50 protein-coding genes and 1 pseudogene (1 of these 51 running past the window's edge) are annotated in these 57470 nt (G+C 63.3%); 31 read left to right on the top strand and 20 right to left on the bottom strand.

Features of this window, described 5'->3' with window-relative positions:
* Together ARC78_RS02425 and ARC78_RS02420 are read left to right on the top strand one after the other, a co-directional pair.
* Window positions 1-1378, top strand: the 3' end of a protein-coding gene (locus ARC78_RS02425) for an efflux RND transporter permease subunit (protein ID WP_054656836.1). It extends 2096 nt beyond the left edge of the window; only the last 1378 of its 3474 coding nucleotides appear in the window; its start codon lies off the left edge, out of view; its stop codon occupies window positions 1376-1378.
* A 5-nt stretch (window positions 1379-1383) separates the two neighbouring features.
* Window positions 1384-4449, top strand: a complete 3066-nt coding sequence (locus ARC78_RS02420) for an efflux RND transporter permease subunit (protein ID WP_057505652.1) — start codon at window positions 1384-1386, stop codon at window positions 4447-4449.
* A gap of 71 nt (window positions 4450-4520) precedes the next feature.
* Here the strand turns inward: ARC78_RS02420 and ARC78_RS02415 are convergent, their stop codons facing one another.
* From ARC78_RS02415 to ykgO, 6 genes are all read right to left on the bottom strand, one after another.
* A complete protein-coding gene (locus ARC78_RS02415; protein ID WP_054656837.1) occupies window positions 4521-5753 on the bottom strand; it encodes a TraB/GumN family protein in 1233 nt (410 codons plus the stop codon).
* Complete coding sequence (locus tag ARC78_RS02410; RefSeq protein WP_054656838.1) at window positions 5746-6276, bottom strand: GNAT family N-acetyltransferase; 531 nt, start codon at window positions 6274-6276, stop codon at window positions 5746-5748. The genes ARC78_RS02415 and ARC78_RS02410 overlap by 8 nt, the downstream gene beginning before the upstream one ends.
* A gap of 16 nt (window positions 6277-6292) precedes the next feature.
* Window positions 6293-7180, bottom strand: coding sequence for a carbon-nitrogen hydrolase (locus ARC78_RS02405; protein ID WP_054656839.1), 888 nt, complete (start codon window positions 7178-7180; stop codon window positions 6293-6295).
* 122 nt (window positions 7181-7302) lie between these two features.
* A complete protein-coding gene (locus ARC78_RS02400; RefSeq protein WP_054656870.1) occupies window positions 7303-8340 on the bottom strand; it encodes an agmatine deiminase family protein in 1038 nt (345 codons plus the stop codon).
* Window positions 8341-8428: 88 nt separating this feature from the next.
* A complete protein-coding gene (locus tag ARC78_RS02395) occupies window positions 8429-8758 on the bottom strand; it encodes a hypothetical protein (protein ID WP_054656841.1) in 330 nt (109 codons plus the stop codon).
* Window positions 8759-8955: 197 nt separating this feature from the next.
* Window positions 8956-9081, bottom strand: a complete 126-nt coding sequence (ykgO, locus tag ARC78_RS02390; RefSeq protein ID WP_054656844.1) for a type B 50S ribosomal protein L36 — start codon at window positions 9079-9081, stop codon at window positions 8956-8958.
* A 190-nt stretch (window positions 9082-9271) separates the two neighbouring features.
* Here ykgO and cmk point away from each other — a divergent pair, with 190 nt between their 5' ends.
* The 8 genes from cmk to galU all read left to right on the top strand — a co-directional run bounded on the left by cmk (window position 9272) and on the right by galU (window position 17573).
* On the top strand, window positions 9272-9949 hold the full coding sequence (cmk, locus tag ARC78_RS02385; RefSeq protein ID WP_057505651.1) for a (d)CMP kinase: 678 nt from the start codon (window positions 9272-9274) through the stop codon (window positions 9947-9949).
* Between the two features lie 195 nt (window positions 9950-10144).
* The gene (rpsA, locus tag ARC78_RS02380; RefSeq protein WP_054656846.1) at window positions 10145-11836 is read left to right on the top strand and encodes a 30S ribosomal protein S1; all 1692 of its coding nucleotides are present in this window, start codon (window positions 10145-10147) and stop codon (window positions 11834-11836) included.
* A 90-nt stretch (window positions 11837-11926) separates the two neighbouring features.
* Window positions 11927-12232, top strand: coding sequence for an integration host factor subunit beta (locus ARC78_RS02375; protein WP_054656848.1), 306 nt, complete (start codon window positions 11927-11929; stop codon window positions 12230-12232).
* 75 nt (window positions 12233-12307) lie between these two features.
* Window positions 12308-12604, top strand: a complete 297-nt coding sequence (locus ARC78_RS02370) for a lipopolysaccharide assembly protein LapA domain-containing protein (protein ID WP_054656850.1) — start codon at window positions 12308-12310, stop codon at window positions 12602-12604.
* A 6-nt stretch (window positions 12605-12610) separates the two neighbouring features.
* The gene (lapB, locus tag ARC78_RS02365; RefSeq protein WP_057505650.1) at window positions 12611-13789 is read left to right on the top strand and encodes a lipopolysaccharide assembly protein LapB; all 1179 of its coding nucleotides are present in this window, start codon (window positions 12611-12613) and stop codon (window positions 13787-13789) included.
* Between the two features lie 30 nt (window positions 13790-13819).
* Window positions 13820-14767 (top strand): MraY family glycosyltransferase, encoded by a 948-nt coding sequence (locus tag ARC78_RS02360; RefSeq protein ID WP_054656872.1) that lies wholly within the window; start codon window positions 13820-13822, stop codon window positions 14765-14767.
* 14 nt (window positions 14768-14781) lie between these two features.
* Entirely contained in the window at window positions 14782-16695 is a 1914-nt protein-coding gene (locus tag ARC78_RS02355; protein WP_057505663.1) for a polysaccharide biosynthesis protein, read from the top strand.
* A complete protein-coding gene (gene galU / locus ARC78_RS02350) occupies window positions 16695-17573 on the top strand; it encodes a UTP--glucose-1-phosphate uridylyltransferase GalU (RefSeq protein WP_054656853.1) in 879 nt (292 codons plus the stop codon). Before ARC78_RS02355 ends, galU begins: the two co-directional genes overlap by 1 nt.
* A 274-nt stretch (window positions 17574-17847) precedes the next feature.
* Here galU and ARC78_RS02345 read toward each other — a convergent pair whose 3' ends face one another.
* From ARC78_RS02345 to ARC78_RS02335, 3 genes are all read right to left on the bottom strand, one after another.
* Complete coding sequence (locus tag ARC78_RS02345) at window positions 17848-19056, bottom strand: acetyl-CoA C-acyltransferase (protein WP_054656855.1); 1209 nt, start codon at window positions 19054-19056, stop codon at window positions 17848-17850.
* A gap of 79 nt (window positions 19057-19135) precedes the next feature.
* Window positions 19136-21508, bottom strand: a complete 2373-nt coding sequence (locus tag ARC78_RS02340; RefSeq protein WP_054656857.1) for a 3-hydroxyacyl-CoA dehydrogenase/enoyl-CoA hydratase family protein — start codon at window positions 21506-21508, stop codon at window positions 19136-19138.
* A gap of 34 nt (window positions 21509-21542) precedes the next feature.
* Entirely contained in the window at window positions 21543-22196 is a 654-nt protein-coding gene (locus ARC78_RS02335) for a TetR/AcrR family transcriptional regulator (protein ID WP_054656859.1), read from the bottom strand.
* Between the two features lie 210 nt (window positions 22197-22406).
* Between ARC78_RS02335 and ndk the strand changes: the two genes are divergently transcribed.
* The 14 genes from ndk (at window position 22407) to ARC78_RS02265 (ending at window position 36905) form a co-directional block, all read left to right on the top strand.
* On the top strand, window positions 22407-22832 hold the full coding sequence (gene ndk / locus ARC78_RS02330) for a nucleoside-diphosphate kinase (RefSeq protein WP_054656861.1): 426 nt from the start codon (window positions 22407-22409) through the stop codon (window positions 22830-22832).
* 15 nt (window positions 22833-22847) lie between these two features.
* The gene (gene rlmN / locus ARC78_RS02325; RefSeq protein ID WP_054656862.1) at window positions 22848-24053 is read left to right on the top strand and encodes a dual-specificity RNA methyltransferase RlmN; all 1206 of its coding nucleotides are present in this window, start codon (window positions 22848-22850) and stop codon (window positions 24051-24053) included.
* 10 nt (window positions 24054-24063) lie between these two features.
* Window positions 24064-24843, top strand: coding sequence for a type IV pilus biogenesis/stability protein PilW (gene pilW / locus ARC78_RS02320; RefSeq protein WP_054656874.1), 780 nt, complete (start codon window positions 24064-24066; stop codon window positions 24841-24843).
* A gap of 6 nt (window positions 24844-24849) precedes the next feature.
* On the top strand, window positions 24850-25701 hold the full coding sequence (locus tag ARC78_RS02315; RefSeq protein WP_054656864.1) for a helix-turn-helix domain-containing protein: 852 nt from the start codon (window positions 24850-24852) through the stop codon (window positions 25699-25701).
* 57 nt (window positions 25702-25758) lie between these two features.
* On the top strand, window positions 25759-26400 hold the full coding sequence (locus ARC78_RS02310; protein ID WP_054656866.1) for a YfgM family protein: 642 nt from the start codon (window positions 25759-25761) through the stop codon (window positions 26398-26400).
* Window positions 26400-27596: an outer membrane protein assembly factor BamB gene (gene bamB, locus ARC78_RS02305; RefSeq protein ID WP_057505649.1), complete on the top strand. Its 1197-nt coding sequence runs from the start codon at window positions 26400-26402 to the stop codon at window positions 27594-27596. Before ARC78_RS02310 ends, bamB begins: the two co-directional genes overlap by 1 nt.
* A 12-nt stretch (window positions 27597-27608) precedes the next feature.
* Window positions 27609-29006, top strand: coding sequence for a ribosome biogenesis GTPase Der (gene der / locus ARC78_RS02300; RefSeq protein ID WP_057505648.1), 1398 nt, complete (start codon window positions 27609-27611; stop codon window positions 29004-29006).
* A gap of 129 nt (window positions 29007-29135) precedes the next feature.
* A complete protein-coding gene (moeB, locus tag ARC78_RS02295) occupies window positions 29136-30275 on the top strand; it encodes a molybdopterin-synthase adenylyltransferase MoeB (protein ID WP_057505647.1) in 1140 nt (379 codons plus the stop codon).
* Between the two features lie 82 nt (window positions 30276-30357).
* Window positions 30358-31242 carry a bifunctional methylenetetrahydrofolate dehydrogenase/methenyltetrahydrofolate cyclohydrolase FolD gene (gene folD / locus ARC78_RS02290; protein ID WP_054659057.1) on the top strand — a complete coding sequence of 295 codons (885 nt, stop codon included), beginning with the start codon at window positions 30358-30360 and terminating at the stop codon, window positions 31240-31242.
* 121 nt (window positions 31243-31363) lie between these two features.
* Window positions 31364-32824 (top strand): IMP dehydrogenase, encoded by a 1461-nt coding sequence (gene guaB / locus ARC78_RS02285; RefSeq protein ID WP_057505646.1) that lies wholly within the window; start codon window positions 31364-31366, stop codon window positions 32822-32824.
* Between the two features lie 87 nt (window positions 32825-32911).
* Window positions 32912-34477, top strand: coding sequence for a glutamine-hydrolyzing GMP synthase (gene guaA / locus ARC78_RS02280; protein WP_054659059.1), 1566 nt, complete (start codon window positions 32912-32914; stop codon window positions 34475-34477).
* A 301-nt stretch (window positions 34478-34778) separates the two neighbouring features.
* A complete protein-coding gene (locus ARC78_RS02275; protein ID WP_016448863.1) occupies window positions 34779-36038 on the top strand; it encodes a tyrosine-type recombinase/integrase in 1260 nt (419 codons plus the stop codon).
* A 62-nt stretch (window positions 36039-36100) separates the two neighbouring features.
* Window positions 36101-36376 (top strand): hypothetical protein, encoded by a 276-nt coding sequence (locus ARC78_RS02270; protein WP_016448862.1) that lies wholly within the window; start codon window positions 36101-36103, stop codon window positions 36374-36376.
* 4 nt (window positions 36377-36380) lie between these two features.
* Window positions 36381-36905, top strand: coding sequence for a helix-turn-helix transcriptional regulator (locus ARC78_RS02265; RefSeq protein WP_016448861.1), 525 nt, complete (start codon window positions 36381-36383; stop codon window positions 36903-36905).
* 16 nt (window positions 36906-36921) lie between these two features.
* On the opposite strand, the gene ARC78_RS02260 is transcribed toward ARC78_RS02265, so the two are convergent.
* The 9 genes from ARC78_RS02260 to ARC78_RS16905 form a co-directional block, all read right to left on the bottom strand.
* Window positions 36922-37269, bottom strand: coding sequence for a helix-turn-helix transcriptional regulator (locus ARC78_RS02260; RefSeq protein ID WP_241772631.1), 348 nt, complete (start codon window positions 37267-37269; stop codon window positions 36922-36924).
* A 113-nt stretch (window positions 37270-37382) separates the two neighbouring features.
* Window positions 37383-38651 (bottom strand): hypothetical protein, encoded by a 1269-nt coding sequence (locus ARC78_RS02255; protein WP_016448859.1) that lies wholly within the window; start codon window positions 38649-38651, stop codon window positions 37383-37385.
* 71 nt (window positions 38652-38722) lie between these two features.
* Window positions 38723-39472: a Qat anti-phage system TatD family nuclease QatD gene (qatD, locus tag ARC78_RS02250; protein WP_016448858.1), complete on the bottom strand. Its 750-nt coding sequence runs from the start codon at window positions 39470-39472 to the stop codon at window positions 38723-38725.
* A 13-nt stretch (window positions 39473-39485) separates the two neighbouring features.
* Complete coding sequence (gene qatC / locus ARC78_RS02245) at window positions 39486-40853, bottom strand: Qat anti-phage system QueC-like protein QatC (RefSeq protein WP_016448857.1); 1368 nt, start codon at window positions 40851-40853, stop codon at window positions 39486-39488.
* On the bottom strand, window positions 40850-41734 hold the full coding sequence (qatB, locus tag ARC78_RS17095; protein ID WP_034399569.1) for a Qat anti-phage system associated protein QatB: 885 nt from the start codon (window positions 41732-41734) through the stop codon (window positions 40850-40852). Before qatB ends, qatC begins: the two co-directional genes overlap by 4 nt.
* On the bottom strand, window positions 41734-43668 hold the full coding sequence (qatA, locus tag ARC78_RS02235; RefSeq protein WP_057505645.1) for a Qat anti-phage system ATPase QatA: 1935 nt from the start codon (window positions 43666-43668) through the stop codon (window positions 41734-41736). Before qatA ends, qatB begins: the two co-directional genes overlap by 1 nt.
* The gene (locus ARC78_RS02230) at window positions 43665-46703 is read right to left on the bottom strand and encodes a DEAD/DEAH box helicase (RefSeq protein ID WP_054657731.1); all 3039 of its coding nucleotides are present in this window, start codon (window positions 46701-46703) and stop codon (window positions 43665-43667) included. The genes qatA and ARC78_RS02230 overlap by 4 nt, the downstream gene beginning before the upstream one ends.
* Window positions 46704-46712: 9 nt before the next feature.
* Entirely contained in the window at window positions 46713-47609 is an 897-nt protein-coding gene (locus ARC78_RS02225) for a hypothetical protein (RefSeq protein ID WP_016448853.1), read from the bottom strand.
* On the bottom strand, window positions 47609-48703 hold the full coding sequence (locus ARC78_RS16905) for a hypothetical protein (protein WP_016448852.1): 1095 nt from the start codon (window positions 48701-48703) through the stop codon (window positions 47609-47611). Before ARC78_RS16905 ends, ARC78_RS02225 begins: the two co-directional genes overlap by 1 nt.
* Before the next feature lie 438 nt (window positions 48704-49141).
* On the opposite strand from ARC78_RS16905, the gene radC reads away from it, so the two are divergent.
* Together radC and ARC78_RS02210 are read left to right on the top strand one after the other, a co-directional pair.
* Entirely contained in the window at window positions 49142-49651 is a 510-nt protein-coding gene (radC, locus tag ARC78_RS02215; RefSeq protein ID WP_016448851.1) for a RadC family protein, read from the top strand.
* 280 nt (window positions 49652-49931) lie between these two features.
* Window positions 49932-50281 (top strand): annotated as a pseudogene (locus tag ARC78_RS02210) (DUF2958 domain-containing protein).
* Between the two features lie 46 nt (window positions 50282-50327).
* On the opposite strand, the gene map reads toward ARC78_RS02210, so the two are convergent.
* Both map and ARC78_RS02200 read right to left on the bottom strand, forming a co-directional pair.
* Complete coding sequence (gene map, locus ARC78_RS02205) at window positions 50328-51095, bottom strand: type I methionyl aminopeptidase (RefSeq protein WP_054657729.1); 768 nt, start codon at window positions 51093-51095, stop codon at window positions 50328-50330.
* Window positions 51092-51304, bottom strand: coding sequence for a ParD-like family protein (locus tag ARC78_RS02200; protein ID WP_016448848.1), 213 nt, complete (start codon window positions 51302-51304; stop codon window positions 51092-51094). Before ARC78_RS02200 ends, map begins: the two co-directional genes overlap by 4 nt.
* A 606-nt stretch (window positions 51305-51910) precedes the next feature.
* On the opposite strand from ARC78_RS02200, the gene ARC78_RS02195 reads away from it, so the two are divergent.
* The 5 genes from ARC78_RS02195 to ARC78_RS02175 all read left to right on the top strand — a co-directional run bounded on the left by ARC78_RS02195 (window position 51911) and on the right by ARC78_RS02175 (window position 57318).
* The gene (locus ARC78_RS02195; protein ID WP_016448847.1) at window positions 51911-52735 is read left to right on the top strand and encodes a DUF932 domain-containing protein; all 825 of its coding nucleotides are present in this window, start codon (window positions 51911-51913) and stop codon (window positions 52733-52735) included.
* A gap of 78 nt (window positions 52736-52813) precedes the next feature.
* A complete protein-coding gene (locus tag ARC78_RS02190) occupies window positions 52814-54862 on the top strand; it encodes a ParB/RepB/Spo0J family partition protein (protein WP_057505644.1) in 2049 nt (682 codons plus the stop codon).
* Between the two features lie 61 nt (window positions 54863-54923).
* Window positions 54924-55133, top strand: a complete 210-nt coding sequence (locus tag ARC78_RS02185) for a hypothetical protein (protein ID WP_016448845.1) — start codon at window positions 54924-54926, stop codon at window positions 55131-55133.
* A 318-nt stretch (window positions 55134-55451) separates the two neighbouring features.
* Window positions 55452-56201: a hypothetical protein gene (locus ARC78_RS02180; RefSeq protein ID WP_054660124.1), complete on the top strand. Its 750-nt coding sequence runs from the start codon at window positions 55452-55454 to the stop codon at window positions 56199-56201.
* Window positions 56202-57003: 802 nt separating this feature from the next.
* Window positions 57004-57318, top strand: coding sequence for a DUF736 domain-containing protein (locus ARC78_RS02175; protein ID WP_003107092.1), 315 nt, complete (start codon window positions 57004-57006; stop codon window positions 57316-57318).
* Window positions 57319-57470: the final 152 nt, after the last annotated feature.

The following is a 57470-nucleotide window of genomic DNA, read 5'->3' as shown; positions in this document are numbered from 1 at the left end:
CGAAGAAGGCGTGCGCCTGCTGTATGGCGTTTCCGGCACCGGCACCCGGCTGGATGCCAGCCCGACCGAAAGCGGCGAGAACATCGGCAAGCTGTCGGTGGTGATGAGCGACACCTCGCGCGAGCCGGAGCTGACTGAAAAGCTGCGGCAGACGATGAAGGCCTGGCCGGCCGCGCAGGTCGACTTCGCCCGTCCGGAGCTGTTCGCGTTGTCGCCGCCGCTGGAGATCGAGATCGAAGGCAACAACCTCGAGGACATCCGTGTGGCGGGCAACCGCCTGGCCGACCTGCTGCGCGGCAATGCGCACTATGCCGACGTCAAATCGACGGTGGAGCAGGGCTTTCCGGAAATCCAGATCGTGTTCGACCAGGAGCGCGCCGCGGCGCTGGGCCTGACCACACGGCAGATCGCCGATGCGGTGGTGAACAAGGTGCGCGGCAATGTGGCCACCCGCTACAGCTTCCGCGACCGCAAGATCGACGTGCTGGTGCGCGTGCAGGAATCGGAGCGTTCCTCGGTGGAGGATATCCGCCGGCTGATCGTGCATCCCAGCGGTTCCAAGCCGGTCGAGCTGGGTTCGGTGGCCGAAGTGGTTTCCACCACTGGCCCCAGCGAAATCCATCGCGCCGATCAGCGCCGCGTGGCCATTGTCTCGGCCAACCTGCGTGATATCGATCTGGGCAAGGCGATCACCGAGGTGCAGAGCCTGGTGGCGCAGAATCCGCTCGGTACCGATGTGGGCATGCATATCGGTGGCCAGGGCCAGGAGCTGGGCGAGTCGATCCGTTCGCTGCTGTTCGCCTTCGGTCTGGCGGTGTTCCTGGTGTATCTGGTGATGGCCTCGCAGTTCGAATCACTGCTGCATCCGTTCGTCATCCTGTTCACCATTCCGCTGGCGCTGGTCGGTGCGGTGGGCGCGCTGCTGCTGTCGCGCTCGCCCGTTTCGGTGGTGGTGTTCATCGGTCTGATCCTGCTGGTCGGGCTGGTGGTGAAGAACGCGATCATCCTGATCGACAAGGTCAACCAGCTGCGCGAGGAAGGCGTGGCCAAACGACAGGCGCTGGTGGAAGGCGCACGCTCGCGTCTGCGTCCGATCATGATGACCACCTTGTGTGCGGTGTTCGGCTTCCTGCCGCTGGCCCTGGCTGTCGGTGAAGGTGCCGAGGTGCGTTCGCCGATGGCGATCACCGTCATCGGCGGCCTGCTGGTCTCCACACTGCTGACCTTGCTGGTGATCCCGGTGGTCTATGACCTGCTGGACCGCAAGCCGGACGAGTACTACGCCGAGCGCGGCCTGCGTGCCCGGCAGGTGGCCGCACAGGCGGTGCAGGTGCTGGCACGCGAGCAGGACGCCCTCGACGGCGCGGCGAAGGACTGACCCGGATGAACATCACCGAGCTGTCCATCCGCCGCCCCGTCACCACCATCATGCTGTTTGTCTCGATGGTGGCGATCGGCCTGATCGCCGCATTCAAACTGCCGCTGGAGGCCGAACCGGAAGCGACGATTCCCTTCTTCTTCGTGTCATTGCCGTACCCCGGATCCACGCCGGAAGAAGTGGAGCGCAACGTGCTGCGGCCGGTGGAAGAGGCCATTGCCACGATGCCCGGTATCAAGTCGATGAACTCGCGCGCCAATGCCGAAGGCGGCACGATCCAGGTCGAGTTCAGTGACTGGGGCCGGGATATCGCCATGGCCGCTTCCGAGGCCCGCGAGCGCATCGACGCGATCCGCGACCAGCTGCCGGACGATTTCCGCCGCTATTACGTGCAGCGCTGGAGCACCAGCGACCGCGAGGCGATGAGCCTGCGTCTGAACAGCGAGGAGGATCTGACCGCGCGCGTCGATCTGATCGAACGCAGCATCAAGCAGCGGCTGGAGCGCCTGCCAGGCGTGGCCCGCATCGAGGTCGAAGGCGTCGCCAAGCAGGAAGTACTGGTCGCGCTGGACAAGGATCGCCTCAGCGCGCATGGCGTCGCCCTGAACGAGCTGGTGCAGCAGTTGCAGGCGGCCAATTTCTCGGTTTCGGCCGGCCAGATCAACGAGGCCGGCCGTCGCCTGCGCGTGCAGCCGCGCGGCGAGCTTCTGGAGTTGCAGGCCTTGCGTGACCTGCGCATCAACAATCGCGGCACCCGTCTGTCCGATATCGCCGAAGTCAGCTTCCAGCCGCAGCGCATGAACTATGTGCGGCAGATGGAAGGCCGGCCCAGTGTGGGTGTGGACATCTACAAGGAGCGTTCGGCCAATCTGGTGGATCTCTCGCGCGCTGTGCGGGCCGAGATCAAGGTGCTGGAAAACGATCCGGCGATGCGCGGGATCGATATCGAGATCGCCGACGACCAGGGCCAGGCGGTGACCACCTCGCTGCTGAAGCTGGCAGAGGCCGGTGCGATCGGTCTGCTGCTGTCGGTGATCGTGCTGTACGCGTTCCTGCGCCACTGGCCCTCGACGCTGATGGTATCGATGGCCATTCCGATCTGTTTCATCATGACGTTGGGCTTCATGTACTTCACCGGCATCACCTTGAACATCATCTCGATGATGGGCCTGCTGCTGGCGGTCGGCATGCTGGTGGACAACGCGGTGGTGGTGGTGGAAAGCATCTACCAGGAGCGGGAGAAATTTCCCGACCAGCCGGCGATGGCCTCCATTGTCGGTACCCGGCACGTGGCGATTGCCCTGTCCGCCGGCACGTTGTGCCACTGCGTGGTGTTCCTGCCGATGATGTTCGGCGAGAAGAACATCATCACCATCTACCTGTCGCAGCTGGCGGTGACCATTTCCGTGTCGCTGCTGGCCTCGTGGCTGGTGGCGGTGAGCCTGATCCCGATGCTCTCGGCACGGATGAAGACGCCGCCGGCGGTGAAATCGCCCTTCATCAGTCGTCTGCAGGACCGCTATGCGAAGGCGCTGCGTTGGACGCTGCTGCACCGTGGCTGGAGTGTGGCCGGCATCCTGTTCATCTCGCTGGTCAGCGTATGGCCGATGACCCACACCCAGGGCGGTGGCGATGAAAGCGATCCGGACGAGATCAACATCTTCTACCAGTGGAAGGGCTCCTACTCCAAGGAGGAGATGGGCAAGGAAGTGGCGCGGGTGGAGGATTTCGTCAACGCCCATCGCAAGGATTTCCATATCAAGCGCGTCTACAGCCGCTACAGCGAACAGGGCTGGGCGCAGACCCGCCTGTTCCTGGACATCGATGATGCCGAGCTGAGCAAGAAGATCGAGGAGGAGGTGCGCAAGGGGCTGCCGCAGTCGGCGCGGGCGAAGATCGGCATCGGCTGGCCGGGCGGGCAGGGCAGCGAAGGCCAGGGCATCCGCTTCAGCCTGGTCGGTGATTCGACCCAGACCCTGCGGGAGCTGGCCGACGATATCGTGCCGATGCTGGCGCGTGATCCGAAGCTGCGCGACGTACGCGTGGATACCGGCGATGCCAATGCCGAACTGGCGGTGCGCGTGGACCGGGAGCGTGCAGCCGCCTACGGCTTCAGCGCACAGCAGGTGGCGCAGTTCGTGGGTATGGCGTTGCGTGGCTCCTCGCTGCGCGACTTCCATCGCGATGATGTGGAGATTCCGGTCAACGTGCGCTTCGCCGGTTCGGAGAGCTACGGCATCGAGGATCTTTCCTCGTTCATGGTGCGCACCTCCAGCGGCGCGGAAGTGCCGCTGCTGGCGATGGTCGATGTCGACGTCAATCCGGCGGCCAATTCGATCCAGCGCCTGAACCGGCAGACCATGCTGCGGGTGGAGGCCGGGCTGGCCAAGGACGTGGCGATGGATGCGGCGCGCAAGTCGGTGGAAGCCACCCTGGACGGCGTGCAGTTCCCACCGGGCTACGGCTACACCTTCGCTGGCGGCGGCTTCAACATCAACTTCGATGGCATGCAGCAGATGGTGAACAGCATCTTCATCGCGCTGATCCTCATGCTGGTGATCATGGCCGCGGTGTTCGAGTCGCTGCTGTTTCCGGCGGCGATCATGTCCTGCGTGCTGTTCTCGATCTTCGGCGTGTACTGGCTGTTCTGGCTGACCGGTACCGAGATGAACATCATGGCGGTGATCGGCATCCTGGTGTTGATGGGCGTGGTGGTGAACAACGGCATTGTGATGATCGAGCACATCAACAATCTGCGGCGGCGTGGCATGGCCCGCACCGATGCGCTGGTGGAGGGAAGCCGCGAGCGGTTGCGGCCGATCATGATGACCATGGGCACGGCGATCCTGGCGATGATCCCGATCGCCTTGAATACCGAAACCGCCGATGGCATGCCGCCGTATCACCCGATGGCGCGCGCCATTGCCGGTGGCCTGGCTTTCTCCACGGTGGTCAGCCTGCTGTTCCTGCCCACCATCTACGCCATTCTCGATGACCTGCGTATGGGCACGGCGCGGCTGGTACGACGCGCACGCGGCTTGCCGGTGGACGGCCCGGTGCTGGAAAGCTGATCGGCGTCGCACCCGCTGAAAGAAAAAAGCCCGCAGCGATGCGGGCTTTTTTCAAGGGTGAAGCGGTCAGCTCAGCTGGCGAGCTTGCCGTAGACGGTGAAGCCGGTCAGCCACAGTCCCAGCATGCTGCCCAGATTGGTCAGCATGAAGGTCAGTACGATGCGGGTGACACGATTGCGGTACCAGCCCTTGAGAGTCTGCGCATCGTCACGCAGTTGCAGGAAATCGAGATAGGCCGGTTTGCGTAGGCGGGTTTCCACCATCGCGGCAAAGGCGCCGGTGGGAATGCTCAGCCGGAACGGCTTGAACGGCGCCACGGCGATCGCGGTGAGGATGCTCAGCGGATGGCTGCGGGCCAGCAACGCACCCAGGCCGGCCAGACCACCGGTGTACAGCGCCCAGATCGCCAGCATGTGCGCGCCCATGTCCAGGCCGCCGCGCCAGAAGCCGATGCCGATCCCGGCCAGCACCACCGCCAGGATGGTCAGGGTGATCCACGGGATATTGCGCTTCTTCGGCACGGCTTCGAGCTGCTCGCGCAGCGTCGCCGGGGCTTCGGTATCGGTCTCCAGGTAGCGGGCAAGTCCGGCCAGGTGTCCGGCGCCAACCACCGCCAGCACATTGCGCTGTTCGCTGTGATACTCCTCGCGCAGGCGCGTGGCCATGTAGCGGTCGCGCTCGCCGATGATGGCTTCATACAGCGCCGGGCTCTCGCTGGCGAACTCGCCGAAGCTCGATTCCAGCATGTCGCCCTGCTTGAGCTTCTCGATTTCCTCTTCGCCCACATCCTCCGACGAGAACAGCCCGGCGCCCAGCCCCATCACCAGCTTGATCTTGCCCAAGAAGCCCAGGCGTTGCGATGCACGACGGAAGGTCAGGCCGACATCACGGTCGATCAGGTGCACTGGCAGGTCGCGTTCCTTGGCCAGCTGTACCGCACGTTTCAGCTCGGCACCGGGCTCGATGCCCAGCTGCTCGGCCAGGCGGCGCTGGTAGGCGGCCAGGGCCAGGTTGGCGGCAAACAGCGCCACGCGGCCCTTGCGAATGACGTCGATCAGATCCAGCTGCGCGAGCGAATCGGGATTGGTCAGTGCCTGCAGGCGCTGCGGGTCCAGCTCCACGGCGACCGCATCGAACCGGCCGCTGCCGATGGCCTGTTCCACGGCCTGCACGCTGGCCAGCGACACGTGTGCGGTACCCAGCAAGGTGTAGCGCACGCCGTCGCGTTCGACGATGCGCACCGGCTGGCCGGCGAGCAGGTCGCTGTCGGCGTCAAAAAAGTTGTCGGTCATTGCTTCATTCATTGTTGGGTGGCGTGTTGGCGCCATCGCCGAGTGCACGCTGCATCTGCACGGTATCCAGCCAGCGGCCGTGCTTGCGGCCGAGCCCGCGGAACACGCCGACCAGCTCGAAGCCGAAACGCTCGTGCAGCTTGATGGAGGCGGTGTTGGTGGGCTCGCCGATCACCGCGACCATCTGCCGGAAACCGCGCGCGGTACAGTCGTCGATCAGCGCCTGCATCAACGCGCTGCCGATGCCGCGACCCTGGTAGCGGGCATCCACGTACACCGAGTTCTCCACCGTCCACTGGTAGGCGATGCGGGCGCGGTAACTGTTGGCGTAGGCATAGCCGCCCACCTCGCCGTCGATGATCGCGACGAGGTAGGGAAAGCCGCGTCCGGTGATGTCGGCCATGCGCTGCGCCATTTCCGCTTCGCTGGGCACCTCGTATTCGTAGGTGTTGACCAGTTCCCGCACCTCGACCGCATAGATGGCGGTGATGGCGGGAATGTCGGCGGGTGTGGCCGGGCGCAGCTGGAGGGTCACGGAGGGCCTGCGGGTGTCAGTCGATGTAGCGCTTGAGCAGATCACCGTAGGCATCGATACGGCGATCGCGCAGGAACGGCCAGATGCGGCGCACGTGTTCGCTGCGCTGCAGGTCGATATCGCACACCAAGATGGTCGGCTCACCACCGGCCTCGGCGAGGAATTCACCCTGCGGGCCGAGGACGTGGCTGTTGCCCCAGAAGTCGATGCCCGAGGCCCCCAGCGGCGAGGTTTCGTGACCGACGCGATTGCAGCTCAGCACCGGCACGCCATTGGCCACGGCATGGCCGCGATGGCTCAGCACCCAGGCGTCGCGCTGGCGGTTCTTCTCGTCCTGCACATCCTCCGGATCCCAGCCGATCGCGGTCGGGTAGAGCAGCAGCTCGGCGCCCGCCAGTGCCATCAGGCGCGCCGCTTCCGGATACCACTGGTCCCAGCACACCAGCACGCCGAGGCGGCCGACGGAGGTGTCGATCGGGGTGAAGCCGAGGTCGCCCGGGGTGAAGTAGAACTTCTCGTAGAAGCCCGGGTCATCGGGGATGTGCATCTTGCGGTACTTGCCCAGCAAGGTGCCGTCTTTTTCGAAGACCACCGCGGTGTTGTGGTACAGGCCGGCGGCGCGGCGTTCGAACAGCGAGCCGACGAGCACGACGCCGTACTTTTTCGCGATCGCGGCCAAACGCTCGGTGCTGGGGCCGGGAATCGGCTCGGCCAGATCGAATTCATCCACCGACTCGTGCTGGCAGAAATAGGGGCCGTTGTGCAGCTCCTGCAGCAGCACCAGCTTCGCGCCCTGCGCGGCGGCCTCGGCCACGCGGGCCTCGATCACGTCCAGATTGGCGGCGGCATCGCCGTGGTTGCGTTCCTGGATCAGGGCGACGGAAAGGGTGTGACGGGAGCTCATCCGATTACAGGTCCTGCAAGGGGAGGGCGCATGGTAGCGCGGAAGCCACGGCGGATTGTCCGCGGCGGCTGAACACGCGCCGCCTCAGGCGGTAGCGCTGTGGCGGCGCAGGAGGTGGCGGATCAGCTGGCCAGCAGGCCGGCCGGCAATTGCATGGTGATGCAGTGCAGGCTGCCGTTCTGCCAGATCAGCGAGCGGCAGGGGACCTGCACGATCTCGCGACCGGGGAAGGCCTGCGCCAATACGTCGCGTGCGGCCTGATCGGCCGCATCGCCATACGCCGGCATCAGTACCGCACCGTTGATGATCAGGAAGTTTGCGTAGGAAGCGGCCAGGCGGCGGCCCTCATCGAGCACCGGCTGCGGCCACGGCAGCGGGAACAGGCGGTACGGGTTGCCATCGGCAGTACGCAGCGCGGCCAGTTCCGCGCCCATGGCCTGCAGTTCGGCGTAGTGCGAATCCAGCGGGTCATCGCAATTCTGGTAGACGATGCTGTCGGCTGACGCAAAGCGGGCCAGCGTGTCGATGTGCGCGTCGGTATCGTCGCCTTCCAGATAGCCATGGTCCAGCCACAGCACGCGGTCCTGCTGCATCCAGGCGGCCATGTCGGCGCTGAGCGAGGCGCGGTCGCGGTCCGGGTGACGTTCGTGCAGGCACTGCCAGGTGGTCAGCAGCGTGCCTTGACCGTCGGTCTCGATACCGCCGCCCTCCAGCGCGAACGGGATGCTGCGCACGTCGGCATGGTTGAACACGCCAGCGGCATGCAGCACGCCGACCAGCTGGTCATCCAGGCTGGCTTCGAACTTGCCACCCCAGCCGGTGAAGCGGAAATCCAGCAGCTGGAAGCTGCCGTCGCCGCGCTTGAGGGTGATCGGGCCGGAATCGCGCAGCCAGGTATCGTCGTAGGCGGCGGTGACAAAGCGCACACGCTCCATGTCGATCCGGTTCGAGCGCAACCGCATTTCCGCGTAGGTCTCGATATCGTCATCGGCCACGCAGATCAGCACAGGCTGGAAACGGGTGATCGCGGCAACCAGGGCGATGTAGGTCTCTTCAACCTCGGCCAGGCGATCGGCCCAGTCGGTGTCGGCGTGAGGCCAGGCGATCAGTACGCCGGACTGGGATTCCCATTCGGCCGGAAAGCGGAGCGTATCGTTCATGTTCTCGTGCATGCAGGGCCCCGTGCCCAATGCGTGGGTGTAAGTGACGGTGGGCGTGGATGCCCGCCGTCACGCGGGGCGGAAAGGGTCAGCGGATAGGGGGCTTTGGCCCGATTTCATCAGGGCTGGCTTGGCGCGCGACAACATCGATCACGCGCTGTTTTTCGAAATACACAGTGAATGCCGGATAGACCCAGCGATGGATGGTCGGCCATTGGCGTTTCTGGCCGCCCCGCGGCTCAAGGCGCTCCTGCGGAGCACCGAAGCGCGCTTCGACCTGGCTCATGGTTTGGCCGCGGGCCGGCAAGACGCTGGCGGACTGTTCCTGGACCCGCTCGATGAGCAGGGTATCGGCCATGGCGGCTGACGTCGCACCCAACAGGGTGATCAGGGTTAGTGCGTGGATCGTGTGTTTCATAGTCGCTGCTCCCCAGAGGACAAGTGTCGATTACAGCAAAAAACGGCGACAAATAGATGGTCTTGTCGCGCGTATTGGTGTTGCCGGTCGATACGCGGCAGCCGGTAGGTGGATGCAGCAACAAAAAACCGCCCGAAGGCGGCTTTTTGTGAAGTCGGAAACCGTGCGGATCCCGTGACTGGCTCGCGCCAATCGGCTCAGCGCTGGCGAGCCTTGAAGCGCGGGTTCGACTTGCAGATCACGAAGATCTTGCCGCGACGGCGGACGACCTTGCAATCGCGATGACGGGCCTTCGCCGACTTCAGGGAGGACAGAATTTTCATGGCATACCTCGGCGGATAACTGTTGGAGTTCTCAGGAGCGCGGCCGCGGATATGCAGGTGGACGCTCGTTCAAGCCCGCCATTCTACCGGCTATTTCCATGGCGGTTCAAGTGGTTGCGCGCTGTCGCTACGTCAGGGTGGTGGTGTGGGGCGCTAGAATAGGCTGACTCCCATCAAAACAGGCCTCCCGATGAGCCAGCTTCCTCCCGTTTTGACCATTGATGGCCCCTCCGGGGCGGGCAAAGGTACCGTAAGTCGTATCGTTGCCCGTCACCTGGGGTGGCACTATCTGGACTCGGGGGCGCTGTACCGGGCGGTGGGGGTGGCGGCCAGTTGGGCGGACATCGATACCTCTGACGCCTCGGCACTGGTGCGGTGCACGTTCGATACCAAGGTCCAGTTCGTTGAGCAGGGTGAGAGTCTGCGGGTGCTGGTGAACGGTACCGACGCCACCGACGAGCTCCGGCTGGAAACCACCGGGGCGCTGGCCTCGGCGATTGCGGCGATTTCGGAGGTGCGGGCGGCGCTGAAGGAGCGGCAGCGCGCATTCAGGCTTGCGCCGGGACTGGTGGCCGATGGTCGCGACATGGGAACAGTGATCTTTCCGGATGCCCCATTCAAGGTTTTCCTGACTGCGAGCGCTGAAGAGCGTGCATTGCGCCGGCATAAGCAGTTGAAAGAAAAAGGGGTTTCGGTTAACTTTGAAGACCTCCTGCGCGAGATCATGGCCCGCGACGCCCGTGATGCACAACGCGCAGTGGCGCCCCTGAGGCCGGCAGACGATGCTGTCCTCATCGACACCAGCGGCATTGGCATCGACGACGTCGTTGCCAGGGTGCTGGGTCTGGTCCCCACGCAGGGGGCTTGATCCACGCTGCGCCGCGTGTGGCCAGTGCATCGGCCGCAGTCGCAGAAGAGAAGTTGCAACAACCCCGCTGCGCAATAGTGCGTGGTGGGTTTTTCCATTCACATGCGGCTGCTTCCACGGAGCCGACCAACAGGCTGGGCAGTACGGGTTTCCGCAACAGATCCGCTGTCCGTGTGTTCAACTGAGTAAATCTAAATGACCGAATCATTTGCAGAACTGTTTGAAGCCAGTCAGGCCAATCTGGCCAAGCTGAAGCCCGGTGCCATCGTTATCGGTACCGTCGTTGATGTCCGCGGCGACGTGGTGGTGATCAACGCCGGCCTGAAGTCCGAAGGCATCGTGCCGATCGAACAGTTCCGTAACGACGCTGGTGAGATCGACGTGGGCGTGGGTGACCAGGTGAAGGTTGCCCTCGACTCGCTCGAGAACGGCTTCGGCGAAACCGTCCTGTCGCGCGAGAAGGCCAAGCGCGCGATGGTGTGGGACGAGCTGGAAGAAGCGTTGGAAAAGAACGAAACCATCACCGGCCGCATCAGCGGCAAGGTCAAGGGTGGTTTCACCGTGGACATCAAGGATGTCCGCGCGTTCCTGCCCGGTTCGCTGGTCGATGTGCGCCCGGTGCGCGACCCGGCCTACCTGGAAGGCAAGGAGCTGGAGTTCAAGCTCATCAAGCTCGACCGCAAGCGTAACAACGTGGTCGTTTCGCGCCGTGCGGTTGTCGAAAGCGAGCACTCGGAAGAGCGCGAGCAGCTGATGGACAAGCTGCAGGAAGGCGCCATCCTGAAGGGTGTCGTCAAGAACCTGACCGACTACGGCGCGTTCGTGGACCTGGGCGGTATCGACGGCCTGCTGCACATCACCGACATGGCATGGAAGCGCGTGCGCCATCCGTCCGAAGTCGTGAACGTCGGCGACGAGCTGGACGTGCGCGTGCTGAAGTTCGACCGCGAGCGCAACCGCGTTTCGCTGGGCCTGAAGCAGCTGGGCGAAGATCCGTGGGATAACATCTCGCGTCGTTACCCGGCCAACAGCCGCGTGTTCGGCAAGGTCTCCAACGTGACCGATTACGGCGCATTCGTCGAGATCGAGCCGGGCGTCGAAGGCCTGGTGCACGTGTCCGAAATGGACTGGACCAACAAGAACGTCAACCCGTCCAAGGTTGTGCAGGTTGGTGACGAAGTCGAAGTGATGGTGCTGGACGTCGATGAAGAGCGTCGCCGCATCTCGCTGGGCATGAAGCAGGTTGCCGCCAATCCGTGGGAAACCTTCGCTGCCATCTACAAGAAGAACGACAAGGTGTCCGGTCAGATCAAGTCGATCACCGACTTCGGCATCTTCATCGGTCTGGATGGCGGTATCGACGGCCTGGTCCACCTGTCCGACATCAGCTGGGCGACCACTGGCGAAGACATCGTGCGCAACTTCAAGAAGGGCGACACGCTGGAAGCCGTTGTGCTGGCGGTCGATCCGGAGCGCGAGCGCATCTCGCTGGGCGTCAAGCAGCTGGAGCAGGATCCGTTCGGTCAGTACATGGCGACCAATCCGAAGGGCTCCAAGGTCGAAGGCGTGGTGAAGGAAGTTGACGCCAAGGGTGCCGTGATCGAACTGGCCGACGGTATCGAGGGCTATGTGATGGCGCGTGATATCGCCAACGAGCGTGTTGACGATGCAACCCAGCACCTGAAGGTCGGCGACAAGATCGAAGCCAAGTTCGTGGGCATGGACCGCAAGGGCCGCACCCTGCAGCTGTCGATCAAGGCCAAGGACGAAGCCGAGACGGCTGAAGCGCTGGCTGAGTTCAACAAGAACTCGACCGAAGCGGCGGCAGGCACCACCAGCCTGGGCGCACTGCTGCGTGCTCAGCTGAACGGGAGCAAGTCCGAGTAATTCGGGCATCCTGTTGTAGATGTGACCTGGGCGGCCCGGACATCAGTCCGGGCCGTTTCAGGGTAAGACCCTGCCATTGACGAGTACGCAATGACCAAATCCGAACTGATCGAAATCCTGGCGCGCCATCAGGCGCATCTGAAGGCAGACGATGTCGATCTGGCGGTGAAGTCGTTGCTGGAAATGATGAGCGGGGCGCTGGCCTCCGGTGAGCGGATCGAGATCCGTGGGTTTGGCAGTTTTTCCCTGCATTACCGCTCGCCCCGCCTGGGGCGCAACCCGAAGACGGGTGAGTCGGTGGCCTTGCCAGGTAAGCATGTGCCGCACTTCAAGCCAGGCAAGGAGTTGCGCGAACGCGTCAGCCCTGTCGTGCCGCTGGAAAGCGATCCGGCCTGAACGCTTTCGCCGGGTACTGCGAATTCATGCTTCGGGCGGTAAGCTACGGGCACAAATTTTAGGGGCGGTAGCCGAGTGAAAATCGTCCGTTTGTTGTTGTTGCTGGCGGTACTGGTTGGTGGGCTGGTGATCGGCTCGCTCAACTCCCAGCCAATCGACATCAGTCTTGCTTTCTGGGTATTACAGACGACCTCTGGCCTTGCGACCATCGCTTCGCTGCTGCTGGGGGCGCTGGTTGGCGGCGGCATGGTGCTGCTGGGGCTCGTTGTCCCGCTATACGCCAGATTGCGTCGCGCCAACAAGGCCCTGTCTTCTGCTGTTGTCGAGCTTTCCGGCTCGGCGCAGCCACCTTCTCCATTTGATGGACGCTGATCACCGATGGCCTTTATCAGTGAGTGGTTCTGGTTTTTCCTGTTTCTGCCGATCGCGGCGGTCAGCGGTTGGGTGATCGGTCGGCGTGGGGGGCAGCGTCATAGTGAGAGTCAGGTCAGCCGTCTTTCCAGCACCTATTTCCGTGGCTTGAACTATCTGCTCAACGAGCAGCCGGACAAGGCGATCGAGCTGTTTTTGCATATCGCCGAGCTGGACAAGGAAACATTCGAGACCCAAGTGGCGCTGGGTCACCTGTTCCGCCGGCGCGGAGAGGTGGATCGCGCGATCCGCCTGCATCAGGGGCTGGTCAATCGCAGTGATCTGACTGATGCCCAGCGCGTGCAGGCACTGCTCGCCTTGGGCGAGGACTACATGAAGTCCGGCCTGCTGGATCGCGCCGAAACCGTGTTTACCGAACTTGCGCAGCTGGATCAGCGGGCGCCACAGGCCCTGAAACATCTGATCAGCATCTATCAGGCCGAGCGCGACTGGGAGAAGGCGATCCAGAATGCCACCCGTTACGAAGAGGTCACGGACGAGCCGATGGGCAAGCTGATCGGCCAGTTCGAATGCGAGTTGGCCGAGCGGCATCGCGCGGCCGGGCGGCTGGACGAGGCTCGGGCGGCGATCAAACGGGCCAACGTGGCCGATGCGATGAGTGTCCGTGCCGGCATCATCGAAGGGCGGTTGGAGAGCGACTTCGGCAACGATGAGTTGGCAGTCCGGGCGTTCGAGCGGGCGGCGCGCAATGATCCGGATTACTTGCCCGAGATCCTTCCGCAGTTGCTGAAGAATTACCGTAATGTCGGCGATATCGCCGGTGCCCGGGCATTTCTGGCTGAAATGACCGAGCACTACCGGGGCATCGCACCCGTGCTGGCGTTGACGCACTTGATGGAAGAGCAGGAAGGGGTTGCGCCGGCGCGGGCCTATCTGGGCCGTCAGTTGAAGGATCGCCCCTCGGTGCGCGGCGAGTCGGCGCTGATCGATTTGACCCTTGCCGAAGGTGCGGACCCGATCGCGACGCTACAGGACCTCAAACACATCACCGACCAATTGCTGGTTCGTAATCCGTCCTATCGCTGTACGCGTTGTGGATTCGGCGCACGTACCCATCATTGGCAGTGCCCCAGTTGCAAAGAGTGGGGTTCGGTCAAACCGCTGCTGAATTTCGCGGTCCTCTGAGTCGTGTCGTTGCACTATGTCCTTCTGTTGATGCTGGTTTTCAGCGCTGCAACTATTGTGACTTGGGGGGCGATCCGCTACGCGCTGTGGCGTCAGTTGTTGGATCAGCCGGGCGAGCGTCGCAGCCATCAGGTGACCACGCCTCGTGGCGGCGGTATTGGTATCGTGGTGTCGCAGCTGCTGGCATGCATGCTCGCAGTTGCGCTGCTTCCTGTTTTCGCCATTCCAGTAACAGTGTTCGCTCTCGGTTTGCTGCTGGTGGCGGGTATCGGCTGGTGGGATGACCATCGCGCTTTGCCAGCGCTTCCTCGTCTGTGTGTGCACTTGGTGGCTGCCCTTTTGCTGGGCGCAATGGTGTGGGCGGAAAGCGGCAGCCTGCTCAAGGCGCTGTTTTGCGCAGGTCTGGCAGTTTCATTGATCAACATCTGGAATTTTATGGATGGCATCAATGGCCTGGCTGCAACCCAGGCGATCATCGTCGGGCTGGGCGCAGTACTGCTGTTGCCGCAACCGTATTCATTTGCGGCGTGGGCATTTGTAGTGGGCTGTGCCGGCTTTCTTCCGTTCAACTTCCCGCGGGCCCGCGTGTTCATGGGTGACGTGGGCAGTGGCGCGCTTGGGTACCTGGTTGCCGGGGTGCTGGCCTTGGGGCTCTGCGTAACGGAGGTTGCTCCAGTGCTATGGCTGCTGCTTCCAGTGGCGTTCTTCATCGATGCCGGATTCACGCTTCTGTTGCGGATCTTGAACGGAGAGCCTTGGATGGAGGCACATACGCAGCACCTCTACCAGCGATTGGTGAAGCGTGATTTTAGTCACTTTGCGGTCACGCTCGGTTACGTAGCTTTCAGTCTGATCGGGCTTACAATCGCCGTTGTATTTTCAAGGCTACCCCTAGTTTGGGGTTGGGCAGGGGGCTCAATCTGCATTGCCGCAGCGACGGTGATCTGGATTTCCTTTCGCGCAAGATCAATTTCATAAGGATGATGGCGGGTATGAGGTCTTTGCGAGAGCGCTTCGTTGGTGGTGGCTTGCGATATGCGGTGATGACGCATGACCTGGTCATGGTCTGGCTGTGTTGGCAGCTGCTGTTCCTGGGGCGCTATGCCTTGTTGAATGAAGCGCCTCCCCAGCCCTGGTTCTCGCTTGACGTATTGGTGGTCATAGCGCTGCAGGCGCTGGCTTTCTGGAAGGTTGGCCTCTATCGGGGTCTATGGCGTTTTGCCAGTGTTGCTGACCTGATCAATATCTTCAAAGCGAGTTTCATCGGATTGCTCGCCATTCTCGTGGTGTTCTCGTATCGCCGACTGGAAGGTATTCCCATCTCGGTATTGGTGGTCTATCCCTTTGCGTTGTCGGCGTTGCTAGGTACGCCACGCCTGTTGTACCGCGCTTGGAAGGACTACCAGGCAGTCAATTCGGATGCCAGGGCGCGGCGGGTTCTCGTGTTGGGTGCTGGTCATGCTGCAGAGTCCTTGATCAAGGATCTTCGCCGGTCCGGCGACTATGAACCGGTTGGGTTGTTGGATGATTCGACCCATCTGCAGGGCGCCAAGCTGCATGGCACCCCTATCCTCGGCCGGCTGGATGATGTTGCTTCGGTTGCCAGAGAGACGGACGCCAAGCTTCTTGTCATCGCGATTCCGACACTCGACGCCGCCGGCATGCAGCGGGTGGTGGGCCTCTGCGAAAGTACGGGGTTGCCGTTCCGCACTGTTCCCCGATTGGCCGATATTCTGGATGGGAACTCTTTGCCAGGGCAACTCAAGGAAGTTGCGATTGAGGACCTATTGGGCAGGAAGCCGATCCTGCCGGATTGGGAGTTGATCCGTGGCTGGCTCCGCGGCCGGACAGTTCTGGTGACGGGGGGCGGCGGATCTATCGGGTCGGAATTGTGCCGTCAATGCGCACGACATGGAGTCGCCAAGATTGTTGTTCTTGAAATCAGCGAATTGCTGATGATCAACATCCAGGCAGAACTGCGCAGGAATTTTCCCGATCTGCAGGTACTTGGCTTGTTGGGTGACTGCGGAGATCCGGCAGTGATTCGCCATGCCTTGAGCAGGTATCGCCCTGATACCGTCTTTCATGCGGCCGCTTATAAACAGGTTCCACTGCTTGAAGATCAGTTGCGTGAGGCTGTGCGCAACAACACATTGGCCACAGAGTGTGTGGCGACCGCATGTGTTGAGGCCAAGGTGGAGAATTTTGTATTCATCTCCACTGACAAGGCCGTGGATCCTGTGAATTCGCTGGGGGCGACCAAACGCTATGCGGAGATGATTTGCCAGAGTCTGGACAAACGTTCCGCTGCAACGAGGTTTCTGACGGTCCGCTTTGGCAATGTGCTCGGATCCGTGGGGAGTGTGGTACCGCTGTTCCGTGAGCAGATCAGAAAAGGCGGTCCAGTCACCGTGACCCACCCGGATGTCAGTCGCTATTTCATGACAATCCCGGAGGCCTGTCTGCTTATCCTGCAGGCGGCAGCTTCGTCATCGCGCGGTGCCATCTACATGCTGGATATGGGAGAGCCGGTGCTTATCCGGCATCTGGCGGAGCAAATGATCCGACTGGCAGGCAAACAACCGGGAGTGGATGTTCCCATTGTGTATACCGGCCTGCGTCCAGGTGAGAAGCTGCATGAAAGCCTTTTTTATGCCGATGAGAAGTGTCGCCCCACGGCGCACCCCAAGGTCATGGAAGCGGGCGTGCGTGAGTTCTGTCCAGAGTTGGTGCTTGGTAACATCGCCGGTTTGCGACGAGCAATAGCCGATTACGACATCGATGCGATGCGTGAGATTCTTCTCGCGACGATTCCCGAGTTCAGGGCGGTCGAGGAACCGTGTTCCGCCAATGCGGGTGCGAAGATCGTACCTTTCCCCTCAAAAGAAGCAGGAAGGATTCACTGATGCATGAGCGGATAAAGAAAGCGGTGTTTCCTGTGGCGGGCTTGGGTACCCGGTTTCTGCCGGCGACCAAGACGGTCCCCAAGGAAATGCTGCCGATCATTGATCGGCCGCTGATCCAGTACGCCGTCGATGAGGCTATCGAGGCCGGTTGTGACACGCTGATCTTCATCACCAACCGCTACAAACATGCGGTAGCCGACTATTTTGACAAAGCCTACGAGCTGGAACAGAAGCTTGAGCGCGCCGGTAAGCTGGAGCAGCTGGAGCAGATACGCCATGTACTGCCCAAAGGCGTGCGGGCCGTGTTCGTAACCCAGACCGAGGCGTTGGGGTTGGGGCATGCGGTTTTGTGTGCCAAGCCGATCGTCGGCAACGAGCCATTCGCGGTGCTGCTGCCCGATGACCTTATCTGGAACCGTGGTGACGGTGCCCTGAAGCAGATGGCCGACTTCAATGCCGCCAGTGGCGCCAGTGTCATCGCGGTCGAAGATGTCCCGCACGACAGGACCGGCAGTTATGGCATCGTGGCGACCGACAAGTTCGATGGTCGTCATGGCCACATCACCCAGATCGTCGAAAAGCCCAAGCCTGAAGATGCACCCAGTGATCTGGCGGTGGTGGGGCGTTATGTGCTCAGCCCGAAGATCTTTGAGTTGCTCGAAGCTACCGGCACAGGTGCTGGCGGCGAGATCCAGCTGACCGATGCGATCGCACAACTGCTCAAGACCGAGCAGGTGGATGCATATCGTTTTGAAGGCAAGCGTTTTGACTGCGGTACGCATCTCGGGCTGGTCGAGGCGACGGTTCGCTTCGCACTGGAGAACGACAAGCTGGCCGGACCGGCGCGTGCGATGATGCAGAAGATGCTGGCCGAGTAAGCGTCAGCGACAGATCTGGAAGCCAATGTTGTCTGTCAGCTGGGCAGGTTCGAAAGGCAGCCGGAAGGCTGCCTTTTTTTGATGTGATGCCGGTGTCCCGTAGGGCGTGGTCGCGCTGTGCCGGGACATTATCGGCCAGCTGTCTGCCGGGCAATGCTCGGGGCAACACATTCGGCTTGCTTGATTGCGAATGAGCTAGGCCTTTTTCCATGGTCGCTGAAAAGAGAAGGCGGCCCTGCGGCCGCCTTCGTCCATCAACAGCATGGCGAACCGCTTACAGCGATTCGAAAATGCCTGCAGCGCCCATGCCGGTACCGATGCACATGGTCACCATGCCGTACTTCTGCTGGCGACGGCGCAGGCCATGCAGCAGGGTGGCCGTACGGATCGCACCAGTGGCGCCCAGCGGGTGACCCAAGGCGATGGCGCCACCCAGTGGATTGACCTTGGACGGATCCAGGCCACAATCGCGGATCACCGCCAGCGACTGCGCGGCAAAGGCTTCGTTGAGCTCGATCCAGTCCAGCTGGTCCTGGCTCAAACCGGCCTGCTTCAATGCCTTCGGAATCGCCGCGATCGGGCCGATGCCCATCACTTCCGGGCGCACGCCGGCGACCGAGAAGCTGACGAAGCGGGCCAGCGGGGTCAGGCCGTAGTCCTTGATCGCCTGCTCCGATGCCAGCAGCACCGCACCGGCGCCATCGCTCATCTGCGATGAATTGCCCGCGGTGACCGAACCGCCGAACTGGCCATTGCGGAACACCGGGCGCAGCTTGGCCAGTCCTTCTGCGGACGAGTCCAGGCGCGGGCCTTCGTCCGTGTCGGCGATCTTGTTGCGGGTGATGATGCGCTTGCCATCTGCCAGATCCGGCAGGTGCGAGACGATGTCGTAGGGGCTGATTTCGTCCTTGAATTCGCCGTTCCGGATTGCGGCGATAGCCTTCTGGTGCGAGGCCAGGGCGAACGCGTCCTGTTCTTCGCGCGAGATCTTCCATTCCTCGGCGACTTTCTCGGCGGTGATGCCCATGCCGTAGGCGATGGCAACGTGGTCGTTGTCGAACACGCTTGGCGCCATCGCGATCTTGTTGCCCATCATCGGCACCATCGACATCGATTCGGTGCCGCCGGCCAGCATCAGGTCGCTGTTGCCCAGACGGATCTGGTCGGCAGCCATCGCCACGGCCTGCAGGCCGGAGGAGCAGAAGCGGTTCACCGTCTGCGCGGCGATGGTGTTGGGCAGGCCAGCCAAAAGCACGCCGATGCGTGCCACGTTCATGCCTTGCTCGGCTTCGGGCATGGCGCAGCCGATGATGGCGTCGTCGATGCGGTTGACGTCCACGCCCGGAGCCTGTGCGACCACGCTCTTTAGAACGTGGGCGAGCATGTCGTCCGGACGGGTGTTGCGGAACATGCCCTTGGGCGCCTTGCCAACCGGGGTGCGGGTGGCGGCGACGATGTAGGCGTCCTGGATTTGCTTGGTCATTGCAGTGATCTCTTCAATAGGTGTGAGCGTGAGGGCGGGCGAGGGCAGCGCTTGCAGCGCCGCCCCGAAGCACGCTCACTCAGTTCCGCAGCGGCTTGCCGGTGGTCAGCATGTGCGCGATACGGGCCTGGGTCTTTTCCTGCTGGGCCAGTTCGACGAAGTGCTTGCGCTCCAGGGTGAGCAGCCACTCTTCGTCGACCACGCTGTTGCGATCGACCTTGCCGCCGCACAGCACGGTGGCGATGCGCTCGGCGATCTCGTAGTCGTAGGGGCTGATGAAGCGGCCTTCGAGCATGTTGACCAGCATCATCTTGAAGGTGGCGATGCCCACGTCACCGGCCACGCGGATGCGGCGTGCCGGCAGCGGCGGTCGGTAGCCGCCTTCGGCCAGTGCGGTGACTTCAGCCTTGGCGATGTGCAGCAGCTCGAAGCTGTTGAACACCACCTTGTCGGTGCCGCGCATCAGGCCCAGTTCCTTGGCGTTGACCGCTGAATTGGAGACCTTGGCCATGGCCACGGTTTCAAAGGTCTTCTTCAGCTCGGCGAACACGTCGCCGTCCGGGCCGGCCGCCTGCGAGGCGCGCACGGCGATTTCCTTCAGGCCGCCACCGGCCGGCAGCAGGCCGACGCCGGCTTCGACCAGGCCGATATAGCTTTCCAGCGCCGCCACCGACTTGGCCGCATGCATCTGGAATTCGCAACCGCCGCCCAAGGCCAGGCCACGTACCGCGGTCACCACCGGCACGGTGGCGTACTTGATGCGCTGGCTGGTGCGCTGGAAGTTGGCCACGATCGCCTCGAATTCGGCGATCTTGCCGGCCTGCAGTGCACCCAGTGCGCCAGCCAGGTCGGCGCCCGCCGAGAAAGGCTCCTTGTTCTGCCAGATCACCACGCCCTTGAACTGCTTTTCAGCCAGACCGATTGCGTGCTGGATGCCGTCCAGCACCTGGTCGGAGACGGTGTTCATTTTGGTCTTGAAGCTGATGACGCCGATGCCGTCACCGTCGGTCCACAGGCGGATGCCGTCGTTCTCGAACACCGTTTCGCCCGGCGCGAACTTCTCGCCCAGCAGTGCGTCCGGGAAGCGTTGGCGCTGGTAGACCGGCAGCGAGGAGCGCGGCACCAGGGCATTCTGCGACGGGCTGTAGCTGCCTTCGGCAGCGTGCACGCCGTCACGGCCGTCCAGCACCCAGGCCGGCAGCGGCGCACTGCTCATGCTCTTGCCGGCGGCGATGTCGTCGGCGATCCACTGTGCCACCTGCTTCCAGCCAGCTGCCTGCCAGGTCTCGAACGGGCCCAGCGACCAGCCGTAGCCCCAGCGGATGGCCAGGTCGACGTCGCGCGCGGTTTCGGCGATATCGGCCAGGTGGTAAGCGCTGTAGTGGAACAGGTCGCGGAACGTCGCCCACAGGAACTGTGCGTGCGGGTGCTGGCTTTCGCGCAGCTTGGCGAACTTCTCGGCCGGGTTCTTGATCTTCAGGATCTCGACCACTTCCGGTGCAGCCGCGCGGTCGGCGGGACGGTAGTCCTGCTTTTCAAGGTCGATGACCATGATGTCCTTGCCGACCTTGCGGAAGATGCCGGCGCCGGTCTTCTGGCCCAGTGCACCCTTGCCGATCAGCGCGTCCAGCCATGCCGGCGCGTGGAAGTACTTGTGCCAGGGGTCGTCAGGCAGGGTGTCGCCCATGGTCTTGATGACGTGGGCCATGGTGTCCAGGCCGACCACGTCGGAGGTGCGGTAGGTCGCCGACTTCGGGCGGCCGACCAGCGGACCGGTCAGGCCGTCCACTTCGTCAAAGCCCAGGCCGAACTGCTGGGTGTGGTGGATGGTGGACAGGATCGAGAACACGCCGATGCGGTTGCCGATGAAGTTCGGGGTGTCCTTGGCGTAGACCACGCCCTTGCCCAGGTTGGTGGTCAGGAACGTTTCCAGGCCTTCCAGCACCGCCTTGTCGGTGGTCTTGGCCGGGATCAGCTCGGCCAGATGCATGTAGCGCGGCGGGTTGAAGAAATGCACGCCGCTGAAGCGGTGGCGCAGTTCTTCCGGCAGCACGTCGGCCAGCTTGTTGATGCCCAGGCCCGAGGTGTTGGACGCCAGTACCGCGTGTTCGTTCACGAACGGCGCGATCTTCTTGTACAGGTCCTGCTTCCAATCCATGCGTTCAGCGATGGCTTCGATGATCAGGTCGCAGTCGCGCAGCTGCTCCAGGCCGGAGTCGTAGTTGGCCGGGGTGATGGCTTCAGCCAGCGCCTTGCTGGCCAGCGGCGCCGGGCTCAGTTTGCCGAGGTTGGCAATGGCCTTGAGCACGATGCCGTCGGCAGGACCTTCCTTGGCGGCCAGGTCGAACAGCACGGTGTCGACGCCGGCATTGGTCAGGTGGGCGGCGATCTGCGCACCCATGACGCCTGCGCCAAGGACGGCGGCGCGGCGGACAATCAGGGAATTGGACATATCGATAAACCTTTGGTCTGCGAGGACGGGTGGATCAGGTGAGGGAGGTTGAATCCGGCGCGCGCGCACTGGCGCGGAAGCCGGCTTCGGCGAAATGGATCAGTTCCTGCGCGGCCTTGCTGCGATGGGCGGCCTCGCTGATGTTGTGTGGGCGCTTGATCAGGCCGAAATCGGCCATGGCGTAGGTCAGCGAACCGGCCAGGAAATCCAGGCGCCAATAAAGTTCCTCTTTGCTCAGGCCCGGCACGCAGGCGCCGATGGCCTTGCCGAACTCGCGCAGCACGTGGCCGTAGTGGTCGGACAGGAACTTGCGCAGGTTGTCGTTCTTCTCGGCATAGGCGCGGGCGATGACGCGGACGAAGGCGCCGCCGCTCTGGCGGTCCTGGGCCATCGCCAGCGCAGGCTCGACGAAAGCGGCCAGCAACGGGCGCAACTCGCCGGGATGGGCGGTGCGCGCCTGTTCCAGCTGGCTCAGGCGGGCAGCGGACATCTCGTCCATGCGGCGGCGGAACACTTCATTGACCAGGTTGTCCTTGGACCCGAAGTGGTAGTTGACCGCGGCGATGTTGACATCGGCATGACTGGTCACCTGGCGCAACGACGTGCCGGCGAAGCCGTACTGGGCGAACAGTTCCTCGGCTGCGCCGAGAATCCGGTCCTTGGTGGAAAAGCTGGCGGGTTTGCCCATGGCGGCTCAATCAATCAAACGATTGTTTAAATCCTACGCCTGTGCCAGGGCTCCGGTCATGCTGCCATGCAGCATCATTCATCCGCCGCTGTGCAAACGCCAGGGTCAACCGGTAGAATTACCCACCGCAATTCAGGCTAAGCCCGCGTCCGCACGCGGGTTTTTTTCATGTACCCTCGGGCCGACCGGCCCATATACCGGAGAATTCCCATGGCGCTCGAGCGCACTCTTTCCATCATCAAGCCCGACGCCGTCGCCAAGAACGTGATCGGTGAAATCTACGCCCGCTTCGAAAAGGCCGGCCTGAAGATCGTGGCTGCCAAGTACAAGCAGCTCTCGCGCCGTGAAGCCGAAGGCTTCTACGCCGTGCACCGCGAGCGTCCGTTCTTCAACGCCCTGGTCGAGTTCATGATCTCCGGCCCGGTGATGATCCAGGCCCTGGAAGGCGAGAACGCCGTGCTGGCCCACCGTGACCTGCTGGGCGCCACCAACCCGAAGGACGCTGCGCCGGGCACCATCCGCGCCGATTTCGCCGACTCTATCGACGCCAATGCCGCCCACGGTTCGGATTCGGTCGAGAACGCAGCCATCGAAGTGGCCTATTTCTTCGCTGCCACCGAAGTGGTTTCGCGCTAAGCAGAGGTTGAAGTCGTGAACGAGGTCGTACAGACACCCGCCATCCAGCCGTTGCCGAAAACGGCAGGCAGCGCTGGCAAGCAGAACCTGCTCGACCTTGATCGCGCGGGCCTGGAAACGTTCTTCGTCGAAACCCTCGGCGAGCAGAAGTTCCGTGCCCATCAGGTGATGAAGTGGATCCACCACCGCTACGTCACCGATTTCGACCAGATGACCGACCTCGGCAAGGCGCTGCGCGCCAAGCTGCAGCAGCATGCCGAGGTCGTCGTCCCGAATATCGTGTTCGACAAGCCCTCGGTCGACGGCACCCACAAGTGGTTGCTGGCGATGGGCGTGGATGGCAAGAACGCCATCGAAACCGTGTACATCCCCGACAAGACCCGCGGCACGCTGTGCGTGTCCTCGCAGGTCGGTTGCGGTTTGAACTGTACGTTCTGCTCCACCGCCACCCAGGGTTTCAACCGCAACCTGAGCACCGCCGAGATCATTGGCCAGGTGTGGGTTGCCGCCCGTCACCTGGGCAATGTGCCGCACCAGATGCGTCGTCTCACCAATGTGGTGATGATGGGCATGGGCGAGCCGTTGATGAATTTCGACAACGTCGTGCGTGCGATGAGCATCATGCGCGATGACCTGGGCTATGGCTTGGCCAACAAGCGCGTGACCCTGTCCACGTCCGGTCTGGTACCGCAGATCGACCGCCTCTCGGTCGAGAGTGATGTGTCGCTGGCCGTTTCCCTGCACGCACCCAACGATGAGCTGCGCGAGACACTGGTGCCGCTCAACAAGAAGTACCCGATTGCCGAGCTGATGGCTTCCTGCGCGCGTTACCTGCGCGGCAACAAGAAGCGCGATTCGGTGACCTTTGAATACACCCTGATGAAGGGCATCAACGACCAGCCCGAGCACGCCCGCCAGCTGGCGCGGCTGATGCGCCAGTTCGACAACGCGGTGCAGGCCAAGGATTCGGGCAAGGTCAATCTGATTCCTTTCAATCCGTTCCCGGGAACGCGCTACGAGCGCTCTGACGAAGAGCAGATCCGCGCTTTCCAGAAGATCCTGCTTGATTCGCAGGTGTTGACGATGGTGCGCCGTACCCGTGGCGATGATATCGACGCGGCCTGTGGCCAGCTCAAGGGGCAGGTGATGGACCGCACGCGTCGCCAGGCCGAGTTCAACCGTCTGCTTGCGGCGCAGGAAAACGGAGATGTCGTTGCTTGATCGCCTGCTGATGCTGCTGGTCGCCACAGTGCTGGTTACCGGCTGCGGGCATGGTCGCGACTCCAGGGCGGGAACGGTTCGGCGCATCGAGCAGGTCGCGCCGCAGTACGATCTGCGCGATGACAAGCAGGCGCGTCGGCGCATTCAATACCAAGAGTTGCTGCGTCTGTCCGGTGACCGGCTGGGACGCAACCAGCTCGACGACGCACTCAAATACGCCCGCTCCGCGCAAAAGCTGGAGCCCTCGGTTCCGGATGCTTACACCGTACAGGCGGTGATCGAAGGCTACAGGGCCAATCCGGCGGCCGCCGGAGAGCTGTATCGCAAGGCCGCCGAGCTGGCGCCTAAGCAGGGCGATGTGGCCAACAACTACGGCGCCTGGCTGTGCGGCAATGGTCATCCGGCAGAAGCGCTGGTCTGGTTCGACAGGGCGCTGGCGGATCCGGCGTACGCCGCACGGGCTGATGCACTGGCCAATGCCGGGGGCTGTGCGCTGGATGCAGGGCAGCGCGAACGTGCCGAGCGCGATCTCCGCCAGGCGCTGGCCTTGGCGCCTGACAACGCGTATGCGCTGGAGTCGATGGCACGCAGCGAGTACGCCCGGGGGCGCTATTTCGAGGCGCGCGCCTTCTATCAGCGGCGTCTTGCGGCTGCGCCGGCCACGGTTTCCGTGTTACAAATTGCCATTCAGATTGAAGAGCGGCTGGGCGACAGGAGTGCCGCCGGTCGATACCAACAGCGGCTGCGCGAGGAGTTTCCCTCGACAGCGGCCTCGAATCCCCAAGGCTAGTGCATTGTGATCAATGATCCAGGTGTGAACGCTTTTGAAGGTGTGGTGGGGTGTGGTGAGCAGCTTCGCCGGGCCCGCGAGGCGGCAGGGCTGTCGATACAACAGGTTGCTGGTCAGCTGCGTATGCCGGCTCAGGTGGTCGCAGCGCTCGAATGTGAACAGTGGGGTCGCCTCGGTGCGCCCGTGTTCGTGCGTGGTCAGCTGCGCAGCTACGCCAGGCTGTTGAAGGTGGATATCGGCGAGGCCCTGCAGCGGGCGATGATGGCGCCGATCGAGCCGCCGGCACTGGTCAGCCACATGCACACGCCGCGGCTCAAGCGTATGGCGGAGAGTCTGGGGCGTCGGGCGGTCTATGGAGTGATCACCGCGGTGCTCGCGGTTCCGGTGTGGTTTGCCTTCCAGGGCAAACTGGTCGACACCCCGCCCAGTACCGCTTCGTTGGATGTGATGCCCGAGGCGGCGTCCGCGGCGTCGCCTCAGACGGTTGCCGGGGGGCAGGGGGTACCTGCTCCGGTGGCTGGCAGCGCACCCAAGCGCGCTCCCTATATCGCCTCGATGGCCCCTGTTGCGCGAAATGCGGTCCCGGCCCCTGCCGCGACGCTGACGCTGGATTTCAAGGGGGACAGCTGGGTGGAGATTCTTGCGCCCGACGGTTCCGTCGTGGAAAAGGGGTTGATTCCCGCCGGGCAGATACGCAGCTTCGATATCGGGCAGGTCGGGCGCATGAAGCTCGGCAATGCGGCCGAGGTCGCGGTTCGACAGGCGTCGGGCAGCGTCGATCTGACGCCCTACAAGCGCGGCAATGTGGCCCGCTTTACGGTATCCTCTGACGGCTCCGTGGCGCCGGTTTCGTACTGAAACGTGGCATCCAATTAAAACAACAATGCTCCCCGGAAAAGTGGGGCGAGAGTACGCATGGCGATTGACGACCTGCTCGACGAGCACGAACAAAGTGAACGTGTCCGCACCTGGCTTCGCAAAAATGGGTTTGGAATTTTTGCCGGAGTGGTGCTGGGTATTGCCGCCATCTACGGTTGGCAGTGGTGGCAGAAGGACCAGGTGGGCAAGCTGGCCGAGGCCAATACCCGCTATGAGTCTGTTCTGCGCAGTCTGCAGTCCAAGAATCTCGACGAGGCTGTGAAGGAAGTCGCGGCACTGGAAGGTGGCAAGGCCGGGATCTATGCCGATCTGGCCGCGTTGGAGCTGTCCAAGGCGCAGGTCGAGGCCGGCAAGCCTGAGGATGCGATCAGGACACTGCGTGGGCTGAACGCCGAAGGCGAGTTCAAGGCGTTGATCGACCAGCGTATTGCCCGGCTGCTGATCGAAACCGGTAAGCCGGAAGATGCGCTGGCGCTACTGGGCCCGGCAGATGACAGCGCGGCTCTGGAGATTCGCGCTGACGCACTGATGGCGCAGGGCAAGCGTGATGACGCGCGGGATCTGTACAGCCAGGCGCTGGCCAAGCTGGATGTCGCTGCTCCGCAGCGCCGTCTGCTGGAAACCAAGCTGACTGATGCTGGTGGCACTGTGACCGACCCTGCGGCGGAGAAGAACTGATGAAGCTCAAGCAAGTTGCAGGTGTGGCGCTGATGGCGATGGCGCTGGCCGGTTGCTCCACGGTCAAGGGCTGGTTTGCCGGGAAGGATGCCGAGGCCAAGAAAGCGCTTGAGCCGATGGAGCTGGCCAAGTTCGAGCCGACGGCCAGTGTCAGCAAGATCTGGTCGGTGAATGTTGGCAAGGGCGAGGGCCGGATTGGCCTGCGCCAGGCGCCCGTCGTCGCCGATGGCCGTGTCTACGCGGCGGCCGTAGAGGGCGGTGTGCATGCGCTGGATTTGCAGAGCGGCAAGGAAATCTGGGAATACGTCCCGGCCAAGGAAAAGAAGAAGCCCAAGCTCCGTCTTTCCGGCGGTCCAGGCGCTGGCGAAGGTGTGGTGGTCATCGGCACGCTGGACGGCAAGGTGATCGCACTCGACGCCAGCACTGGTGCCGAGAAGTGGACGGCCAAAGTCCCGGGTGAGGTGATCACGGCACCTGCGGTTGCGCAGGGTCTGGTATTCGTGCGCAGCAATGATGGGCGTACCACCGCGTTCGACGCCGGCACTGGCGAGCAGCGCTGGTTCAACTCGCAGGAGTTGCCTGCCTTGACCGTGCGCGGCAATGCGCCGGTGGTTGCCGGTCCGGGCGTGCTGTTCATCGGCAACGATGACGGCACCGTGGCGGCGTTGGCGATGCAGGACGGCCGTCCACTGTGGGAGCAGATGGTAGGCGCGCCGGAAGGGCGTACCGAGCTGGAGCGCATGTCTGATGTCGATGGGGCCCCGGTGCTGGAAGGCAATACGCTGTATGTGAGCAGCTTCAAGAACCAGACGCTGGCCATCGAGGGCCCGACCGGGCGTCCGCTGTGGTCCCGCGATCACGGTGGCGCAGGCGGTGTTGCGGTGTCCTCGGGCAATGTCGTGGTCACCGATGGCAAGGGCGTGGTTTACGGGCTGGACAAGATGTCCGGTTCAGCGATGTGGTCGCAGCAGGCGCTGGGGCGCCGCTCGGTGACCGGTCCGGCCATCCACGGCGACTACGCGGTGGTGGGTGATTACAAGGGTTATCTGCATTGGTTGCGCCTGGACAACGGCGAACTGGCTGCCCGCGAGAAGGCCGGGGGCGATGCGCTCCGGGCACAGCCTTTGGTGGCTGACGGAATTCTGCTGGTGCAGAACGTGGATGGAAAGCTGACCGCATTCCGGTTGGCCCAATAAGGAGTAAAAGCGATGCTGCCCTTGGTCGCCCTGGTCGGACGGCCGAATGTCGGCAAGTCCACCCTTTTCAATGCTTTCACCCGCACCCGGGACGCGCTGGTCCATGACCAGCCCGGTGTTACGCGTGACCGTAATTACGGTGTCTGTCGTCTCAATGAGGACAAACCGTTCCTGATCGTCGATACCGGCGGTATCGCAGGTGATGAGGAAGGTCTTGCCGGCGCGACCGCCCGGCAGGCACGTGCTGCCGCAGGCGAAGCCGATCTGATCCTGTTTGTCGTCGATGCCCGCGAGGGTACCTCGGCGCTGGACGATGAAATTCTCTCGTGGCTGCGCAAGCTGTCGCGGCCGACCTTGCTGTTGATCAACAAGATCGACGGTACCAACGAAGATACCGTCCGCTCGGAATTCTCCCGTTACGGTTTCAGCGAAATGCTGACCGTTTCGGCGGCCCATCGTCAGGGCCTGGATGACCTGCTGGACGAGGTGGTCGAGCGCTTGCCGGAAGAGGGGACGACCGAGACCTTGGACGATGATCCGGGTCGCATGCGTATCGCTTTTGTCGGGCGCCCGAACGTGGGCAAGTCCACGCTGGTCAACCGCTTGTTGGGCGAGGAGCGCATGATCGCCTCCGAAGTTCCCGGCACCACCCGCGATTCGATCGCGGTGGATATGGAGCGTGACGGCCGCGAGTACCGCCTGATCGATACCGCAGGCCTGCGCCGCAAAGGCCGGGTGGATGAAGTCGTTGAGAAATTCAGCGTCGTCAAAACACTGCAGGCGATCGAACAGTGCCAGGTTGCCGTTCTGATGCTGGACGCCACCGAGGGCGTTACCGATCAGGATGCCAGTGTGCTGGGTGCGGTGCTGGATGCCGGTCGTGCGCTGGTTGTTGCGATCAACAAGTGGGATGGTTTGACCGAATACCAGCGCGAGCAGGCGGAAGCCCTGCTGTCGCGCAAATTGAGCTTCGTGCCTTGGGCTGAAGTGGTGCGTATCTCCGCCCAGCATGGTTCGGGGTTGCGGGAGCTGTTCCGTGCGATCCATCAGGCCCATGCGTCTGCGACGATGGAATTCAGTACCAGCGAGGTGAATCGGGCGCTGGAGATCGCGTACGAAACCAACCCGCCGCCGGCCATTCGTGGCCACGTGTCCAAGCTGCGCTATGTGCACCCGGGCGGCAGTAATCCGCCTACCTTCATCGTCCATGGCACGCGCCTGAAGGATCTGCCGGAGTCGTACAAGCGGTATCTGGAGAACTTTTTCCGCAAGCGCTTCAAGCTGGTGGGCACGCCGGTGCAGTTCATCTTCCGCGAGGGCACCAACCCTTACGAAGGCAAGAAGAACGTCCTCACCGAACGCCAGGTCAAGGCCAAGCGGCGCCTGATGAAGCATGTGAGGGGAAAGTAGGAAAAAGGGCGTCCATGGGGCGCCCTTTTTTACTGGTCTTTGCTGGCGCTGCCCGGATTGGCGATGGTGGAGTCCGAGGGTGCACTGCCGGTTCCTGCGTCAATGGCGGGCATGGCGGATAATCACGCCATGAGCATTTGCGAGATTTCCCCTGAACAGGCGCGTACGCGCCAGACTGCCGGTGCCTTGCTGATCGACCTGCGTCAGGCGCACGAGCGCGCCGGCGGTATGGCCGAAGGCGCGCTGGGGATTGCCAAAGACGAACTGCTGGCCGCGCCGTCCCTGCATCTGCCTTCACGGGACAGGGAGATCCTGCTGATCTGCCAGAGCGGCCGACGCTCGGCCGATGCGGCGGCCGCGTTGCAGGCGGCCGGATACACCCGGCTGGCATCGGTTGCCGGCGGCACGGTGGCGTGGCGGGAGGCAGGCCTGCCGCTGGTGCAGCCGCTGCTGGATGCTGGTGAACGCGATTTCTATGACCGCTATTCGCGCCACCTGCTCCTGCCGCAGGTGGGGGAGGCAGGGCAGCGCCGTCTGCGCGATGCGCGCGTGCTGGTGGTGGGGGCGGGCGGGCTCGGCGCGCCGGCAGCGTTCTATCTGGCGGCTGCTGGCGTGGGTCATTTGCGGATCGCCGATCACGACGTTGTCGAGCGCAGCAATCTGCACCGGCAGATCATCCATACCGATGCCGGCGTTGGCCAGCCCAAGGTCGTCTCGGCGCGCGAGCGTTTGCTGGCGCTGAATCCGCATATCGAGGTGGAGGCGATCCCGCAGCGGGTCACCTCCCGCAACATCGATACGCTGATGCGGGAGGTGGACGTGGTGCTGGATGGCTCGGACAATTTCCCGCTGCGCTACCTGCTCAATGACGCCTGCATCAAGCACGCCACGCCGCTGGTCTATGCCGCGATCGAGCGCTTCGACGGGCAGGTGAGTGTGTTCGATGCCGGCCGGCAGCGCGGGCGTGCGCCGTGCTATCGCTGCCTGTTCCCGGCGCCGCCGCCGGCGGAGTTCGCACCCAATTGCGCCGAGGCGGGGGTGCTTGGCGTACTCCCCGGTCTGGCCGGGGTGATGCAGGCTGCGGAAGTGTTGAAGCTGCTGTTGGGTATCGGTGAGCCGCTGACCGGACGGCTGCTGCGCTTTGATGCGTTGCAGATGCGCTTCCGCGAAACCCGCGTGCATGCCGATCCGGCGTGCCCGGTATGTGCACCGGGCATGGAGTTTCCCGGTTATATCGACTACGCGGCGTTCTGTTCCCGGCGCGGCTGATCCTGCGTTCAGGGCAGGTGGCAGGTGTCGGACATGGCGGAATCAGGGACAATACCCGGTCCCTGCTGCTGCCCCCACGCCCATGACCGCTTCCGCTGACGCCTCCGTGGCGACTTCCCGCATCCTCGACGGCCGCCGTATCGCCGAGGAGCTGCTTGATGATCTGAAACTGCGGGTGGATGCGCGCCTGGCGGCCGGGCGTTCGCGCCCCGGGCTTGCGGTGGTGCTGGTGGGGGGCGATCCGGCCTCGACCGTGTACGTGCGCAACAAGCGCCGTGCGGCGGAGAAGGTCGGCATCGAGGCCTTCGATTACGACATGCCCGAGTGCACCACGGAGGCGCAGCTGCTGGCGCTGATCGACCAGCTCAATGCCGACCCGAAGATCCACGGCATCCTGATCCAGCTGCCGCTGCCCGGCATCCCCGATGCAAGCCGGCTGATCCAGCGCATCGATCCGCGCAAGGATGTGGACGGTTTCCACCCCGAGAACGTCGGGCATCTGGCCCTGCGCCAGTTCGGCCTGCGGCCGTGCACGCCGCGGGGCATCACCACCCTGCTGGGCCATACCGACCAGCCGGTGCGTGGCCGCAACGCCACCATTGTCGGGGTCAGCAACCATGTCGGCCGGCCGATGGGGCTGGAGCTGCTGATCGCCGGCTGCACCGTGACCAGCTGCCACAAGTTCACGCCGCGCGAGGTGTTGGAGCAGGCGGTGCGCAATGCCGACATCCTCGTGGTCGCGGTGGGGATCCCGCAGCTGATTCCCGGCGAGTGGGTCAAGCCGGGGGCGGTGGTGATCGATGTGGGTATCAATCGCCTGGACGATGGCCGTCTGGTGGGGGATGTCGGTTTCGAGGCGGCCGCGCAGCGGGCCAGCTGGATCACCCCGGTGCCCGGCGGCGTCGGTCCGATGACCGTGGCCACGTTGATGCAGAACACGATCGAGGCGGCCGAGGCCAACGGCTGAACCGAGGTCGAGGAGGCGGGGCCGTGCAACGCTGATTTGCAGCGTTGCCCCCTGCGTCCCCCTGACATCGGCGCGCAAACAAGGGTAAAATGTCGCGCTTCCCCACATATCGGGTACGCCGATGCTGCGCATCCAGGCTGAAGCACTCACATACGACGACGTTTCGCTCGTCCCCGCCCATTCCATCGTCCTGCCCAAGGACGTCGATCTCGGCACGCGCCTGACGCGCGATCTGCGGTTGAAGCTTCCGGTTGTCTCGGCGGCGATGGATACCGTCACTGAAGCCCGTCTTGCCATTGCGATGGCCCAGATCGGCGGCATTGGCATCATCCACAAGAACCTGAGCCTCGAGCAGCAGGCGGCCGAAGTGGCCAAGGTCAAGAAGTTCGAGTCCGGCGTGATCCGCGACCCGATCACCGTCGGCCCGGAAACTTCGATCCGCGACGTGCTGGCCTTGACCCAGGCCCACAACATCTCCGGCGTGCCGGTGGTGGATGGCGGCGGCCAGCTGGCCGGCATCGTCACCCACCGTGACATGCGCTTCGAGACCGAGCTGGACGATCCGGTCCGCCACATCATGACCAAGAAGGATCGCCTGATCACGGTCAAGGAAGGCGCCGCGTCGGATGAAGTGCTGCAGCTGCTGCACAAGAACCGTATCGAAAAGGTGCTCGTGGTCAATGACGCGTTTGAACTGCGCGGCCTGATCACGGTCAAGGACATCCAGAAGAAGACCGACAACCCCAACGCCGCCAAGGACACCTCGACCCGTCTGCTGGTCGGTGCCGCGGTCGGTGTGGGCGGTGACACCGATCGCCGTGTCGAGGCGCTGGTCGCCGCCGGTGTCGACGTGCTGGTGGTGGATACCGCGCACGGCCACTCGCAGGGCGTGCTGGACCGCGTGCGCTGGGTGAAGAAGAACTTCCCGGGCGTGCAGGTTATCGGCGGCAACATCTGCACCGGTGATGCGGCGCTGGCGCTGCTGGACTGCGGCGCCGATGGCGTCAAGGTCGGTATCGGTCCGGGCTCGATCTGCACCACGCGTGTGGTGGCGGGCGTGGGTGTGCCACAGATCACCGCGATCGACCTGGTGGCCGAAGCGCTGCAGGACCGCATTCCGCTGATCGCCGATGGCGGCATCCGCTATTCGGGCGACATCGGCAAGGCGCTGGCCGCCGGTGCCTCGACGGTGATGATCGGCGGCCTGTTCGCCGGTACCGAGGAATCGCCGGGCGAGACCGAGCTGTTCCAGGGCCGCAGCTACAAGAGCTACCGCGGCATGGGCTCACTGGCGGCGATGGAAAAAGGCAGCAAGGACCGTTACTTCCAGGATTCGGCCGATGCCGACAAGCTGGTGCCCGAAGGCATCGAAGGTCGCGTGCCCTACCGCGGTCCGGTCGGTGGCATCGTCCATCAGCTGATGGGCGGTCTGCGCGCTACGATGGGCTACGTGGGTTGCGGCACCATCGAAGAAATGCGCACTAAGCCGAAGTTTGTGAAGATCAGCGGTGCCGGCCAGCGTGAGAGCCACGTCCACGACGTGCAGATCACCAAGGAGCCACCGAATTACCGCATGGGCTGATCCAGTCCGACGCAAAGAGGGAGACGTTCGCGTGTCCCTCTTTTCGTATCCGCCATCCGTTTTCCGAATTGCACCTGCATTGGCGACATGACCAACATCCATAACGACAAGATCCTCATCCTCGATTTCGGCGCCCAGTACACGCAGCTGATCGCCCGCCGTATCCGCGAGTTCGGCGTGTATTGCGAAATCTGGGCATGGGACCACGATCCGGCCGAGATCGCTGCCTTTGGTGCCAAGGGCATCATCCTGTCTGGCGGCCCGGAAACCACCACGCTGCCCGGCGCGCCGGCTGCGCCGCAGGAAGTGTTCGACAGCGGCCTGCCGCTGCTGGGCATCTGCTACGGCCTGCAGACCATGGCCAAGCAGTTGGGCGGTGGCACCGAAGCCGCCGACCAGCGCGAGTTCGGCCATGCCGAGGTGAAGCTGCTGGGCAATGACGCACTGCTGGGCGGCCTGTCCGACCACGGCGGCGAGCCGCGCCTGGATGTGTGGATGAGCCATGGCGACCACGTCACCCACGTGCCGCCAGGCTTCGCCGTCACCGCCGTGACCGACCGAATCCCGGTGGCCGCGATGGCCAATGAGGAAAAGCGCTGGTACGGCGTGCAGTTCCACCCGGAAGTGACCCACACCAAGCAGGGCTCGGCGCTGCTCAAGCGCTTCGTCACCGAGATCTGCGGCTGCGCCACACTGTGGACCGCGGCCAACATCATCGACGACCAGATCGCCCGCGTGCGCGAGCAGGTTGGCTGCGATGAGGTGATCCTGGGCCTGTCCGGCGGCGTCGATTCCTCGGTGGTTGCCGCACTGCTGCACAAGGCCATCGGTACCCAGCTGACCTGCGTGTTCGTTGATACCGGCCTGCTGCGCTTCCAGGAAGGCGACCAGGTCATGCAGATGATGGCCGAGAACATGGGCGTCAAGGTCGTGCGCGTGAACGCGGCCGACCGATATTTCAAGGCACTGGAAGGTGTCAGCGATCCGGAAGCCAAGCGCAAGATCATCGGCAACCTGTTCGTCGAGATCTTCGACGAAGAATCGAACAAGCTCAGCAATGCCAAGTGGCTGGCGCAGGGCACGATCTATCCGGACGTGATCGAGTCGGCCGGCAGCAAGACCGGCAAGGCACACGTCATCAAGAGCCACCACAACGTGGGAGGCTTGCCGGAAGACATGAAGCTCAAGCTGGTCGAGCCGCTGCGCGAGCTGTTCAAGGATGAAGTGCGTCGCCTCGGCGTCGAGCTCGGCCTGCCGCGTGCAATGGTCTATCGCCATCCGTTCCCGGGCCCGGGCTTGGGCGTGCGCATCCTCGGTGAAGTGAAGCGCGAGTACGCCGAACTGCTGGGCAAGGCCGATGCGATCTTCATCGAAGAACTGCGTGCCGCCGATCTGTACGACAAGACCAGCCAGGCCTTCGCCGTGTTCCTGCCGGTCAAGTCGGTGGGCGTGGTCGGCGATGCGCGCGCCTACGAGTGGGTGATCGCACTGCGTGCGGTGGAGACCATCGACTTCATGACCGCGCATTGGGCGCACCTGCCATACGATTTTCTCGGCCGCGTGTCCAACCGCATCATCAACGAGCTGCGTGGCGTCTCGCGCGTGGTCTACGACATCTCCGGCAAGCCGCCGGCGACGATCGAGTGGGAGTGAAATCAGGTCCTTCGGAGACTATCGCCAGCTATCGAAATTCTGTCATAACGTGTTGATTTAGAAGGAAATGCGTCACGACAGCTATCGGTGACTATCGCCGGCCAGCAAAACAGGTTGGCGGTAGAACTGACGGTACGAACCGGGGGCTGGATTAAGACCCTCCCGTTTACTATCCAGACTAAACCGGTCTTTGACGGTAAAAGTCTCCTCGGGAAAGCTTGTTTCATGCGGCTTTCCGAGCATCAGCAGGTCTCCTGGCCCCTGACGGTAAAAGCCGTCACGAACAGGAGGAAAAACCTCGATGCTTACCGACACCGCACTGCGCAACCTCAAGCCTAAGCCCAAGACTTATAAGGCTTTTGACCGCGATGGCATGTACGTGACGGTATCGCCCGTCGGTACCGTCACCTTCCGCTACGATTACCGTCTCAACGGTCGCCGTGAGACGCTGACCATCGGCCGCTACGGGCCGGCAGGCATCTCGCTGGCCCTGGCCCGCGAAAAGCTGATCGACGCCAAGAAGGCCGTCGCCCAGGGTAAATCCCCCGCGCTGGAGAAGCAGCGCGAGAAGCGCCGACTGACCGCCGCCAAGACCTTTGGCGACATGACCGAAAAGTGGCTGGCGGGCGCCCGGATGGCCGACAGCACGAAGGCGATGCGCAAGAGCATCATCGATCGGGACATCCTGCCGGCGTTCCAGAACCGGCAGCTCAACGAAATCGCGGCCGATGACCTGCGCGCCCTCTGCAACAAGGTGAAGGCGCGCGGCGCGCCTGCCACCGCGGTCCACATCCGCGACATCGTGAAGCAGGTCTACGCCTTCGCCATCCTGCACGGCGAGAAGGTGGACAACCCGGCCGACGACGTGGGCGCGGCGTCGATCGCGACCTTCGTGCCGAAGGATCGTGCCTTGTCACCGCTGGAAATCCGGTTGATGTCGCGGCAGATGGAGTCGGTGGCCACCTATCCGACCATCCGGCTGGCGTTGCGGATGATCGTCCTGACGCTGGTGCGCAAAAGCGAGCTGATCGAGGCCACGTGGGACGAGGTCGATTTTGAGAGCGCCACCTGGACGATCCCGAAACAGCGCATGAAAGGGCGCAATCCGCACGTGGTCTATCTGTCGCGCCAGGCGCTCGACATCTTCGTGGCGCTGCATACCTGCGCAGCCGGCTCGAAATTCGTGCTGCCGTCGCGCTACGACTCCGACCGCTGCATGTCCCATGCGACCTTGAACCGGGTCACGCAGATCGTGGCAGAGCGGGCCAAGGCCGCCGGCCTGCCGCTGGAACCGTTCACCGTGCACGATCTGCGTCGCACCGGCTCGACGCTGCTGAACGAGGTGGGCTTCAACCGCGACTGGATCGAGAAGTGCCTAGCGCATGAGGAAAGCGGGCGCTCCTCGCGCTCGGTCTACAACAAGGCCGAGTACGCCGAGCAGCGGCGTCACATGCTGCAGGAGTGGGCCAACATGGTTGATGCCTGGATCGACGGGCAGACCTACGTGCCGAGGCTGATGCCGGAGCATGTGGTCGTGCCGGTGTTGAGCGCGACGGTCTGAAATGGCGGCCTAGGTTGTCACTTGACAACCTAGGCCGGTCACCCCGATACTGGAGATCACTGATGGCCCGTCCCTCTCATCCGAAGAAGGAGGTCGAGGAAGCTCTCAGGCACGCCGAAGGGCAGGGTTGGCGCGTCGAAGTCGGTGGCAGCCACGCCTGGGGGCGGATTTATTGCCCATACAACGATGAGGAGTGTCGCTGCGGCGAGTTCTGCATCACCAGCGTATGGAGCACGCCGAAGAACCCTGGCAACCACGCACGCGCTCTGCGGCGTGTCGTGGACAACTGCACCACGCATCGCAAGCAGCGCGAGGCTGAAGGCGGTGCCGAGGAGTAGCACGATGGAATACACCTTCACCCTGAAGTACCAGCTCACCGAAGACGACAGCGACCCGGATGGCCTGGTCGAGCGTCTGGGCGAGGCCGGCTGCGACGATGCCCTGGTCGGTATCGGCCAGCCGGGGCGGCTGGCGTTGGAGTTCACCCGAGAGGCGGACAGCGCGGACGCGGCCGTGCGCAGCGCGTTGGCCGACGTGCGCAGCGCCGTACCGTCGGCCAGGTTGATCGAGGTGGCGCCGGATCTCGTCGGGTTGACCGATGTGGCCGAGATCGTCGGCGTGTCGCGGCAGAACATGCGCAAGCTGATGCTGGCCCATCCGGGCAGCTTCCCGGCGCCGGTGCATGAAGGCAGTGCGTCGATCTGGCACCTGGCGGACGTGCTGGCCTGGTTGCAGGCCAAGGGCAGCTATTCGCTGACCAGGGACGTTCAGGAGGTGGCGCGGGTGGCCTTGCAGGTCAATGTGGCGAAAGAAGGCCGCCGGGTGTCACACTCGGCGTCCAAGGAGCTGGAAGCCTTGGTGGGATAACCGCCGTAGCTCCGCTTCATTCCTCTCTCGAACCCGCCCGAACAGGGCGGATTTTCCGTAGATGGACATCGGGCTTCGAGACGCCGCTGCGAGGAGCTTGCTTGCGCTGCTCGACCCACGCTTCCACTTCGGCCAAGTCCCACACGACGCAGCGCGGTGTCAGGTTGAAGCGGCGCGGGAACTCACCGCGGCGCTCCATTTCGTAGATCGTCGTTTCGGCCAGAGGGACGATCTGCCGCAGTTCTTGGCGGCGAATGGTGCGCCGGAAGGGAAGGGGGCTTTGCTTCGGGAACTGCGGCAGCGCCTCGTAGGCTTCCGTTCCCGGCAAGGGGAGCGCGTTGGATGTTTGCGATAGCTGTTCCACCTCGGACTCCATGAGTGCGCTGCATGGAGACATGGTGAAGTTCAGTGCCTATCGGGACAACTTGCTGCGGCGTAGAACAGCGAACTCAAGCGCTCTTGCGGTGTCTTTCGATTTCACTCGACGGCTACTGCAGCTCTTGTTCGAGCCAATGGCTCTTCTTCGGCGACGAGCTGCTTCATTGCGTTCAATTCAACGGTCTGCGCCGCCCTGCGGCGAGCCTCGACCCTTTCAGGTGCCATCTCCAACTGAAATGCGGTCTGCATGCACTCTCCCAGCACGCGCTGGAACTCTAGTTCATCGGTCCGTGCGAAAAGCACGCGTCGATGCGCGTCGTCGATCAGCATCAACCTCACAGGATTTAAGCTAAGGAGATGGCGCCAGCGGCGATCCATTGACACGAAATAGGGGATGAAGAAGGAGCCGGCCTGGCTAGCTGTGGCGATTTGCTCCATAACGCGGAGCAATGTCATGTCCCAGGCCATGCCGCGAATCTTCTGCAACATCTCAGGGGAACTGCCCATGATGGGGCCGAAGAATGGCGATCCCTGGCTAGAGGTCATGCTACTCCAGATCAGCCGCAATTCGGTAAGCGGGATCGACCCTAGTTTATGGATGCTGAAACGGAGCAATTCACGCAGGATGCGATTCTTGTCCCGTTTGCGTTCCTCATGCCAAAGTCGAGCGAACCGCAGTAGCAGCGCCTGCGCTCCAGCGCTCTTTGCTTCGTGATGATCGATATGCTCACTGGCTTGAAACTCCGCCAGGAAGGCTTCGGCATCGGGCCGGAGCAGGGCTTTCAGGTCCTCGTATGAAGCATCGAAAGCGAAGCGGCTGGGATCATCCTGAAAGGCATGCCAATTCAGGTGGTCGAGCATGCGGAAAGCGATCAGCGTATTCAGGGGGCGCTCGTTTGAGGGCTCGTTACGGGCCATGCGCGTGTTCTCGATGAGAAACGGCATCACATCGAACTGCACATGGCGGTTTCGAGCCTTCAGCATGAGAATTTCGATGACCCTATCGCGATCAGCCCGCTGAATGTTCTCGCCGGCGATGACTGCACGCAGCTTCTCTGCGAAATTCGAGTCGAAGCTGAGAGAGAAGTCGATCAGCACGTTCGACCTACCACCTGTGAGACGGGCATGGACGCTGGTTCCGGCCGACATGAAGAACGCACGCGGCCCTTCAAAAAACGAGGTCACGTAGTCGCTGGAGGACACGCTGAGCCCGAGGTCTAAGTCAACGGCACCCGAAGCATCGGTGCAGATGACAGTGCGAATGAATGCGCATTCGGCGGCGTGATTTGCCTCGATCGCATCGAGTGCATCCGCGTCACGACTGAGGAGAGCGGAGAACAGAGCGTCGGCAATGGGAATGTCGGGCATGGACCACTCTTCGGGTTGGAAATATATGCCGATAGCTTTGGGTTTTTCTCCTCGGAGTGTTCCACCTCCAGCTATACGAGAATCGCTCGTAGGTTGTCACGAATGAGACTGGCCACGTCGCTCGCAGGTAGCCTATGCAACCGCCCCAGTTCCTCGACGACGCTCGCTACATCGCTTGGCTGCGAAGGTCTATCGCCAGTGCGAGTGAAGGGGCCATCGGTTTCCGTCAGCATCCGATCTAGAGGGATAGCCTGCACCATCGGTGCGTGCCTCTCGTTGCCCAGCATTCCCGCATTGATCGAGAAGTAGCAGCCCAACTCCAACGCGCGATTCGCCTCGCTCTTTGTTCCCGTGAACCAGTGGAGAACGATTTTTCCGCGCTCGGGCGGTAGATGTGCCTCGACAAGATCGAGTACCGCCTTGGCCGATCTAATGCTGTGGACTGTGATAATTTTGTCACCGGCCTGCGCGCAGCGCTGCAACACGTGCTGGAACACTCGCTTCTGCGCATCGAGCGACTTGAAGTACCGGGGGCCGGCGTCCAACCCGACTTCGCCGATATAGCGTGTCTCCCCAAGGTATTGATCCCATAGCTCGATCTCGCTTTCACGTTCCGCGACCAATTGCGGATGCAGCCCTAGTGCCGCGCGAACATGCTTCGTGCGCTGCGCTAGTTCGTGATTGCGAGGCCAGGCGCGAGGTGTCGTCGTCACCGTCAGAGTGAACACGCCGGATGCCTCCGCGTCTTGGACCGCCGCGGCATGGTTCGGGTAGAGGTCAAGATGGCAGTGGAAGTCCACGAGCCCCGCAGTGGCGATCACGCGCGCATCCTCGTCAACTCGGTCTCGCCTCGGCACCGTCGATGAGCCGTGCGACTTCGCCGAGGCCACGCCGGTAAACATCGGCAAGCTGATCTAGGTGCGCGGCTTCATCCGCAAGCGAGCCAGGCTTGTGGATTAAGAGGTTCGCGAGCTGCGGCTTGCCTCTCAAGCGCTCGATCGCGTACTGAAACGACCTGACCTGTACTCCGGTCGCTTGGCGCGTGTCCAAGGGCTGCGCATGAAGATCGGGAACGGTGTACGTTGTCGGGTCGTATCCAGTACCCCATGCCGCCATCAACGCCGCGCGGCGGATCAGACATGGCAAGCAATAGCCACAGTGCTCAATGCCATGTCCGAGCCATCGTGCTTTGGCGGGGGATGAGCACGACAACGAATCCGTCACCAACTCTTTCAAGAGGGTTGAGTTGCGGCAAGCTGCGGCCATCTCGCCCTTCGTCTTGTCCCAGTACGGGTTTCGAACCTCTCCATCTATGTTGAGTGCGACAAGCAGGTCGTTCCACCTTGCCATGTAGTACGGGTGCGTGGTGCGGGTACTGTTTGACCCCAACCGCAGGGGGTCCAAAGGCACATTCAGCGCGATCAGCCCATTCTCGGGGACGCGCAGGACGAAACGGTGCCCAAGTCCAGTGCCCGCAAACACGCCGAGTGCGAAGAACAGGAACGACCTGCCACGCGTGCTGTCCTCGGAACCAACATCCGCCACCAGGCCCTTCTTGAAGGTCATGCCTACACGCAGCCGCTCAAAAGAGGACTTTGCGTAGTGCTTTCTCAAATCAGTGAACAGCTTGCCCTGCGCGTCGCTGATTGCACCTTCACCGAAGTGACTGACCAGGAGGGGAGTGGCGTCGTCTTCCAACAGGTCGATGGCTCCGATCAAGCTATCCAGTCCACCCGAGAACAGACTGACGGAATCGAAGGGAGGAGCGATCAAACTCGGGGGCGCCGCTTGGGCGATTGCCGCGAATCGATCTGGACGTGCCCTGAAGCCGATCGTCCAGCGATCGCCCGTCAAGAAGTCCAGAGACTTCTTGAGGATAGGCGCTGCTGCGCTCCAGCGAGCCGGGTCGCTGACCGGCACGACCAACCGTATCTCGCGCGTCCACGAATCTTGGGACTGTTCAGTGCGAGAGATGCGAGTATCGGCCGCATGGACATGGGCGGCCAGTACCATCAGGTCGATGCCGATTTCCGAAGGAAACACGCCGATCTTCTTCAGACTCGTGAGCGCGCCTCCGATACCGTGGTCTAAGGATTTCTCGCCAGCGACGAGTTGCAGGTAAGTCGTCTGTTCATCGACGCCCGCCGTCACATCAAAGCGGTCGTCTGGGCCAAAGCGGCCCGCCAGGAGTTGTCGCTTCATTGATTGGCCTCTGCGTCGCCGAGGGTCTGCAAGATTGCAAATGCGGACTCGTACACAGCGTCCACGAAGCCTTGAATCCGTTCTGGAGTGAGATTGGGTGTCTCCGCCCGTGCTCGCGTCAGTGCATCGCTCACTCCGCCTCGGATGAAGTCGCGCAACTGTTGCTCGACGCGATGCGCAGCCTGCGCATCGGTTGGCATGGTTACGGCTTTGGTTCCGATGTCGTTGCAGATGCGCGCCTCGATCGCATGGGTGGCATACAGCTCGAATACCGTCTGCATTTGATCGGGGGTAAACGTGGTCAGATCGGTGAGTCCTTCGCTCGCCAGTTCAACGATGGTTTCGATGTAAGCCTCGCGGGCAATGCCTTCATCAACCGTGCCCGCACCTGGGCAGACGTAGTCGGCCAGGCCCACGAAAATCTCAGTGATCGGGCGGCCTGCCAATGATTCCAGATCCAGGGCGCGCAAGGCCTCACGCACCCCCCGCGCTTGCGCATCGGCCAAGAAGCCAAGGAGCCGCGCGCCCGCTCCCCGAGATGCACCCATGCGTTGGGCAGCTTGGCGCGAGCCCCCGGCGGACGTTGAGACGTATCTGGAGACGGCTCGGCCCAGACTGGCTCGATCGCTGCCGCCGGAGCCGGCAAATCGAGTGAAGCTGTTGCGCGCGCCAGAGAAGCGTTGCGGGTCCGCTGTCTTGGGAATAGGCGGGCGATTCGGCGGCGCCGGTGGCGCGGTGCCGTCCGCAGGCGGCTGGCCGTCAGGGCCTGCACTATCGCCCGGAGGGGCGGCAGGGGCACCACCGCCACCTGCGTCGCCCAGCCATGACGGGACGAGTGGTGTCCCGCCGCCTGGGCCACCGTAAGCTGTCGAGGTTCCCATCAGCGCCCTCCCTTCATATCCTTGAGTGCCGCTTCGGCGCTGGCTTTGAGGCCGGGATTGCCGGTGACTTTGCTCCAGTCTCCGAGCAGCTTCGTCAGGCGAGTCGCGCATTCGGTGTCTTTGATGACGCCTTGCCAGCCGCTGACGACCCAAGGCCCGCACTTGCCACTTGGCAGTGCCTCCAGGAAGTCCATCAACCGGCTCTGGAGGCCGGGCTGCGCCCTCACAAGGACGGCGAGACCATTGACACCTGCCGGTCTGGTGTCGAAAGCGCCCGTGCCCATGATCTTGCTGCGCACAGCCTCGAACACCTTCTCGGCTTCGGGTTGCACGAGTTGCTTCAATTCGGCTTCGTAGCCTTGGACGGTCATCTTGCCGCCGAACAGCTTCTCGACCACGCCAGCCAAGTGACCCAACACCGACACCGGGCCGAAGTAATCCTTCTTGTCTTTTGTCACGAACAGGTAGGGGCGCAGATCGAGTCCAGACAGCTTCGGCGAGAGGCGCGACCAGTCGCGTACCGTCTCCGACGCCTTCCACTCAGTCAACACGGCGTTGTCGGATGCAGGGGCGGGCTCGGCGGCTTTCTGCCCCTTGGGCTCACCATCTTTATCGTTAGCTATCGCAAGGCTTTTCTCCAGTGCTTCAAGGTCTTCGCACAGGCCTTGCGGATGGATTGCCGCAACGAACGCAATTTGCTCGAACAACCTTGGGATGAAGCGTTCCGCGAGCATCAACTTCGCGAGCACGGGTAGTTTGATGTCGTCGCCAAAACCGCGCGCGTTCGCGGTGCGCTCGCGCAACAACAGCGTGTTGAGGAAGCGCTTGATCTGGCGCGGGTTGCCCTTGGTTCCGCTCGCCAGGATGGGGCCGATCTGGTCGCTGAGTGCAAGTGCATTGTTCGCCTTCTCGGCCTGCTTGCCGAGCGCTGTCTTGACCGTCGCGGCATCCAGACCACCGCTGGTCCAAGGCCGTTTCAGATTCTCCCGTGCCACGGCGATCAGCTTTTCATAGTCCGCGTTGTTCTCGCCGACCTCGGCGCCAGCCAGCAACAACGTCACGTAGATTCGCGTCTCGGTCTCTCCCAAGGCCGGAATGCGGAACGGAACCTGGATGAGCTTTTCGAGGTAGTTGCGGGCGTAGTCTCTCGGTCCGGTGCTGTCGGGTAGATCGGGAAAGTGCTTGCGCACCGCGTATTCGATCATCGCCTCGTCGGCTGCGACGACGAATGCCGTCTGTGCAGTGAACACGAACAGCCGGATCGCTTCGAGGGTTTCAATGGCTGTGTCGGGCAGGCAGCGATCGAGGTCGTCAATCAGGACAACGAGCTGTTTGATACCTGCATCTTTCAAAAGCTGGTCGAACGCCTTTCGGAAAGCCTCCACTTCCTCCGGCACATTCTTGGACTCACCCGGCTTCAACACGGCCTTCACCTCGTCGATGGCTGTCGAGAGGTTTTCTTTAGTGACGAGCTTGGAAGGGTCTGCCATCAACGCTTCGAGCGAGCCGACGATGGCTCCGATTTGTTCGGGCGTCGGAATGCCTGTAAATGCGGTTAGCGCCAAGCCACCGGCCCGCTTGGCGACCTTCAGCCAATCGATGCGACGGAAGACATCCTTGACGGCTACTGCCGCCTTCTTTAGGGCTGGACGTTTCTCGACCAAGCCCGTAACGATCCCCTCGATCAAGGCGATCTTCGCATCCTCGAAGCCCTGGAAGCGCCATCCATTGAACTTGAGGCACAGGACATCGTCCTGGTCAGCGAAGCCGGCCTCGATCATCTCGAGCACGCTGGACTTACCCGCACCCCAGTCGCCGTGCACGCCGATCGTCACTGGATGGTCGGGCTTAGCACGAAGCAGCTCGATGATCGTGCTGGCAATCGCCTCGTTGTTCAGCAGATCGACTTTGGTTTCGTTATCGGTCAGAATCACTCGTCTCCTCCCTGTTCATCCAGCATCGCCAGCACGTTACTCTGAGAGCGCAATAGTGCGGCCGTGCCTGCTCCGACGCAGCGGCGCAGCCGATCATCGTCCAGGTTCTCCAGGCCGTCCGCGTTGTGGACACCGATGGACAACAGTGCCAGGCATTGGCCCCGCGTCAGCCGCACCGAGACTCTCGTGAGGAGCAGGGCGGTGGAGGGCAACCCGAATTCGAGCCGCTGAAGAATCTCGTCCAAGCTCTTGAGGAAATCGGGCTGATCGGGGAAGAGTGCCGCGAGAATCTGATGCGCGGAGCGCAAGTGAAAGCGCGTCGCATCGGCGATGCCGATGATGTTGCCGTATCCGATGGCACCGCCAAATGGGGTCGTGGAGTAGTGCTTCTCCAGTACGTCAACGGGCGTTCCCTCAATCCAGTCATACAGCAGCGCAGCTCGCTTGCAGCGAGCCCAGAACTCGATCTGGTCGCGGCAATACCGTTGCAGCATTTGAGGCATTTGATGCCCGAAGCGCTGCGCTACCTCGCCAGCGCGCACACTCTCTGACTGGCCTTTCTTCATGACCGGCGTGTAGATGGCGTCCAGTTCATCCAACACCTGCACCATTGCCAAGATGTGACTGGGCGGCGTCTGCGCCACATTCAGGCGTCCCATCAACTCGACTAGGCGCAAGCTCGACTCGAATGACAAGGACGAAGAACCGCAGGCACGGCCAAGCAGCGTCAAGTGAATGAGATTGCCTTCGCGCTCGGCTAGTCCCGCCTGCAGGAGGCGATCGACCAGCGTGGTCACGTCTCGCTCCACCATCGCGACCCATTGCGGATTCGCACGCGACGCCGAATATCCTCCGAACGTATTGACCAGCAACCCCGGGATCTCATCGGCGCGAACGCCGCGCACTTGACTAAGCAGGCGCAATGCCCATGTCGGCAGGTCGCGCTGCTGGAAGGAGGACTTCACGTCCTCGGGTACGCCGAGCACGTAGCGCTGAAAAAGCTGCGCACGTTCCATCGGCGTATTCGCCAAGATGATTGCCTTGCCAGTCTCGTTGAAGCCCAGCCGGCCGGCACGACCCGCCATGTTCTTGTACTCGGCCACGGTGAACTGTCGGCCATCTTCACCGACGAATTCGTTCTCGGCGAGCACGACCGTCGATGCCGGGGTGTTGATGCCGGCCGCCAAGGTCGTCGTGGCGACAAGTGCGTGAATACCACCCGTGGCGCTGCGATACCCCTTCTCGACCGCCTCGCGCTCTGCGCGCAGCAAGTTGGTGTTGTGAAAAGCGGTGCCGCCGGCTAGGCATTCCCGCAAGTCCTGTGAGGCGCCGGTCAGGTCCTGGGTCGGCAGAACGTCGAGGATGGCGGTAGCCGGTGGCAGACCCAGTTCCTTGGCAAGGTACTTCGCGCAACCTTGGGCCGGACCGCGCATGTTACGGAAGATCAACAGCTTCTCGCCCTGTCCCACCAGTTGTTGTGCCAGAGGCACGATCACGTCCTGGGAACTGGGCTTGTCCCGGCGTTGCACGATGCGGTGTGAAGGCAGCAAGGCCTCGGTCTTCGTGCTCCCATCGGTATCGATGTGCTGGAATGTACCGCGCCGGTCGAGCACGCCTTCGACCAGCGGCACAGGCCGCTCGCGCGACAGTAGGAGAGGAACGCCGAGCCAGCGGTCAAAGCTGTTCAGATTGCCGATGACCGCCGAGAGGATTACGAGCTGTGGCTCGATGCCTCGTTGGCGCGCCCGCAAGAGCAGCGAGAAGATCAGTTCAACCGTGATGCCGCGCTGCGGGTCGGTGATGAACTGCCCTTCGTCCAGCACGACGAGACCGAGTTGATTCAGAAGGCGAGGGGAGCCGAGTGCGAGGTTGAGGAAGGTTTCGTAGGTGAAGAATCCCAAGTCGTAGCGTCCGGCCAGGACGGGTCCGATGCCATCGGTAGCGTCTCCGCTGCAACGGGCCACACGCAAACCGGCGGCCGCATAACGCTCGGTGAACTCCTCGAACTTTTCGTTGACCAGTGCGCGGTAGGGTAATAGGAACGCCGCCTTCTTGCCGGAGGTGACGGCTTGAATCGCCGCCACTTCGCCGATCAATGTCTTGCCGGAGCTTGTGGGCGCGACGACCAAGAGAGAGTTGCCACCGAGCACGCCGAACTCGTTGACCGCCCTGAGTTGCAACGCGTTGAGGCCTTGCGGGAAATCCGCTGCCCACTTCTCGACAATCTCTGGAGGGAAGCCGTGGGCAGAAAACTCCGCGAACGGTCCCGACATCTGCTGCACGGCTCTTGCGGGGAAGGCCGCGGCGTAGTTGTCGCCGCGCTTGAGCGTCGGGAACGTCAGTCCACCCCGCACGCTGCCCAGGAACACGGGCGTTTGCGTGACGCTGATGCGCTCCGCTTCGACGCGCGCGAGCCGGATGATCTCTCCTGCGATCTCAGGAAAGCTGACTGATTCGCCTGCTGCGCCAGTCAAGGCCTCGATCACGGCGTGGGTGAGCAGCCCGTGCCCGGTGCCCGGTTGTTCCCATGCTGATTCGTTGGTTGCGCAGGCGGCTAGGAGGATGCGCCCCTCTCCGTAGATGCCGGTGAGCGCGAATGCATTGCGTGGACGCGCTGCTGTCTCCAGCACGCGCGCGGGCGCCTGGCCGCTGAAACAGCAATCGAGAATGCACAGGACCGCGCGGGCCTTCGTCGTCTTGAAGGTATCCGCCAAGCCAGCCATCGACAAGGCTGTTCCTGCGAGGTCGCTGGCGTCCGTGTCGAACAACACCAGATTGCCGTCTGGAGAACCATGCCCAGCGAACGCGATGACCACCACGTCATCCGCGCTCGCGGCGGCCAAGGTGCCGAGCATGGAATCCGAAACTTCCGCGTGTGTCGCGGCTTCGTCCACCAGTAGACGGGCACTCAGACCTTCGACCGTGTCGGTGAACAATGCCCACAACGCAGTGGCGTCACGGCGCGCTCCGCTCAATTCGGGTATGGAGCTATCGAGGTGCTTGTTGATGCCTACGAAGATTGCTTTGATCGCCATGTGCACCCCTTATTCGATCCGCGCAAGGAGTTGTTCGATTACGTCGCTGGCCTGCCGCTGCCGCAACGCCCGCGCTTCGCGCTGCTCAGATTCATCGCCTTCGCCCAGCTCGAATTTGGCAACCGACACCGGGCCATCCTTGCGATAGCCCTCGGTCTTATCGTCGCTCGTGAAACGGCTGCGCAGGATCGTCAGCGCAGCCTCGATGACGGCGCCATGTTTGCCACTTCGCTCGTTATGGAAGGCTTCGGCTACAGCGTCCATGCCTTCGGGTGCGTGCTCGATGCAATAAATCAGATCGTGCGCATCCTTGCGCTCGAAACGCTGGTCGAACGCGAAGGACTTCAAGCAGGTGAAGCTGACAAGGCTGGCATGCTTGATCTTCTCGGTAGCGACGCCGTTGCCACCCAGCAACTCGGCCTGGATTTCGGTGATCTGGTGCAGGTCGAAGACGATGGACGAATGCGGTATGTTCAAGGCTGAGATCGTGCCTTCGGTCGGCAGCGGTTGCACCTTGCCGCCGGCGATGTCCGGCGCGTCCGCGAGCAGTTCCAGCACCATCAGCGCGCCATGTTCGGTGCGGGTCTGCCAACGCCACGAGAGCTTCTTCCCCACGTCGTTTTCGGCGCGTTCGAAGCCCATCTTTTTGAGGTTGTCCTCCAGCGTGTGATACGCCTCGGTGTCGGCCAGGATCTGCAGGTCGATTACGATGTCAACGTCCAGCGTGCCTGCGTGCGCCGGCACCACAGGCGGTCGCGCGGCGACGAGATACCGCGGCGTGAGCCCGCCGACCAGGTAGACCGAATCCTTCCACGGCCCGAGACCGCGCAGCAGCGTTACAAGGACACGCTCGCAGTCCGCCGTGTATTGGTCGCTGTAGCCGTCGAACGTTGCAGGCTTGGCCATCAGAAGCCGATCCTTTCCTTGCGGAAGTGTCCGGCCATTTCCTTGGAGCGGCCTTCGCCGCGCAACAGGTCGAGATAGATTTGAATGGGGCTCGCCAGCCACAGGCCATCGACCTTCTCGCGAAACAGCAGTTCTCCCGGCGACTTGGCCTCGATGACGGCCAAGTTGGCGCCTTCGTTGACGACGCGCGCATCGAGGTCGCCGATCGAGGCATCGGCGCTCGCACCGATTAGCACCCGCATACGAACCTGGGAGACGCTGGAAAGGAATGGTGCATAGCGCTGCGCGGCGGCCTCGTGGCTGACTGCGTACTGGACGTCGTGCGCGTCGAAGACTTGGCCGATTTGCGCCATCAGCGTATCGGCCTTCGCGCCTGGCACGTAGTACCGGCGCAGGGTCGGCTGACGGATAGTTGCAAGTTCCTTGGCCCATGCGTCCAGCAAGGCTGCCGGCTCCCGTAGGTAGCGCTCCTTGCTCGGACCCTGCCCACGCGCTTCCAGCCAGTCAAAGCGTTCCAACTCGGTCAGCACTTGCGAGGCGGTGGCGGGCGACACCATGGCTTGCTGTGCCAACTCGGTGACGCCGAACCAGCTTTGATGCTGGACCAACAGGGCGTGAAGCACTTGGGCGCGCCGTCCGGTAAACAGCGTGCGCACCGACTTCGCCAGGGCCTTGGGTGGCGGTTTGTCGATATAGAGGTATGCACCTGGCGCAGGCAAGTACAGGCTACCGCCGCTGTCGTAGTAGCCGACGCGCTCACTTCGGAGTAGTTCCTTCGCGCCTGGGGAGATGGATTCGGCGACGAGGAACGACAAAGGCTTTTCCCCGTGCCCAGCAGGCCTCTCGTGGCTCGCCGCCCGAAGCTGCCAGATCACCTGGCGCACATCTCGGGGAAAGACGGCCTTCTTGGCTTCAAGCAGTAGGACGAAGGACTTGCCGGCGACGTGCAGATCGACCTGAGCATCGTACCCACGGTCATCGTGCGTGCCGACGGGTTCCCAATGGTCGAAGTCGGCCTCCACCTCCGGAAGCTCCCGCAGGGCGTCAAGGAAGCGCGCAATCAACTGTTGTTCGGTCAGGCTGGACTCAAACATGCGGGCAGTGGTGGCTCGTTTGCTGTTCAGTAAATATGGGTACCTTACCGAATATTCGGCCAAATGGCAATTTTTACTGCGCAGTGAAGAATGGCCTCCTGCCGGGGCTCGACTAAGCCCCTGTCGCGCGTTCTGGCGTTTCGCCGTCGGGTTCGCGGGCTGTCCCCACGCCTCGTGCCGAGTCGCGGCCATCCGGCTTTGATCCTTGGCGCCTCCGCCCTGGCGGGCCTGCGCGCTCCGCTTGCCAAGGGCCGGGGTGCGAGGGAGTGGGGCGGTCTTGCTGTTCCCTTCACCGTATCACGGCGTTCTCGCCGTCAAGGGCGGCGCGCGCTTGTGCGCGCTTGCGTCCTGGCGGCCGTCTGCGACCCCTGACTGCTTGCGCTGCGCCGTGCTGGCCACGGTTCCGGGCAATTCCGCCCGAGCAACCGGAGCGCGATCATGTCGCAACTGTCCTTTTCCTCGTTCGATGCCTCGCTGATGGTGCGCGATGCACAAGGCCGCTACCTGCTGGCGACGGCAGACCAGATTCTGGAGGCCGCGCGCCAGGCCATCGAGCACAAGATGCAGCGCGGTACCTCGTTCAGTTCGCCGGCGGCAGTCAAGGAGTACCTGCGCGCCAAGCTGGCTGGCTTCGAGCACGAAGTGTTCGCGGTGCTGTTCCTCGATACGCAGCATCGCCTGATCGAGTACGCGGAGATGTTCCGCGGCACCATCGACAGCGCATCGGTGTATCCGCGCGAGTTGGTCAAGGAGGCGCTGCGGCTCAATGCGGCGGCGGTCATCGTTTCGCACAACCACCCGAGCGGAAATCCCGAGCCGAGCGGCGCCGACAAGGTGTTGACCCAGCGACTCAAGGAGGCGCTGGCGTTGGTGGATGTCCGCACGCTGGATCACATCGTCGTGGCGGGCGGCAGCACCATGTCCTTCGCCGAACGCGGCCTGATCTGACCGAGGGGGCTTCGGCCCCCTTTTTGCTGCGCCTGGTGGCGCGACTCCGGCCCTCGCGGGCCTGCGCGTGCTGCGCACTTGTCAAAAACTGGGGTGCGCGGAGGTGTGAGGGAGGCGGTCTTGCTGTTCCCTTCATCGTGCCACGGCGTGCTCGCCGTCAAGGGCTGCGCGCCGATGGCGCTTGCGGCCTGGCGGCCGTCGTTGACCCCTGACTGCTTGCGCTGCGCCGTGCCCCGGAAGGGTCGGGCAATTCCGCCCGGCATCCTTTCAGGAGTTCACCATGAACAACGCACTCATCACTGACGAGCAGCGCATCGTGCTGCTGGCCAACGGCCGCGCATCCTTGGAGAACGCGGACTTCGATCCGGCGCCCGTGGTCAAGCTGTTCACGCCGGACGCCGGCGCGACCTGGCTGCTGACCGAGATTGATCCCGACGACCACGACCGCGCCTTCGGTCTTTGCGACCCGGGCCTGGGAGAGCCGGAAATCGGCTGGGTCAGCCTGGGCGAGCTGGCGACGGTGCGCGGCTGGCTGGGCCTGCGATCGAGCGTGACCTGTCGTTCCGCGCCGAGAAGCGGTTGAGCGCCTATGCGCGCGATGCGCGGCTGGCCGGGCGGATCGCTGTCTGACCTGGCCCTTGGAGCGCCGCAAGGCGCTCCTATCCACTAGCTTAGCTCAATGCGGCTTCTTCTCGCCAGAGCGCAAGGTCAAGACTCGCATACCGCTCGCGGTGACGGCCACAGTGTGCTCAAACTGAGCGGACAGTTGCCCGTCGCACGTGACGACCGTCCAGCCATCGTCTTCCGTCCGAACGGCCCGCCGGCCTTGATTCACCATAGGCTCTATGGTGAACACCATGCCTTCGCGCAATACCAAGCCGGTTCGTGGCTTGCCCCAGTGCAGCACCTGGGGCTCCTCGTGCATTTCACGGCCGATGCCGTGGCCGCAATACTCTCTGACCACCGAATATCCATTCCTGCGGGCGTGCCGCTCGATGGCATGCCCCACGTCACCGAGCGTGGCACCTGGGCGGACGGCTTGAATGCCTTTCCACATCGCCTCATAGGCCGTCTGCACGAGCCGCCTGGCCGGTAGCGCCACCTCGCCCACCAGATAGGTCTTGCTGGAATCGGCGATGTAGCCATTCTTCTCCAGCGTGATGTCGAAGTTCACGATGTCCCCATCTTGCAGGATGTCCGCAGCGGAAGGCACACCGTGGCAGACCACGTTGTTGCGGGAGGCGTTGAGCGCATAGGCGTAGCCGTACTGGCCTTTGCTGGCTGGACGTGCATTGAGTTCATGGACGATGAGGCCATCTACCAGATCGTTGATCTGCATGGTGGACATGCCGATCAGATCCAACCGATCGAGATGGCCGAACACCTGCGCCAACAACTGGCCCGAATCTGCCAGAAGCGCGATTTCTTCCGGTCGCTTGGTCATGCCGATCCCATCTTGACAGGTTGTGCCACAACGCCTGCGGCCCGCAGTTCACGAGCAACGATCTCGTTGAAGCTCTGCGTCGGATTCATTTCGCACAGTATGCCGATCTTGATCCAGAAGGCCGCCTGCGCGTTGATCGACCGACACGACACGGCGCTTGCTTTGCGCAGTTGATCGTGCAGATCGTCGTCGATGTTCACTATGCCCATGAGCTTTGGTTTATATGAAACATATATGAATCATATGTTCACCCTGCTGGTGGCGCAAGTGACCTTCTGACGCGATCTGAGGCCGATGGCCTAGAAGTCCGGGCGTCCCCGGCCAAGAAACATGGCCGGTCGCGCTGTCGTGCGCGTGGCGCATCGAGCCGCCTGCGGCGTCTCGCCCCTGACGGGCTTCCATCGTCCCCTCGCTCCGCTCGGCTGACGCCTCCGGCCCGGCTTCCAGCTTCGGGCCTGCGCGCTTCGCTTGCCGTGCGGTCGGCGTGTGGGATGGCCGTTGCCTTGTCCAGCCGTCTCCCCTGACCTCATCACCTTCACCGCGACTGTAGCCCGCGCCCGTGTGCCGTCAAGGCGCGCAGGGCCGTGTCCTCGCTGCGCTGCGGGCCGCACCAACCCTGCGCTTGCCTCCTTGACGGCACCCGTTCGCGCGCTCCTGACCGTCGCGGGCGATGAACTCAGGAAAGACGGTGGCAACAGGGCCAACCGGGTTCCTCGTGCCGACCGCACCGAACAGCCGAAAGGCTGGGCTTCCGAATCTAGGAATCCGGTGTGCGGTGAACAGCAACCCCTTTTTTCTTTGTCAGGAGAAATGCCATGCAACTCGCATCCCGCTTCGCTTCCCGTTCACCGGTGCTGCGTTCGGAACGTCCCTTGTCCGACGACCAAATCCGGGCCGTGGCCCCGTCCATCTTTGCGGAGGCACCGCACGAAAGCCGCTCCGAGCGGTACAGCTACATCCCCACCGCGACCGTACTGCAAGAACTGCGCGGGGAAGGCTTCGAGCCTTTCATGGTGACGCAAACCCGCGTGCGCCACGACGACCGTCGCGACTACACCAAGCACATGATCCGGCTGCGCCACGCCAGCCAGATCAACGGCCGCGAGGCCAACGAAATCATCCTGCTGAACTCCCATGACGGCACCAGCAGCTATCAGATGCTGGCCGGAATGTTTCGTTTCGTCTGCAGCAATGGCCTTGTCTGCGGCGACACCGTGGCGGACGTGCGCGTGCCCCACAAGGGCGACGTAGCCGGGCACGTCATCGAAGGCGCTTACGAAGTCCTGCACGGTTTCGACCGGGCGCAGGAATCCCGCGATGCCATGCGCGCCATCACGCTCGACGCCGGGGAATCGGAAGTGTTCGCCCGCGCTGCGCTGGCGTTGAAGTACGACGAGGACAGGCCCGCGCCCATCACGGAATCGCAAATCCTGATGCCGCGCCGCCATGACGACGACCGCCGCGACCTGTGGAGCGTGTTCAACCGCACGCAGGAGAACTTGACCAAAGGCGGCCTGTCCGCCCGCGCCGCGAATGGCCGCCGCCAGACCACCCGGCCCGTGCAGGGCATTGACCAAAGCGTGCGCCTGAACCGCGCCCTGTGGCTGCTGGCCGATGGCCTGCGCCAGTTGAAAGCCTGAATCCCCACGCGGCAGGGGCAGGCAGCAGCCCTTGCCGCTTTTCTCGCTGCTGCATCCCAACCGCTAGGAGAAATCACCATGAACGCCATACTCAAAACCGAAGCCGTCGCCATCGAAGCCGCCGCACCGCTGGAAGTGGCCGACCCGACCAAGAACCTGATCTTGGTTCCCCTCTCGCAGTTGCTGCCGCGCCGCTCCAAGCGCAACGTCCGCACGACCCCGCGCCAGTCCATCCCCGAACTGGCCGCGAGCATTGCCCGCATCGGCTTGCTGCAAAACCTGATCGTCATCCTCGCCGCCGATGGCGAGCAATACGAAGTCGTCGCAGGCGACCGCCGCCTGACCGCCTTGAAGCTGCTGGCAAAGAAGAAGCGCATCCCCGCCGACTACGAAGTGCCGTGCCTGCTGGTGCCCGATGCTTCGGCCCGTACCGTCAGCCTCGCGGAGAACGTGCAGCGCGAGAACATGCACCCCGCCGACCAGTTCGCGGCCTTCGCCGCGCTGGTCAAGGAAGGCCGACCCATCGAGGACATTGCCGCCGACTTCGGCGTGTCCCCGCTGGTGGTGCAGCGCCGCTTGAAGCTGGCGAACGTCTCGCCGCGCCTGATGGCCGACTACCGGGCCGGTGGCGTGACGCTGGAACAGTTGATGGCCTTGACCATCACCGACGACCACGCCGCGCAGGAAGCCGCGTTCTATGGTGCGCCGGAATGGCAGCGCAGCCCGTCCAAGCTGCGCGAGCGCCTGACCGAGCGCGAAATCGACGCCGCGCATGCGCTGGTGCGCTTCGTCGGGCTGGACACCTACCGGCAGGCAGGCGGCGGCATCCGCCGCGACCTGTTCGCCGAAGGCGATGCCGGAACCTACCTCACCGATACCGGAGTGCTGGAAGCGCTGGTGCGCGACAAGCTGGAAACGCTGGCAGAAGACGTGCGCGCCGAGGGCTGGGCATGGGTGGAGGCCGTGCCGCATCTTGCCTACGAGGAACGGCAGGCGTTCCAGAACGCCCCGCGCCATCGCCGCGAGCCGACGACCCGCGAGGCCCGCCGCATCGCGTCGCTGGAAACCCGCCTCGAAAAGATCGACGCCGAACTGGAAGATGCCTGCGACGCCGAGGACGAGGCCAAGGCCGAGAAGCTGGAACAGCGGCGCGATCAGGTGATCGGGGAACTGCAAGACGCGGAGGACGCCTTGCAAGGCTATGCGCCCGAGGTGCGCGACGTGGCCGGTGCCATCGTCACCATCGACCGCAACGGCGAGGCCGCCATTCATCGCGGCCTGCTGCGCGAGGCCGAGGCCAAGGCGCTGCGCACGCTCGACAAGCTGCGGCGCGGTTTCGGCGGCACCGAAGGCGAAGCCGCCAACGACGAGCGCGAGGACGACGACGCGCCCAAGGCCGCGAGCCTGTCCGACCGGCTGGCGCAGCGGTTGAGCGCCCACCGCACCGCCGCGCTGCAAATCGAAGTCGCACGGCATCCGCACGTCGCGCTGGCCGCGCTGGTGCATGGCATGGTGCAGACCGTCTTGCAGCCCGACGCCTACGGCGATGGCCTGCCGCTGGGCGTGCGCCTTACGGCGCAAGACCGGCTGGAAGGCATGACCCCGGACTGGCCGGAATCGCCCGCCGCCGTGGCGCTGCGCGAACTGCAACAGGTGGCCGGTGAAGCCTTGCCGGAGGACAGCGCCGAACTGTTCGCCGCGCTGCTGGTGAATTCGCAAGACGAACTGGTGCGCCTGCTGGCGGTTTGCGTGGCCGCGACGGTAGACGTGGTGACGCCTCGCGCCACGACGCACCAGCGCGGCGAGGAACTAGCGCAGGCCGTGGGCCTCGACATGGCCGCATGGTGGAAGCCGACCGCAGAAGGCTACTTCAAGCACGTTTCCAAGGCCGCGATTCTGGATGCCGTGGGCGAGTACGCGCCCGAGCAGGTCAACCGGCTGGCGAAGCTCAAGAAGGCCGACATTGCCAGCGAAGCGGAACGGCTGGCCGATGGCACGGGCTGGATGCCCGCCATCTTCAAGGCCGCAGACCCGCAGGAGGCCGCGCAGGAAGAAGGCCCGGAGCAGGACGCGCCGGAGGATGCCGAAGCAATGGCGGATGAACCCGCCGAGGCGCTGGCCGCTTGACCCGCACCGAAGGCAAGCGCCCCGGCCTCGACCGGGGCGCTTCGCTGGAAGGAGAAGCCACATGACCCGCACCACAAACAGCCGCCCGCGCATGGCGGCGACCTATGCCCCCGGCACGGTACGCGCTCGCCGCTGGCATGGTGAAGGCGACGTGCGCGGCTATCGCCCGCCCTCGGGCTGGATGGCCTGCGCCGACCTCACCGACATTCATCCCATCACGGGCCGCGCCTTGCCGCGTGCCGTGTGGTGGCTCATCGAGACGAAGGAATAGCAGCGGCAGCCCCCGGCACATTGAGCCGGGGGCTGTTCCAAAATCCGGGCGCGGCGGTGGCCGCGCCCGGTTCCAACGTCCAAAACAAAATCGCCCCGTCGCCGCCTTCAGCCAGGCGGGGACAGGGCGGCGCGGGATTCCTCCCGCGCACTTGCTTCACGGCAGTCGGTCGCTATGATGAGCGTACAGCCGCGTCTAGCTGAACCTGCTGCCGGGTTAAACGACGTTCTATACCGCTTCATTCGTTACGTTGACCGTGCCCATTCCTTCGGTCGATGCGTAATCGGCAGACATCGGCCATGTACAGAGGAATTTGGCATGTCTGCATCTACCTATTTTGTTTCCGAGGCCGCCGTCCGCAATCTCAAACAGCGGGCGGAGCGCCGCGTGAGCGGCGTCCGTTCCGCGCATATGAGCGAGGTCGTAGCCGCCGCGCTCGGGTTCAGAACCCATGCGGCGCTGCGCGCCGCACTCGGCGGTCGCGCCACTGCCGAGGCTAGCAAACCGAGCAATGCACGCGCGATCCAGCGGTTGCGGCAGTTGGGCTACAACGCACCAGATGACCTGCATTTGCTACCAGAGCTGGACCGTTCCTACTCGCCGTTCAAGACCTATCCGCTGCGCAAGCAGCGCGGCGTGCGCTGGAACGCATGGCGCAACCTGATGGTCGCGGCGATCAACGCCGGCTTGGAACAGCGCCTGTTCGGGTTGTCCCCGGGCGAGGACTGGTGGGCCGGCGCCGACCCGACGAACGGAGGCGGCGTGCGCGGGTTGTACCGCTTCACCTTCGACGGCCTGCCGGCAACTGCGGCTGTCGCCGCGATTAGCGGCGACGAGTTGGCGATCCACGTACTGCTTGACCCGCGCAATGAGCAGGTCGAAGCCGACTTCAACGACGGCCTGGATGACGGCGCGGCGTGCGCGCACGGCTGGCTGGAACGTCGGCTCGGCGCTTGGATACAGGATGGCGGAGAGGAATTCTCGTGCAAGCGTGCTGTGCAGGCGCGAGTGGCCGCGGTGGTGATTGAGCCGCACGGTTACGCCGACCAAGGCAGCTTCATCCTGTAGAGCGTTCGAGCCAGTTCGTGAGGCGAGAACAGGGCGTGGCGGCACTTATGCGCCGCCGGGCTTTCGGGCTGCGTCCCGTGCCGTCTTTGCCGTCACGGCCATTCGGCTTCAATCCCTCACGCCTGCGCGCCTGCGGCGCTGCGCTTGCCTCCAGGGGAAAGCCTTGCAGGCTATCCCCGCCGCGCGATGCTTGGTGCATCTTCGATGCGGCCGAACCGGCTGCGCTGGATCGGCCTGGCCAGCGCCCCGCCGCGATGGTCGCAACGCTGGCAAACACGCTGGCGCTTGCTGCGGCAGGTTGTGCGGATGCGTGCCGTCCTCAACGCTGGCGGTTCCTGCCCATCACGTCACGAAGGACGGTTCACGGACAACCCGCCCGGCATCGCTATGGAGCTTCCACGCCACGCCTCAAGACCTGCGCCGCAAGGTGCGGCAAGGGCGTTCTCGCTTGTCGTTGGGTGGTTGACCTGGCCCGCGTCAGGGGGCGTGCCGGAGATGCCTTCGGGCGGGGGGGGGCGAGCCGGCCCTATCTCCTTTCGGAGCGGTTCGGCCCAAGGCGTCCTTGTCTCGTTGTGAATCCTGGCGGGGGCGCGGCTGCGCCTCGGGCTTCATGGCTGCAACCGTCCGGCGAAAACAATTTCCCCGCCGCTGCGCGGCTTCCTCGCGCAGCAAATTCTTTTCACCTTCCGGTTCTCCACTGCGTTTCGACCGCAAGCGGTGCAGCCAGCCCGTCCCCCGCCGGCCGGATCACAACAAGGACGCGATGGGCGCGAACCTTGTTCAACCGAAAGGAGAAATCATCATGGCCAACATCGGCACCTTCACCACCGACAAAGACGGCTTCACCGGCACGCTGCGCACCCTGACGCTCAACGTCAAGGTCAAGCTGGTTCCCAACGACAAGGGCAGCAGCGAGAACGCCCCCGACTTCCGCCTCCAGGCCGCAGGCCACGACATCGGCGCGGCATGGAACAAGACCAGCGAGGCCGGGCGGGAATACAAGTCCGTGACCCTCGACGATCCTTCGTTCCCGGCTCCGGTCTATGCCCGCCTGATCGAAGGCGAGGACGGCACGCACGACCTGATCTGGTCGCGCAGCAAGCCCCAGGCGGCGTGACCGCCGCAGCGCCCCGCCCATCGCGGCGGGGCGCTGTGCTGTTGGTACAGCACCTATCCAGTCAGCACCTATGAGAAGCAGGCTCGTTCCGAAGGTAATCCCCCCATTAACCAGAGTTCTGAGAAGTAGAGCTATGCGGCCATGGCCAACCG

This window comes from Stenotrophomonas pictorum JCM 9942, assembly GCF_001431585.1.
GTDB lineage: Bacteria > Pseudomonadota > Gammaproteobacteria > Xanthomonadales > Xanthomonadaceae > Stenotrophomonas > Stenotrophomonas pictorum.
The sequence above is the reverse complement of the archived record's forward strand: the minus strand, read 5'-3'. Positions and strand labels throughout refer to the sequence as shown.

Excerpts from the sequence above, each read along its gene's own strand:
- ykgO (WP_054656844.1), bottom strand. The coding sequence starts at position 9,081 with ATGAAAATTCTGTCCTCCCTGAAGTCGGCGAAGGCCCGTCATCGCGAT.
- galU (WP_054656853.1), top strand. The coding sequence starts at position 16,695 with ATGCATGAGCGGATAAAGAAAGCGGTGTTTCCTGTGGCGGGCTTGGGT.
- ARC78_RS02270 (WP_016448862.1), top strand. The coding sequence starts at position 36,101 with ATGGCCCGTCCCTCTCATCCGAAGAAGGAGGTCGAGGAAGCTCTCAGG.
- ARC78_RS02185 (WP_016448845.1), top strand. The coding sequence starts at position 54,924 with ATGACCCGCACCACAAACAGCCGCCCGCGCATGGCGGCGACCTATGCC.
- ARC78_RS02265 (WP_016448861.1), top strand. The coding sequence starts at position 36,381 with ATGGAATACACCTTCACCCTGAAGTACCAGCTCACCGAAGACGACAGC.
- lapB (WP_057505650.1), top strand. The coding sequence starts at position 12,611 with ATGGCCTTTATCAGTGAGTGGTTCTGGTTTTTCCTGTTTCTGCCGATC.
- ARC78_RS02310 (WP_054656866.1), top strand. The coding sequence starts at position 25,759 with ATGGCGATTGACGACCTGCTCGACGAGCACGAACAAAGTGAACGTGTC.
- qatC (WP_016448857.1), bottom strand. The coding sequence starts at position 40,853 with ATGAAGCGACAACTCCTGGCGGGCCGCTTTGGCCCAGACGACCGCTTT.
- ARC78_RS02415 (WP_054656837.1), bottom strand. The coding sequence starts at position 5,753 with ATGAATGAAGCAATGACCGACAACTTTTTTGACGCCGACAGCGACCTG.
- folD (WP_054659057.1), top strand. The coding sequence starts at position 30,358 with ATGACCGCTTCCGCTGACGCCTCCGTGGCGACTTCCCGCATCCTCGAC.
- bamB (WP_057505649.1), top strand. The coding sequence starts at position 26,400 with ATGAAGCTCAAGCAAGTTGCAGGTGTGGCGCTGATGGCGATGGCGCTG.
- ARC78_RS02420 (WP_057505652.1), top strand. The coding sequence starts at position 1,384 with ATGAACATCACCGAGCTGTCCATCCGCCGCCCCGTCACCACCATCATG.
- guaA (WP_054659059.1), top strand. The coding sequence starts at position 32,912 with ATGACCAACATCCATAACGACAAGATCCTCATCCTCGATTTCGGCGCC.
- ARC78_RS02275 (WP_016448863.1), top strand. The coding sequence starts at position 34,779 with ATGCTTACCGACACCGCACTGCGCAACCTCAAGCCTAAGCCCAAGACT.
- ARC78_RS02345 (WP_054656855.1), bottom strand. The coding sequence starts at position 19,056 with ATGACCAAGCAAATCCAGGACGCCTACATCGTCGCCGCCACCCGCACC.
- ARC78_RS02335 (WP_054656859.1), bottom strand. The coding sequence starts at position 22,196 with ATGGGCAAACCCGCCAGCTTTTCCACCAAGGACCGGATTCTCGGCGCA.
- ARC78_RS02195 (WP_016448847.1), top strand. The coding sequence starts at position 51,911 with ATGCAACTCGCATCCCGCTTCGCTTCCCGTTCACCGGTGCTGCGTTCG.
- ARC78_RS02400 (WP_054656870.1), bottom strand. The coding sequence starts at position 8,340 with ATGAACGATACGCTCCGCTTTCCGGCCGAATGGGAATCCCAGTCCGGC.
- ARC78_RS02200 (WP_016448848.1), bottom strand. The coding sequence starts at position 51,304 with ATGGGCATAGTGAACATCGACGACGATCTGCACGATCAACTGCGCAAA.
- map (WP_054657729.1), bottom strand. The coding sequence starts at position 51,095 with ATGACCAAGCGACCGGAAGAAATCGCGCTTCTGGCAGATTCGGGCCAG.
- ARC78_RS02395 (WP_054656841.1), bottom strand. The coding sequence starts at position 8,758 with ATGAAACACACGATCCACGCACTAACCCTGATCACCCTGTTGGGTGCG.
- ARC78_RS02355 (WP_057505663.1), top strand. The coding sequence starts at position 14,782 with ATGAGGTCTTTGCGAGAGCGCTTCGTTGGTGGTGGCTTGCGATATGCG.
- ARC78_RS02225 (WP_016448853.1), bottom strand. The coding sequence starts at position 47,609 with ATGGCCAAGCCTGCAACGTTCGACGGCTACAGCGACCAATACACGGCG.
- qatB (WP_034399569.1), bottom strand. The coding sequence starts at position 41,734 with ATGGGAACCTCGACAGCTTACGGTGGCCCAGGCGGCGGGACACCACTC.
- ARC78_RS16905 (WP_016448852.1), bottom strand. The coding sequence starts at position 48,703 with ATGTTTGAGTCCAGCCTGACCGAACAACAGTTGATTGCGCGCTTCCTT.
- ARC78_RS02180 (WP_054660124.1), top strand. The coding sequence starts at position 55,452 with ATGTCTGCATCTACCTATTTTGTTTCCGAGGCCGCCGTCCGCAATCTC.
- guaB (WP_057505646.1), top strand. The coding sequence starts at position 31,364 with ATGCTGCGCATCCAGGCTGAAGCACTCACATACGACGACGTTTCGCTC.
- ARC78_RS02375 (WP_054656848.1), top strand. The coding sequence starts at position 11,927 with ATGACCAAATCCGAACTGATCGAAATCCTGGCGCGCCATCAGGCGCAT.
- pilW (WP_054656874.1), top strand. The coding sequence starts at position 24,064 with ATGCTGCTGGTCGCCACAGTGCTGGTTACCGGCTGCGGGCATGGTCGC.
- ARC78_RS02405 (WP_054656839.1), bottom strand. The coding sequence starts at position 7,180 with ATGAGCTCCCGTCACACCCTTTCCGTCGCCCTGATCCAGGAACGCAAC.
- ARC78_RS02255 (WP_016448859.1), bottom strand. The coding sequence starts at position 38,651 with ATGCCCGACATTCCCATTGCCGACGCTCTGTTCTCCGCTCTCCTCAGT.
- ndk (WP_054656861.1), top strand. The coding sequence starts at position 22,407 with ATGGCGCTCGAGCGCACTCTTTCCATCATCAAGCCCGACGCCGTCGCC.
- radC (WP_016448851.1), top strand. The coding sequence starts at position 49,142 with ATGTCGCAACTGTCCTTTTCCTCGTTCGATGCCTCGCTGATGGTGCGC.
- der (WP_057505648.1), top strand. The coding sequence starts at position 27,609 with ATGCTGCCCTTGGTCGCCCTGGTCGGACGGCCGAATGTCGGCAAGTCC.
- rpsA (WP_054656846.1), top strand. The coding sequence starts at position 10,145 with ATGACCGAATCATTTGCAGAACTGTTTGAAGCCAGTCAGGCCAATCTG.
- ARC78_RS02340 (WP_054656857.1), bottom strand. The coding sequence starts at position 21,508 with ATGTCCAATTCCCTGATTGTCCGCCGCGCCGCCGTCCTTGGCGCAGGC.
- ARC78_RS02175 (WP_003107092.1), top strand. The coding sequence starts at position 57,004 with ATGGCCAACATCGGCACCTTCACCACCGACAAAGACGGCTTCACCGGC.
- cmk (WP_057505651.1), top strand. The coding sequence starts at position 9,272 with ATGAGCCAGCTTCCTCCCGTTTTGACCATTGATGGCCCCTCCGGGGCG.
- ARC78_RS02230 (WP_054657731.1), bottom strand. The coding sequence starts at position 46,703 with ATGGCGATCAAAGCAATCTTCGTAGGCATCAACAAGCACCTCGATAGC.
- ARC78_RS02190 (WP_057505644.1), top strand. The coding sequence starts at position 52,814 with ATGAACGCCATACTCAAAACCGAAGCCGTCGCCATCGAAGCCGCCGCA.
- ARC78_RS02360 (WP_054656872.1), top strand. The coding sequence starts at position 13,820 with ATGCTGGTTTTCAGCGCTGCAACTATTGTGACTTGGGGGGCGATCCGC.
- moeB (WP_057505647.1), top strand. The coding sequence starts at position 29,136 with ATGAGCATTTGCGAGATTTCCCCTGAACAGGCGCGTACGCGCCAGACT.